This is a genomic window from Winogradskyella ursingii (assembly GCF_013403975.1).
GTDB classification, from domain to species: domain Bacteria; phylum Bacteroidota; class Bacteroidia; order Flavobacteriales; family Flavobacteriaceae; genus Winogradskyella; species Winogradskyella ursingii.
On the sequence record NZ_JABFDH010000003.1, the window covers coordinates 519,043 to 576,713 of the forward strand.

The window sequence follows — 57,671 nt, forward strand, 5'->3', positions numbered from 1 at the left end:
CGTTTGGAAGCTATCAAAGTGATCCAAAGGAAGCACTGCGTTCTGCTATAAGAATAATGAAGGAGTCTGGTGGACATGCCGTTAAAATGGAAGGAGGAAAAGAAGTAAAAGACTCGATAAAACGAATATTAAATGCTGGAATTCCAGTAATGGGACATTTAGGTTTAACACCGCAATCGATTTATAAATTTGGAACTTATACTGTGAGAGCAAAAGAAGAGCAAGAAGCACTCCAACTGAAAGAAGATGCTATAATGCTTGAAAAAATGGGTTGCTTCGGTATTGTACTCGAAAAAATTCCTGCAGCTTTGGCAAAACAAGTTGCAGAGAGTGTTTCTATTCCTGTAATTGGCATTGGAGCTGGAGATGGTGTGGACGGTCAGGTTCTAGTGTTACATGATATGTTAGGGATGACACATGAATTTAATCCAAGATTTCTAAGACGGTATATGAATCTTTACGAAGACATGACCAAAGCCATTTCGAAATATGTCGAGGATGTGAAGTCTGAAGATTTTCCTAATGAAGAGGAGCAGTATTAGGTTTCAGTATTCAGTCGCAGTATTCAGTCACAGTATGTAGAAGTCTCTTCGGAAAAATTCGTGAAAATTAGTATAATTCGTGTCAAATAAAATCCTTTCAAATAAAAACAATCTTCAAGTTATTTACGAGGACAATCACATCATCGTAGTTAACAAAAGAGCTGGTGATATAGTACAAGGTGACAAAACGGGTGATAAACCATTGAGTGAGGTTGTAAAAAGCTATTTGGCAGTAAAATACAACAAACCTGGCAATGTCTATTTGGGAGTGGTTCACCGATTGGATAGACCAACTACAGGTATCGTTTTATTCTCCAAAACCAGTAAGGCCCTTCCACGACTGAATAAACTTTTTGCGGAAAAAAAAGCAAAAAAAACCTATTGGGCATTAGTTAAGAATGCACCTCCAAAATCGGAAGACCAATTAGTTCATTATCTAAAAAAGAACCCGAAAAACAACAAATCTACCGCATTCGTAAAAGAAGTAGATGGTAGCAAAAAAGCAATTCTCCATTATAAGATCATCAAAGAACTCGATAATTTTTTTCTGCTTGAGGTGAATTTAGAAACCGGAAGACATCATCAAATCAGGGTGCAACTTTCAACAATTGGCTGTCCAATAAAAGGGGATTTAAAATATAGTTTTGACAGAAGTAACAGAGATGCCAGCATCAGTTTACATGCACGCACGCTAAGTTTTATTCATCCTGTAAAAAAAGAAAAAATGCAGTTTACAGCACCGTTGCCCAATGAGAGTTTGTGGCAGGCATGTGAAGACTAAACAACTTTGTAAGGATACACCAAAGTTAAGACTGTGCCTTTTTCTGGCTGAGATTCTAAATTAAATGTCGCATTCACCAATTCTGCACGTTTCTTCATATTTATTAAGCCTGAACCGTGATTTGCCCGAGCTACTTCAAACCCGTTACCGTCATCCTTAACCTGAATAATCAACGATGATTCGTTATAATTAAGAACTACACTTAAATGTTCTGCTTCGGCATATTTTAAGGTATTTGAAAAGAATTCCTGTAAAATTCTGAATAAAATGGTTTCGTCTTTTTTGTTTTCAAAAACCACTTTATCTCCTTCAGAAAACAACTCCGCTATTACCAAACCTGATTTGTTGAGGCGCTTTACTTCATTTTCAACTGTAACTTCAAATCCTTGGTTAAAAATCACATCACTATTTAAGGATTTGGATAATGCCCTTACTTCGGTCAAGGAGTCATTTAAAGCTTGTGAAGCACTATCTACTTTAGGTTTTGCGCTTTCCCCAACAATTTTATTTACAGCCTTCATTTGCATAGAAGCCACAGCCAATAACTGGCCCACATTGTCGTGCAGTTCCCTACCCACGTGTTTTAAGGTTTCCTCTTGAATTTCTTGTTGAGTTTTTACTAGCTCTTCATCAAATTGTTGTTGTTGTTTTATTTTGTCCAATAACAATTGGTTTTTTCGTTTTTGAAACATAACAAAAAATAATACAAAAACTATTGTTACTGTTAAAACAAAAAATATAACATAAGAGATTAGAGCAATCTCTTCATTGCTTATTGTTTTTTGAATTGCAGCGTGTAAAGAAAGCCAAATGTATAGCATGAGTATAAAAGTATATTAGCGATTAGAAGATACAAACTTCTAAACTCAACAAAATTCTGATTAACTTCATAAAAATAACCATCAAAAATAAACAATGGAGCTACTCCCAGATACCATAACAAAAGCCCTGAGCTTATATAAAATATAGGTGATTTATAAAAAAGCATAATTCTGTCACTATTTAAAACCTGTCTGTAATAAAGCATGACAAAAAGAAACACAATAATTGTAGCTAACAAAAAATTATAAGGTATGGATTTAATAAAAAAATCATCGGAAAATATAAAATACAATATCGAAAATATAACATAAGCTGTTGAAGAAAATCTGACAACCTTCTTAGATAAGTTATCGTCAATTACGCGCCAATAAAAAATACCAAACAATACAATTGAAGCTAACTCATACAAGTTATACAACCACCTATTATAACAGAATACGCTATTTTTGATCCATATAAAAATTTCATTGTCATAGTTATATTGTAAGAGGAACCCATACATCCCTAAAGTTTCTACACACACAACAACCCACAGATACCAAACAAAAGGTCTTATTTTCTCACTTTTGGTCTTCAAGTAATAATAGGAGCCTGCTAAAGCCGCTATTAACTCTAATATATGAAAGGCAAATTCCTTTAAACCCATTTCTACTTTTCGCCAGCAGCTAAATTACTGCGGATAATTAGCACTAGGCGGAACTCCGCTCCCTCCATGATTTAACCCAGTTCCACCAGGTATATCTTTACCATCTCCCTGAGGAAAATAGAGCATGTTTCCTTCTGAAGTATTCTCATAACCTGTAGGGATAAAAAACATAGTGGTCAAACCTGTTTCTGTATTCGTATTAGGATAAGAACCTAAATAAAGCCGTAAACCGTCAAGCATATACCCATTTTCTTTGGCCTGATTTTTGGCATAGGCAATATAATTTTCAATATTTTTAATTGCCCACCAAGACGAACGGTTATCACCACCATCAGTAGAGTTTTTAAAAAGTGAATCGTTGATAATATTATGCTTCATATTATAAGCTCGATCCAAAACCTTCGCTTCTTTAGGTGAAATTAAACCTTTTGGTGTTGCTTCTGGCCCTTCCGCACCCATATCTGTAGATGTACAACAAAAGAAATACATTGCCAACGCACCCAGAATAACACCCAGAACGAGTAATCCTAAATTTTTCATGTTAGTTAATTTTGATTAGTTAGATTGGTCTAAAGTATTGAATTTATTGTAGATATAAAACATTGAACTAAAGTTTTTCCTACGTCACCAACCGTTTCGTCTAAATTTTATGTGGTTTCCCGTTGTTTTTTGACTTATAATATTCATGGCTTTCTCAGTTAACTGCAATACACGAGGATAACCACCAGTCGTTTGGCAATCTCGCATTAATATAATTAATCCGCCAGAAGGTGTTAACTGAACCGTACCCGGTAATACAGGCGATGTAAGTATAGGCTTCAAGTTGTTTTGAAATAGTTCCTCTAATTGATAAGCCATACGGCTGTTGTTCTTTGATACGGTTAATTCTGAATTGAAAAGCTGTTTCTGTAATTTTTTGGACAAATGCTGAAATTCAGGCCCCTCAGTGACCTCCAATTCCGTTGAATTTAAAATTGAAGTATCATACTTCACGTTTGCTTTAGTATCGTTAAATTCCGATTGAACTGAGCGGAACATAAGACTATCGTTTTTCTGAAGCTTAAACGATTTGGTGATAGCTTGATACATACTCTGACTTCCAAGTACAACATCAGATTTAAAGCCTCCCTCAATAGCCAAATAAGTTCTAAATCCATTCTGCATCTTTCCAAAACTTAACACCTCGTCTTTTTTCAATGAAATAATTTTTCGAGAGTCCACTGAAATGCCGTTAACCGATGGCTGTAAATCCGCTCCAGCAATGGCAACATGTGCTGGTTGCTTAAATTTTAACTTTACACCTGTCATTGTCATTTCTAATACAGCCGCACTAGAGTTGTTTCCCAAAAGCATATTGGCCAATTTGCCAGAATACCGATCCATAACACCAGAAACAGGAACTCCATATTGCCTAAATCCGTCTCTGCCCATATCTTGGATAGTAGTATAAAAACCAGGATCTAAAACCGTAATCATACTATAACGTTTTTAATTGGTAACTAGAGTTCTCTACCATATTTAAAATTTCATTATGTTCTTTATTATCTATTGCAGAGAATTTAATACAGTCTCCAGATTTAATTTGGCATGGAGGATTTAAATTCACATCAAATATGGAAATAGGAGAATTACCTATTACATGCCAACCTCCAGGACTGTTTTGCGGATAGATTCCTGTTTGTTCACCTCCTATGGCAACAGAACCTTTTTTTATGTTAAGATCGGGTGATATTTTTCGATCCAAATGTAGTTGGGAATTGAGTCCACCCAAGTATAAAAATCCAGGTAAAAACCCGATGAAGTAAACAGTGTAAATTGGTTGAGAATGCAGATGAATTATTTGAGATTTTGAAAGCTTTTTGATTTTGGAAAAATCATCCAAATCCTGAGCAAATTCATCATGATAACATACAGGAATTTCCCAAGTGTTGAATTTTAACTTCTTTTGATTATTTTGGGCTTTATACAGTGATTTAAGTATGAATATTTCATCATTGATGTTGTCAATAGTTAAACTATAAATAACTAATAATGAATTATATGCATTAACTACTTCAATTTTTTGTTTAAGAAAATGTTTTTCGATATCAAATTTGAAGTTTAAGATATTTTCAAGTATAATATCATCAATAATTGCTGGCCATTCTATTAGAATAGAATGAGAATTATATTGCGAATATCTAAGCTCAAATACCATAAAAATTCTATCGAATTACTATTTGATGTTCGGGTAATTTTTGATAAAGATATTTTAGAATTTCACATGCATTTTTGGTGTCTCCATGGACGCAAAAAGTTGATGCTTTTATCTCTACTTCCACTTCAGAAATTGTTTTTACTTTCTGTGTTTTTATCATCCGTATAATATGATCTAAAACCTCCGTTTTATTTTTAATAATTGCATCACTCTGTTTTCTTGAAACCAACGATAAATCTTCATTATAATTTCTATCGGCAAACGCTTCGAACATGATTTCGATTTTATCTTTTTTGGCTAAATCTGCGATTATGGATTTTGGTGGTGCATATAATTTTATCGGTAAGGAAATTCCTTTAATCACCTCTATGATCACTTTTGCTGTTTTTTTATCTTTAGCAGCCAGATTATACAATGCTCCGTGAGGTTTTATATGATGCAGCTGAACATTTTCAGTATAAAGAACATGCTGCAAATCCCTAATTTGGTGTTTTAAACTTGAAAACAAATCGGCTGCAGTCATCGATATAGTTTCGCGACCAAAACTCTTCTTATCAGGAAATGAAGGATGTGCACCTACTTTAACCTTATGTGTTTTTGCAAGTTGCACTACAGTTGTCATAGTTTCTAAATCACCAGCATGTCCACCACAAGCAATATTGCATGAAGATAAATAAGGCATAAGCTCAGCTTCATTGCCCAAACCCTCGCCTACGTCTGCGTTAATGTCTATGATATACTCCATTTAAATGACTTTAAATACACTCAAGATACCTTTAACACCTAAAAAGATAGTAATTAAAAGAATAACCATACCCATCACATTTTGAACTTTTGAGTTGCGATAATCTCCCAATATGGATGATTTGTTTACAATCCACAACAAAAATCCTGCAATGATAGGCAATAGCAGTCCATTGGCAACCTGTGCAAATTGAATAATTTCAATAGATTTAAATCCAATAGACGAGAACAAAACTCCCAAGCCCAAGATTACCATCCACACCGCTCTGAATCTTTTTGACTTTAAATTTGATTTCCAACCTAAACAGCCTGCTGCCACATAAGCTGCTGCTAAAGGTGCCGTAATTGCACTTGTGATTCCGGCAGCACATAAACCTATAGCCAAAAAGTACTTAGCGTAACTTCCAAATAAAGGCTCCAGGCCCTTTGCCAGATCGGAAGCGTTGGCTATTCCTTCTAAATCAATAGCAGCTGCTGAAATTATAATACACATGGATACGATACCACCCAAAACTATAGCAATAACAGTGTCATTTTTAGCAAATCTTAAATCGGATTTATCTTTCCATTTGGTCTGCGCCAAAGAGGCGTGCAAAAACAAATTATATGGCACTACAGTTGTTCCTACTAAACCAATAATCATTAAGATGCTTTGGTCTGGGAATTTAGGAATCACCATACCTTTAACGATAGCAACAACATCTGGTTTTGTAATAATCGCCGTAGTTAAAAAGGCCAAACTCATAATTATAACGAGTGACACGAGTACTTTTTCTAAAATTTTATAATTACCTATATACAATAATATAAAGGCAAGCAAACCCAGAAATGACGGTAATAATTTAATGGAGTGTCCAAATATTGTCGCATTTTCAACTTGAAAAAGTGTTTCTAAGCCCAAAACTCCTCCGCTAATATTGCCTGCTTCATAGGCTGCATTGCCAACAACTATGGCACTCAGAATCAAAAATATGGCAAAGCCTTTTGCAATTGGATATTTGATTTCTTCACGTATAATTTCAGACAGACCCTTTTGCGAAATAATACCCAATCGCGCTGCCATTTCCTGAAGCACAATTGAAGCAACAATAGACAATACCATGGCCCACAAGAGTGCGTAACCAAAATTGACACCAGCAATAGTACAAACTGTTACGGTTCCAGGGCCTATAAATGCTGCTGCAACTAATGGACCTGGCCCAATATTTTTTAGCCAGTTTTTCATTTATTTTCTGTGGAATTGAGAGCGTAAATTGCAAAGCTACCCAACCAATGTCCACCTTCGTAACTATCGCCTACAATACTTGGTAGAGAATAGTTAATATGTTGATTCGCAATGTTTTTAAGATGCTCAAATTCGGGAATGTCTTTAGCAATATAATTTAAACTCCAAGCTCTTGAAAAATTAACGCCGTCTAAATGCACTAATTTTCCATCCGTTCTGTCAGACACTTCACCAACCGATAGGTCAAAAGATTCGTTCTTTAATTCTGGTAAAAAATCATTTATCCAAGTTTTAAAATCTTCAATCGGTAAAACACGCTTCATTAAAGCTGCCTCCTCAAGACAAGGTGACAAAAAGTCAAATCCGCTAGGCTCCCATTCCACTGGACAATCTTGGTCATTTGTATAAAATTCCTTTGCTCGTTTTTCAATCAAATTTTTTAATTCTGAATGATTGACATCAACTGCATAATCATAAGCAAAACTCAATCCAAATGCCGTATTTGGATGTTCGCCTACTCTGATTGGATAATTTAATTTTGGTAGAAATTCGATATATTTATTGATGATTAAATCCGTTAATGGCTGAAGATTCTCTTCAAGATTTTTAGCAACAGGACTATCCCATGTATGTAATTCCTCTGCCAGTTTTAGTAACCAAGCCCAGCCATAGGTTCTTTCAAAGGAATTGTTGTGTTCTCCTTCAAAATATTGAATTTCGGTTAGAATATTTTCTTTGGATATATTTTGAAGTAATTGTTGTTCTATGTTATCTCTATTTTCCAAATCGGGAAACTGCTTTAAAAGCGACACCAAACTCCAATGTCCATGAACGGCAGAATGCCAATCGAAACAACCATAAAACGCTGGATGCAGTTCGCTTGGTTGTTTTAAGTCTTCTGTACTACCAATTGTTTGATTTAATTTGTTTGGATATTCTGTGTTGATACAGTTGAGCGGCAGTTGGACCAATCGATTGGCTTGAGTTAAGTTTAGCGTTGGTGTTTCTGCCCTTTCTACCTTGGTTGAATTATCTAATTTTGGTTCGTCATTTTCTGTATCCTTACAACAGAACACTGTGAGAGCTAAAATAAGTATGTATATTTTCTTCATTAATGAACAATTTTAATTCTAACTTTTTTACCTATATCAGATTGATAGGTCGGTTGACCGGCATTTATCCCAACCAGCCCTCACGATCCAAACTACGATACTGTATTGCCTCACTGATATGAGCTCCAGAAACATTATCGGCTCCTTCTAAATCTGCAATTGTTCGTGATACCTTCAAAATTCTGTCATAAGCTCGTGCCGAGAGATTCAAGCGCTCCATAGCTGATTTGAGCAATTCTAAAGACGATGATTCCAGCTTACAATATTTTCTTATTTGTTTGGTATTCATTTGTGCGTTATAATGCACGTTATCCAAATCGTCAAATCGTTTCGTTTGTGATTCTCTTGCTTTGGTAACGCGTTTTCTAATATCTACAGAGGATTCCCCTTTTCTGTCGTCTGATAGTTTTTCAAACGGTACTGGTGTCACTTCAATATGAATATCGATACGGTCCAAAAGTGGCCCTGAAACTTTACTGAGATAACGTTGCATTTCTGCAGGACTCGACGTGACTGGTGCATTGGGATCGTTAAAATATCCGCCTGGACTTGGATTCATGCTCGCCACCAACATAAATGAGGACGGATAGGTTACTGTAAATTTTGCTCTGGAGATTGTTACTTCTCTGTCCTCTAATGGTTGGCGCATCACTTCCAAAACTTCTCGTTTAAATTCTGGTAACTCGTCCAAAAACAAAACGCCATTATGGGATAATGAAATTTCACCTGGCTGCGGATAGCTTCCGCCACCAACCAAGGCGACGTTACTAATAGTGTGATGTGGACTTCTGAACGGTCGCTGTGCCATCAATCCTGCATGTTCTTTTACCCGACCTACTACCGAATGGATTTTTGTTGTTTCAAGAGCCTCATGTAAGGTCATTGGTGGCAAAATGCTAGGCAAGCGTTTTGCTAACATAGTTTTTCCGGAACCTGGTGGACCAATAAGAATAATATTGTGTCCGCCTGCTGCAGCAATTTCCATACAGCGTTTTATACTTTCTTGCCCTTTAACATCGGCAAAATCAAATTCAGGAAAATCGAGGTTTTTATAAAACTCTTCTCGAGTATTTATAATCGTTTGCTCTAAGGTTTCGCCTTTGTCGAAATGATTGATAACTTGTTTAATGTTTTCAACTCCGTAAACTTTTAAATCACTTACTATCGCAGCTTCTTTTGCATTCTGTATGGGCAGAATAAAACCCTTAAAACCCTCTTCCCGCGCTTTTACAGCTATAGGCAATGCACCTTTAATGGGCTGTAAACTTCCATCTAACGAAAGTTCTCCCATGATGAGATAATCTTCTAAATTTTCAGCTTTAATTTGATTGGATGCCGTGAGTATACCAACAGCTAAAGTCAAGTCGTATGCCGAGCCTTCTTTGCGTAAGTCGGCTGGCGCCATGTTTATGGTTATTTTTTTACCTGGAATTCGAAATCCGTTATTTTGAAGTGCAGCGGCAATACGGTAATTACTTTCTTTAATGGCATTATCCGGTAATCCTACCAAATGATAACCAACACCTTTATCTACGTTGACCTCAACCGTAATAGTTGAAGCTTCCACACCAAAAACGGCACTGGCAAAAACTTTTTTGAGCATGTAATTTCGTTTGTTTAAAACTACGAATTATAATTCATTTACAAATTCTAAAGCTCGCTTCTCATTGTAATAGATATTACGCTTATCAATAAATCCAACATGCCCACCATATTTTGGCATTTCTAAGAAAAGATTATTGTTGTTTTTGGCTTCTCTTACTGGATAACATCCCGAAGAAATAAATGAATCATTAAGCGCATTAATTATTAAACTCGGCACTTTAATATTTGGCAAAAACTGCAGGCAACTCGCTTTTTCATAATAATCTAAAGCATTCTCAAAACCATGAGCTTTTGCGGTATACACATCATCAAAATCTTTTAAAGTTTTAATTGCGTTAAAATGTGTAAGTGTAATATTTTTAGGGAATTGAATCAGTTTTGGTTTCAACTTATTTTTTAAATGACCCAAAAATCGAATCGCATAATGTCTGTTTTTAATACTCAACAGTTCGTCACAAGAACCTTTTAGATCGCATGGTGAAGAAATGGCAATTACTGCTTTAATTTCTTTTGGAACATTGTCGCGTTCGCCAACATATTTCAATGCAAGATTACCACCCAAGCTAATACCCTTAATATAAATTTCAGCATATTGATTTTTAGATAGAATATGTTGCACTACAGCATCCAGATCTTCTGTAGCACCAGAATGGTAACTGCGATATAACAAATTAGGTTCACCACTGCATCCTCTAAAATTAACAGCACAGGCATCAATACCATTTTCGTTGAAGAGTTTTGCTGTTCCTGTGATATAAGGTCGCTGTGCATGCCCTTCTAATCCGTGAAGCAAAATTATGACTTTATTGGACTTTTCTTCAGCATAACTCCAGTCCAAATCTAAAAAATCACCGTCGATTAAAGTGATCCGCTCTCTAGTTTGCTCTACTCCATTTACCTTTCTGGCTAAGCCAGAAAACACAGTGGACACAAAGCTTTTCTTTGCCCAAAATGGTGGTTTGTAAGTGGATTGGATTATTGGCATTTTTTATAGAACTATAACTGATTTGTCATTTCGACAGAACGAGGAACGAGATGTGCTGAGCTTGTCGAAGTAAGTGACGAGAAATCTCTAATTAGAAAAATCTTATAGGGATGAGATTCCTCTTCGTACCTCATTCGGAATGAAAAAGCCCTTGATACAATTTTTTTCATTCCTGAAAATCAATCGAAGTGACGTCAGGCATTATTTTAAAACCGTAAATTCGATTGAAGAATCGTTATAAACCTTGTGGGTTTGTGCTTTAAAATCCGATTCTTTTGCTTCAAATATATTATCCACATAGGTCTGTGGATTCGCATCTATATACGGGAAAAAAGTACTCTGAACCTGCACTTGGATTTTATGACCTTTTTTGAAGGTATGAAATACATCTTGCAACTTAAGATTCACTCCTGTTTTTTGGTTGGGAACAAATGGTTCTGGCTTTTCCATGCTATTTCTAAAACGACCTCGCATCACTTCGCTACGTACCATCATGTGGTAATTGCTTAACTTTAAATGATCCTGAACATCCTCTGTGTTTTCGGTGTCTGCAGGAAAAACATCAATAACCTTTACAATCCAATCGGCCGCTGTACCTGTAGTAGAGACATTTAGTTTTGCTAAAATATCTCCAGCCAATGTGATATCGTTTTCCAAAACTTCAGTTTCAAAAGTCAGTACATCGGGACGTCTTGATGCAAAACGCTGGTCGTCCGTCATAAATTTTCTTGGTGTAAATACCACTTTAATATCTTCGGTATACGGTACAGGTTTTCTTGGATCACTTACAAAATCCGAAGTTGCCATCATACGATTAGGTCGTTTAGTTAAACGCTCATACGGTTGCATATAATAACTTTCGGCTGTTGTGTTTTGAGGTGGCCAAGTGTCAAATGATTGCCATTTTTTAGTACCTGTATTGAACATTCTAGCTTCTGCCAAACCGGTCTCGCCGTTTCCTTCACCCTTTAGAAAATGATTAAAGAACTTGGTTTCAACATTTTTTTGAAAATCGTCTGAAATGCTATCTCCAAAATGAACATTTCCTATTACCTGCCTATCACTCGCCCTTGCCCAATCACCATGGCTCCAAGGACCAAATACGATGGTATTATAGTTTTCACTATTATTTTCAATGCTTTTATAGGTATTAAAAGGGCCGTATAAATCTTCGGCATCAAAGAACCCACCAACTACCATAGTTGCTGGTTTTATGTTTTTAAGATGCTGAATAATGCCTCTGCTTTTCCAAAATTCATCATAAGTTACATGGGTTTTCAGCTGCTCCATAAAAACATTTTCTTCGCTGTAAAAACTATCGAGTTTACGTAATGGCATATTATCGACAAAGAACTGATATTGATCTTCCGTACCAATGTCCGGAAACTCATACCAAGCTTCTTTTGTTGGCTCATCCTTCATATAACCAAAAACAGATGTTGCTCTCCAATAGCTCAATAAATATGCTCCATTGTGAATAAAATCATCAAAGAAGAAATCTCCTATACAGGCTTGTGGCGAAACCGCTTTTAGAGCAGGATGCGAATCCAATAAGGAATATGTCGCATAAAATCCTGGATATGAAATTCCGTAGGTGCCAACGTTACCATTATTATGATTAACATTGTTCACCAACCACTCGATGGTGTCATAAGTATCACTTGCCTCATCGGTTTGGGTATCCGTTTTATTTGGAATGTAAGCACGCATATTGTCGTATACACCTTCGCTGTTCCAGCGCCCACGCACATCTTGATAGACCATGATGTTTCCTTCCTCCATTAAATATTTGTTAGGCCCCAATTTTGATTTGAATTCTCCTTCGCCATATGGCTTACAACTGTAAGGCGTTCGCATCATTAATATTGGATAAGTTTTGGTCGTATCCTTTGGAGTGTAAATAGTCGTGTGCAAGTTTATACCATCACGCATGGCAATCATCACTTCTTCTTTGGTATAATTATCTTTGGCATACGTATTATCCTCTTCAGTTTTTTCTGGTGTTTGAAGGGCTTGATGTTCTTCTTCTTTGCAATTTGAAAAACAAACAAGTACGAAAAATAATAGGAAAATCTTTTTGGAAATCATTGTTGGTTGAATTTTGTATGGTTTAAAGATAATCAGAAAAGTTAGACTCTTATATTTTTGAATTAATTTGATCATAAAATAATTGACATAAAGTTTGAAATAGAAAAGATCAACCTATTTCCAAATTTAAAAATTGAAATGAATCTCCATCAAACAAACCTTTATCGCTTAATTTTAAAGATGGAATTACCAATAGTGCCATAAAAGATAAACTCATATATGGTGCCGTGAGTTGGCTACCTAATTGTTTTGCCATTTTATCTAATTCAGCATATTGCTTACCAATGGTTTCTGCGTTTTGATCACTCATGATACCTGCAATTGGAAGTGGTACTATTTTTTCCTCTTTATTAGAAATAGCACAAATGCCACCTTTATTTTCTATAATTAGATTTACAGCCTTACATATGGCTTCGTCTGAAACTCCAACGGCTATAATATTATGGGAATCATGACCAACTGAACTTGCAATGGCACCTTCTTTCAATCCGAAATTTTTTATAAATGCTATTGCTGGTTTATCGTTCTGGTAGCGATTGACAACAGTCATTTTCAGGACATCATTATCGATATTTGAAACGAGATTGCCGTCTTCAATTATAGAATCTTCGATAATTTCATTGGTAACCAATTCACCATCTGAACATTCTATAACTCGAATTTGTTTCGCATTGGATTCAAACCTAAAATCTGAAACCACTTTTTTATCTGTGTTGAAATTGTTTAAGTTTTCAAATTCAACATCCTTTATTTTTGAAGTGCCTTTATCGTAAACCAATTCGCCATTTATATAGGTTTGAAGGGTTTTGAAATCTTTTAAATCTTCAACAATAATCATATCTGCATCATCACCAACCTTTACTAATCCAACATCGAGTTTATAATGTTTTACAGGATTGACACAAGCAGCTTGAAGCACTTTATAAACATCGATGCCTTTTTCTACGGCTCTTGCGCAAAGTTGATTAATATGTCCTAACAACAAATCATCAGGATGTTTGTCGTCACTACAGAACATCATATTTTTATAATGCTCGTCTAAAAGGTCAATTAAAGCTTCGAAATTTTTAGCAGCACTTCCCTCTCTTATAATGACCTTCATACCTTTTTGAAGTTTTTCCAATCCTTCTTCATAAGTAAAGCATTCGTGGTCGGTTGAAATTCCTTCAGAAATGTATTTAGTTAAGTCATCACCTCGTAGTCCTGGAGCGTGGCCGTCAATGGGCTTGTTATAATGTTTTGCCCATTCCAGTTTTTTAAGTACTTCGGCATCATCATAAATGACTCCTGGATAGTTCATCATTTCGGCTAAATACTTAATATCTGGGTTTGCCATCAAGGTTTTAATAGCACTTGAATCAATTACAGCACCAGCTGATTCAAAACTTGTAACTGGTACGCAACTTGGTGCTCCAAAATTAAATTTAAATGGTGTTTGTTTGCCGTTCTCAATCATAAACTCCACACCTTTTACTCCAAGTACGTTGGCGATTTCGTGTGGATCGGAAACTGTGCTCACTGTACCGTGTTTTACTGCTATTTTGGCAAATTCGCTAGGCACTAGCATTGAACTTTCTATATGGATGTGAGCATCTACAAAACCTGGCAGGATGTAATGGCTCTCTTTGCAGTCTTTTTTTTCTATGGATTTAATCTTACCGTTTTCAATAGTGATTTCTCCTTTAAAGATTTCACGGTTTGGGATATCTATGATGTTTCCTTTTAGTTTCATATGTTATGATGAGATTTCTCGACTACGCTCGAAATAACAGTTATTTTAATTTGACATGAAATTCAAGAATTTCACCAATTCTTTACATTTTTTGGTTGATCTCAAATCTAATGTCTCATCCCTATTTTCTATTCTCTCTTATCTAATTGCTAATATCTTTTACCTCAATTAATTTTCAGAATTTTCTTGGTACCTTCATCTACTTTAAACCTTTCATCAGCTCTTTTACCTACTATCCAAACGATTTGATTGTTAGACGTTAACACTAATGTATTTTCCTTTTCTATTAAAGAAGCTTTTTCGTCTTTGAGATATTTACTTAATTTCTTTTTACCTGCCATTCCTATTGGTTGAAAATAGTCTCCCTCCTTCCATAATCTAATTTCTAGGGGAAAATTGAGCTTTTCAAAATCTAAAAAAACTGCCTTCTTTTCATCTATATTAATTTCTTCTACAAATTGAAAAGTGAAAGTTTTTTTTAATGTTTCTATAAATCCACTTTCTATATCTTTTTGAGAAATAAAAATACTATCGAAAATTTCAGGTATTTTATTTGCTAGAATTAAATGCGTTCTGTCTTTCACCAGCCGATGGGTACTTGACAGCACTTGTTTTCCTGATTGAGCATCCAGTAAATTATATACATCGCCCCATTCCGTAAATCCGTAATCTTTAAAAATCTCGAATAAATAGGCTTTTGGATTTTTTAGTGCTTTGAATGCTGAAATATCATAGGTGGTATAATTGTGATTAGCAAAGCTCACCGCTTCGAACCTAAAATTATCAATACGATCTTCAATGATTACCTCAGCATCATTTAAATGATTCAACGTATTTTTAAAACTATCCAATAATTGAGGATTAATTTCCTTTAGAATTGGAACTACTTCATGCCGTAGTTTGTTTCGTAAATATTTTCGGGATGAGTTGCTACTATCTTCTCTCCATTTTATATTTTCCTTATTAGCGTAAGCTTCGATATGTTCCCTAGAAAAAGGTAATAGTGGTCGTACGATGTTATCATTCAACATTGGGATTCCCGTTAAGCCGTTCAATCCAGTGCCACGAGTAAAATTGATTAAAAATGTTTCGAGATTATCGTCTGCATGGTGCGCTGTTAGTATATAATCAAAACCTAATTGCTCTGCCAATTCAGCAAACCAATCGTAGCGCAATTCGCGTGCTGCCATTTGTATGGAACGCTTGTTCTCTTTGGCATAATCTTTAGTATCAAAATTTTGAATGAACACTTCAATATTCAATTCGTCAGCTAAATCCAAAACAAATTCTTCATCGGCATTACTTTCCTTTTCTCGTAAATTAAAATTACAATGTGCTAGTGAAAAATCGAGATTTAATGCTTTGCATAAATGAGCTAGAACCACACTATCAACACCACCAGAAATGGCGAGAACCAACTTGCTTTCTAAGAGAAAGGGCAGTTTTTGGTGTACATGGTTTTTAAAATCGTCTTGCATTTCGTAAAGATACAATATTGCATGTGTGTTGTGTACGCATACGTTAAAATGGTGAAAATTGTTGAAAATATGCGCTTTTATAAATAACTTTAAAGAACACAAAAACAATAGGTTATGAGCACATTACAAGAACTCTCGTCCAAATCTGCAAAAATCACCTTCGACAAAAAAGTACTTTCCGTATTGCACTACCTTCACCCTTACGTAAAACACCGTATTTATATTGCCGAAACTTCTGGCATACTACCAAAAAACATGTATTCCTCCAACGGAATTATCGATGATTGTATCATACAGCTTTATGATAAAGGTTTTAATATTGAGGCAGAACGCATGACCGTTAAGCTAGAGTTATTCAAATTGATAGATGACTGTATGAATGAACTTTTTAAAAAGGAGGTCTTTCATAAAAATACAATTAGTACAAGTGAAATCAGAAAAAGAGAAATTGCAAAACTAGGCAAGGATTATACTATTGACGCGGATATGGATTTGATTCTAAACACCGAACTTAACGACATATCATATCAACGAGAAAAGGATAACGAACTTTATCTTTATGAGGACAAAGAAACCTCTATTTTAAGGGCTTTTGATGTTGACAAACAATCGGTAAACGCATCTTCAAAAGTGTTTGGTCGTTTTTATAGCTGGCTGCCTATTAATATTTCTAACATTGTGGATTTGTATATTTTTGGAAATCTCAGTTTTGAAGACATCGCTAAAATTAAAAACATAACTACATCAAGGGTAGCGTTGATTTTTGATAGGGTCAAAAAGAGTTTTAGAAAACATATTGAATAACTAGTTTTCCAAAACTTCACGCATTGCTTTGGCTTTGATCAAACATTCCTCATACTCTTTTAAAGGGTCACTTTTTGCAGTGATTGCGCTACCCACAGAATAGGAAATGTAATTTTCGGATGCATTGTAAAGAATACTTCTTATGATTACATTAAAATCGAAGTCACCATTAGGTGTAAAATAACCCACTGAACCAGAATACAGCCCACGCTTAGTTTCTTCCAAATTCTCTATAATTTGCATTGCTGAAATTTTGGGTGCTCCTGTCATGCTACCCATTGGAAATGTCGTTTCTAAAATTTCAGTTGGTTTGATTTCTTCTGATACTTTTGAAGTAACCGTCGAAATCATTTGATGCACCTGCAAAAAGGAATACACCTTGCACAATTCTTCAACTTTTACAGTGCCTTTTTGAGCAGTTTGGGACAAATCGTTTCGTACCAAATCTACAATCATAATATTTTCGCTACGTTCTTTTTGATCTTTTGACAAATCTTCTGCCAGTTGCAAATCTTCAGTCTTATTTTTTGAACGTCTGGCTGTTCCTTTTATAGGTTGTGAAATAACTTTGTTTTCTATTTTTTTGATGTATCGCTCTGGTGAAGCAGATAGCAGAAATTTATCTTCAACTTTAAGAAATGTAGCAAATGGTGGTTGAGATATTTCGTTTAGTTTTTTAAAGGTTTCAAATGGGTTGATTTGACTTTCCTCTGCATAAAATTCTTGGCAGAAATTAGCTTCGTAGATATCGCCTCTGCCAATGTGAGCGAGCATTTGGTTGACTTTATTAAAGTATTCGTCCTTATGAATTCTTAGCTTGATTTTGATTTCGCTGTTTATACGAGATTTCTCAATTTGCTTTGGATTGACAACTGAATTAATTGTATCTAAATCAACATCTATTTCATCATCAACCATTTTGAGATACTGGATTTCAACTTGGTAATCTTTAATTAAAAAGATTTTTTTAGGTTGAAAAAAATACAATTCAGGAAAATGTAACCGATCTAAGTTTTCAGATTTTAAATCCTCAATGCCGTTTTTTAAATCGTAAGTGAGATAACCAAAAATCCAATCTTTTGTAGATTGTTGATATTCATTTAATCGATTGAAAGCTTCAGAGTAATCGGTGTTTAAACTCGTGAAGGCATCAACTGCTAAAACAGCATCGTAACTGTTGTACTTATCTTTGTGATTATTTGAATCCAACCAAACGACATCATCAAATTGTTGTGCCCATAGAAGTAGATTTTTCTTGAAGCTAGTTGTATCTTTAGGTGAGTAAATTTTGGTTGTTCTCAATGGGTATCTTTATGCAGTGTAAAAATAACTAGAATACTTTTTATAACAGAACATTTGTAAATTTCTAAAAACAGAAAACAATGTACACCATACAAAATGACCTACTCAAAATCGAAATAAAATCCGCTGGTGCAGAACTTAGCGCCATTACAGCAGTACAAAACGATAATCAGTTTTTATGGCATGCTGACCCAAAAATCTGGGGAAGCCATGCGCCTAACTTGTTTCCGATTATCGGTAGCATGAAGGACGATAGCTACTTTTATAATGGAAAAAAATACAACATGACCAAACATGGTTTTGTGAGACACAATAAGGATTTAAAGTTAATTGACCATTTTAACAACCAGATTAAATTTCAATTAAAGTCCAACGAACAATTATTTGAAATGTATCCGTTTTTATTTGAATTTGAGATTTCATATCATTTGAATAAAAATAGTTTAGAGGTAAAGCATTCAGTAAAAAATATTGATGATAAAACATTATATTTTTCACTTGGTGGTCATCCTGCATTTACCTGTCCGCTTTATAATGATGAAGCCTATGAAGACTATTTTTTGGAATTTGAAAAGAATGAAATCAGCAAATCACATAAGTTGAATCTTAAAACTGGATTGGTAACTGATAAAACAAAATCGGTTTTTGAAGATGGAAACAAAATCAAACTTCGGAATGATTTATTTGATGATGACGCTTTAATTTTTAAAGATTTAAAAAGCCGAAAAGTGACCTTAAAACATCATGACAACGGAACAGTTTTAACCCTAAAATTTGAGGATTTTCCTTATTTGGGCATTTGGGCAAAACCGAATGCACCATACGTGTGCATTGAACCTTGGCTTGGTATAGCAGATTCGGAAGATACCAATCAACGCATCAAAGAAAAAGAAGGAATTATTGCTCTAGAATCTGGCGTGGTTTTCAATGCTAGCTATACGATTGAAATAGACCAAAAGCATTTAGCTTAACTAGATTATAAACAGTAGCTTTGTAGCCAAATTATATGTTGTGACTTTTCAAGATTTAAATTTAAACACACCATTATACAACGCCATAGAAGATTTGGGTTTTGAAAACCCTACTCCTATTCAAGCTGAAGCATTCAACGTTATAGCTTCCGGTAAAGATGTTGTTGGTATTGCGCAAACGGGAACAGGTAAAACTTTTGCTTATATGCTGCCTATTCTCAGAAATCTGCAATATTCACGACAAGACAATCCAAGAGTATTGGTGTTAGTACCAACGCGAGAGCTGGTGGTACAAGTAGTCAGTGAAATTGAAAAATTATCTAAATACATTAATAACCGTGTGCTTGGTGTTTATGGCGGTACCAATATTAATACCCAAAAGCAGGCAGTAGCACAAGGTCAGGATATTATTGTTGCCACTCCAGGACGTTTGTACGATTTGGCGGTGAGTCGTGTTTTGCAACTAAAATCCATACAGAAATTAGTGATTGACGAAGTTGACGTTATGCTCGATTTGGGTTTTAGACATCAGCTCATTAATATTTTTGACATACTACCTCTACGTCGCCAGAATATTATGTTTTCGGCAACAATGACGAAAGATGTGGATGATTTAATTACAGATTTTTTTATCAATCCTAATAAAATAGCCATTGCTGTTTCTGGTACTCCTTTAGAGAACATTAAGCAACAACGTTACGATGTTCCCAATTTTTATACAAAACTGAATCTTTTAGAATATTTGCTTCAGGATAAAGATGAATATTCAAAAGTGTTAATTTTTGTGGCTTACAAACGTATGGCAGACCGTTTGTTTGAAGCTTTAGAGGCCCTTTTCCCTAATCAATCTTGTGTGATTCACTCCAATAAGACGCAGAATTATAGGCTACGTAGTATCGAACAATTTAGGGAAGGTGAAAATAGATTGTTAGTAGCAACCGATGTCATGGCCCGTGGTTTGGATATTGACAATGTATCTCATGTTATAAATTTTGATACTCCGGAATATCCAGAAAACTATATGCACAGAATTGGTAGAACCGGTCGTGCAGAACGTGAAGGACAAGCTTTACTGTTTTCAACTGATAAAGAACAGGAATCACGTCAAAGTATCGAGAATTTAATGCAAATGACAATTGAAACTTTAGAAATTCCCGAACCGGTGGAAATTTCAAAAGAATTAATAGATGAGGAACGCGACCAAATTAAAGAGCACTATAATCCCATAAAGCGACGTGACGAAGACGCGCCAGGACCTGCATTCCATGAGAAAAAAGAAAAAAACCAAAAGGAAAACCTAGGTGGATCTTACAGACGTGAAATTGCTAAGAAGTATAAAAAGCCTAAAACACGAGGTGATAAGAATTACAATCGACGGAATAAGAAGAAGTAATTTCTAGTTTCAGATCAAATTTTAATTCTTTAATTCAATTTGTTTTTCAACTAAATCGTTAATTGGGACGACTAATCTTCCTTCTTCATTTTTTAAAATGGCTGAGATATTTTCGACCGATTCAATCGTATACATTTTGTTATTGAACATTATTTTTTGACCCAAATGAAAGGTCTTTCTCGCATAAAATGTTCTTAATACTTTACTTACCACTTCTCTTGCACCGAGACCAAATGCAATGGCAAACGCCAAAAGGAATGCTGCCATAATCATCACAAGATTTTGGGTAATGATTTCGGTATCCACACCTGCTTGATTAAGAGCTGTTACAGAAATGAATGTTAGCAGCAAGAAAAAAACAATCCTACCAATTATTCTACCACCAGCAACTCCCATAGACTGAAACACTGAAATCAAACCTACCTTTATAAAATTGGCAAATAACAGACCGAGCATAAAAATGAGCAATGCGGTAAACAGTTGTGGTAAATAAGCCAGAAGCTCACCAATCTGCTCAGAAATAATGGTCAGTCCCATAATGTCTGATGCCATTATAATGAGCATGATATAAATAACCCATTTTACAAAACTGGTTATGACTTTAATGGTATTGAAGTTGAAGCTTTTGCCCTCGATGATTTCAATTTGGTTGATTTTATCATCTAACTTATTGACTTTTGCCAACGTCAGGGCTTTTCTAATTATTTTGGTTACTATTTTGGCAATAAAGAAACCGATGATTAGTATAAATAATGTACCAATGATGTTGGGAAATATAGCTGAAATCTCCAACCACATAGTCTTTAGTGATTCCATTGCTACATTCTTAAAACCCGTTACTTCTTCCATAATGCCAAAAATTAGGTGTTGTTGTTTTTATCTCTTGTTTCAATTACCGTATCTATAACATAACCTAGATTATATGAAAACAATTCGGCAATATCCATAACCAATTTGGCCATAGCGATATCTTTCATCACTTTGGCCTTAAGTTCTTTTGGAACTTCCCTTTCTACTGCATTGAGCTGTTTAAATGGATTATCCATTGGTTACATATTTTTCATACTTTTCTATCAACTTTGCTTTTGCACGTTTTATGCGCATTTTAATAGCACTTTCTCCAGTTTCCAAAACTTCTGATAATTCTTTTACAGACATTCCATCTTGGTATTTCATTAAAAGAATCATTTTATCTTTTGGGGAAATCAACTCCATGACTATTTTTAATTGTTCTGCTCTCATGTTATCAAATTCAGCAGTAGAATCCACGTTGTCACCTATATTTTCTAAATATTCGGAATCTATAGATTGTTTCTTTATTTTCTTTGCCGTGTCTCTGGTAACATAATTTACACAATGGTTATATGTAAAGGCATATAGCCAAGTCGAAAATTTTGATTTACCTTTAAAACTACCCAGTTTCACAAATACTTTTAAAAAAATATCCTGCGTCAAGTCCTTAGTTTCAGCCTCATTATTGACAAAGCCATAGCATTTGTTGTAAACCATTTTTTCGTATCTGTCATATAACTTTTCGAATAACAGCGTGTTTTTAGTTTCCACAATGGCAACTACCAGATCTTCATCAGACCAGCTATCGTTTTTATTTGATGTTACCGTTTTTTCCAATTGTGCAAAGCATCATGGTAGTTGGACACTTCAACATTATAGAAGTCACTACTTTCCTGTGGGAAGCTAAATTTAGAAAAATATTTAGTGAAAGAGATTAATAATGATAAAGAAATACTACTCAGCTTTTAAATGATTCTGAATATCGTCTAAATGATGTTGAAGCGCCCTTGCAGAAATTTGAATTTCTCGAATCAATAAAGCCAATGAAAAAATAAGCAGTAAAAGTGCCAATCCAAATACCCAAACAGCAACAGCTTCTTGTTTAATGTAAATAAGGAACATAGTGAGCACACACAACAGCAAACTTGAAATACCAAAGATTTGCATATACCGTGTGAGATTGAGTCTGAGTTTTAAATTATTGATTTGCCGTTTTAATGATTTTTTTGGTGTTTCTTTATACTTTTCGCTCAAATTTCTTATTACAGCAGCATAGGCCAAAAAACGATTGGTATAAGCCAACATTATTAAAGAGATTGCAGAAAACAATAAAGCTGGAGTGGTGAGCGTGAGTTCTTCCATTAAGTTACTTTTTTGCTAAATTACTGAATAAAACCTCTATACATAAAAAGCGAACTTTTAAAAAGTTCGCTTAACTCGACTGTCTAATTTTTCTTAAACAATTTTTTATAGTGATTCGACTTTTATTCGTTTGGTCTTTCAGGAATATAAATAACATCAACTTCGATATCATTCCCGTATTTTACTAATATTGAACATAATACAGAGACACTTTCCCCATTGTGATTAGCGGGTTTCATCACTGGCATTTTTCGAAGCACTCTCAAGATTTCTGCTTGAATAGTTACTTCAGAATCCCTGACTTTCATACCAGTAAGATTTCCATTTTGATCAATAATAAAAAAGGCTTCCACTTGCTTTGATTCTGAAAGGTTTAAATCTTTAGAGACACTCAAGTTAAATTCTCGCTTTATAAATGCCGATACTTTATTCTTAAAACATTCTCTTGTCTCTTCGTTAGAAAGATCCTCACAACCTTCATAGATAGGCGCTATTTCTACATCTTTTAAGATCATCCTATTTTCAGGACTAAAATTTGCTAAGCCGTCATCATGCGATATAATATTGCACAAACTTAACATGGCCTTTTCCTCTTCATCGGTTATATTTCCTTGAGCCATAATCTGTTCTTGAACAGCATTGATTTTCATTATCAAGGCACTTTCAGATGTATAGGATGATGATTTTTCATCACAAGAAAGCACTAGGGATAATATAAATAATAGGATTATACGTGCAGTAGTGGTATTCATAGTATTTCGGAATTTTATAATTTTTACTTATATATTTTAAGCTTCTTTTTCAATATTTAATGTCCACTTATAAATTAAAATACCCAAGCGTGCCAACGTAAATGAGAATAACCCAAAGGTAATTGTAAGTAAAGAGACCTTTAATCCACCAGAAAATAACGACGGACTTACATCACCTAGAGCTTCTACCATATCAAACAATTGAATAATGCCCATTACGGATGCTAAGCAACCAATTACTAAAGCAATAAGGCTTGACTCTACTGCAAGACCTATCATTTTCTTAGCTGCAACATTATCCTTATTACGCTTAACAAAGGCCATTACAATAAAGAACAGAGAAAGTAAAAAGGCAATTAAGATAATGTACATTGCTGGTCCACCTTCACTCATTCGGTCTGAAAACTGGTTTGTAATAATAGTTGAAATCATAATCATATGTTTTTAATAATTAATATCTCAAAAGTATGTCTTACTTACTTGCAATTTAAATTAATGCGACGAATAACAATTTCACATCGGGATTTAACCACAACGTTAAAAAGGGCACTAATCCTGTTATTCGTCTACTAAACCAAAAACGACATATAAAAATGAACTATTATTGTACTATTGAAATATTACTTTGACTATAAAACGCTCAAAATATAAAAGGCTAAAGCAGGTACTACTCCATGTTGTGTTTTGGTATGCCGTTCTCTTCTTTTTCGTATCTGTTTTTAATGTAGATAACAATATAGATAGTAATGTATTCTATTTCTCATTGTTTCTAATGCCTGCTACTATTGCTACAACTTATATCTCTATCTATAAATTGATTCCCAATTATCTAATAGCTAAGCGCTATTTTTTATTTGGGCTTTATAGTATTTATACCTTTATAATTTCAATCTTCGGTATCTGTCTTTCTATGTTTTTTGCACTGGCATATCTCAGTGATTTTAAATTTGAAAAAATGAATACCGTTGGTAGAAGTGCCGTCTTTATAATGGCATGCATTTACATTGTAGTCTTAATTGTGAGCGCTTTTAAGCTCTTAAAACTGAATTTAAATCAATCAAAACAAAATGCTGAACTTGAAGCAAAAATTCTTGAAACACAACTAAAACTAAAAGAACAGGAATTGAATTATCTCAAAATGCAGATTCATCCTCATTTTTTGTTCAACACACTTAATACCATGTACGGTTTTGCTCTAAAAAAAGCTGAGCAAACACCTGAAATGATTCTGAAACTATCCAACTTGTTAGACTATTTATTGTATCAAGTAGATAAGCCATTTGTTAGTTTAACAGAAGAAATTAATCACATTGAAGATTACATAAGCCTAGAGCAAATGCGTTTTCATGACACTTTAAATGTGAGTTTCCACAAGCACATACATTCCGAAAACATAGAAATTGCACCCATGCTTTTTTTGCCGTTTATAGAGAATAGCTTTAAACATGGGGCCATTAAAAATGGTGTTTTAACTATTGACATTTTGATTGAAACCAAAAATGAGTACATTAATTTCAATATTAAAAATAGCAGTTCTAAAAGGGCTAATTACTACGAGGGTATTGGTTTAGAGAATATTAAAAAACGATTAGAATTGTTGTATCCAAACCGATATGAGCTCTCTATTGCTAAAAATGAAGATTTATTTGAAGTTTTCTTGAAGCTAAATCTTAAACATGCTGAAACCCATGGCTAAATCAATATCCTGCATTATTGTTGACGACGAAACCATAGCGCGTGAGGTGATTGCTTCGCATATTTCTAAATTAGAAAATATAACAGTTGCTGTAGAATGTAAAAATGCCATTGAAGCTTTTAACTTTATAAGCAACAACAAAGTGGATTTGGTATTTCTGGACATTAATATGCCCGAAATTTCAGGAATTGCATTTGCCAAATCCATAAATAAAGATATTAAGGTCATTTTTACAACGGCATATCGCGATTATGCTGTTGAAGGATTTAATTTACAAGCAGTGGACTATCTTTTAAAACCCATTGCTTTTGGACGCTTCTTAAAATCTGTAAATCGGTATTTTGAACTTACGACCAAACAAACAGAAGAAAAGAATGATACGAGTGAAGATGTTGATTTCATTTTTGTCCGTTCTGACCGAAAAATGATTAAAATAGATTTTGATGACATTATATATATTGAAAGTTACAGCGATTATATTAAGATTCACCTCAGCAGTAACATCATAGTTACACGAGAAACCATAAGCGCAATTGAAGCTAAATTACCAAAGTCTCAATTTCTGAGAATCCATAGATCTTACATCGTCCGTTTATCGAAAATTCAATCGTTTAACAGCGAGACGATTACACTTGGTCGAATTGCTCTAACAATTAGTCGAAGTTATAAAAAAGAAGTATTAAAGCTGTTAGAAAATTACTAGCTTTAGGGTAAGAAACCTCAAATTAATCCATCACCAACGTAAAAATTTGGTGCTTAAAAACCCTAAATCATGATACAAGACCTACATGACACTATCCAAAATTTAAAGCCGTTTGAATACTCCGTTCACCATGATTCTAATTTACTAGATCAGCAATGGGTTTTAGTCAATGGTATTGAAGAAAATAAATCAGTCTATACCTTTAGAAAAGATAACGTCCTGGAAATTTACAGGGAAAACAACATCATAGAAACATCTTGGAATATTCATTTCCAAAACATTTTCACTATACAAACTGAAGACGGTAGAGCTACGGTAAAAGCTTATTTTAAAGATGAAGACATTTTGGTGCTCAACAACCAAACCAAGGATGAATTTGCTTTATTTATAAATACTACCAATTATGGTGATGCTGTAGAATCTGTTGATGATGTTCAGCAGTATTTAAAATTCAAGTACAAGCAAAAAGCTTCTAAACTTATTTATGGTCACGAGTTTTATTATATTTCAGAATCAGAGGAATTTGGACCAAATACAGTTGAAGAGCTCGCCGAAAAAGTTGAGAATAATGAAATTAGTCCCTACTGCTTTGTTAGAGATGTACATGAAGACGATTACAGTAAACGATTGCGAATTGACGATTTAATACAAGAATTATAAAAGTAAAAAAAAAGCGAACTTCTCAGTTCGCTTTTTTTTACAAGGATGATTTCACCAATGACGTATTTAAAGTACTTACCAGTTTTGTTTTGGTTAATTAGTGAGCGACGAATATGACGGAAGAATTTAATCATTTAGAAAGTTCTTTGTCTATTATAGAAATTATGTCTTGAGCCTTTTTTATAAGTTCTATAGTTTCATTTTTAGTTAATTGGCAAAAAACAGCTCTTCTGTTTAACATGTTTAAAAAAACTTTGTTTTCTAGTATAGCCTTATAATCGCTTGTGAGTCTATCTCCCTCGCTTAAGCTTTTAATTCTTTCTGCACCAAAACGAAGTCCGACATCATTAGCTAATTTCGTCTTAAATACGTCATCCCAACAAATGAAGTTATCTAAAATTGCTGAATATTGCAGATACAAATCAAAATGAGCAACTTCATCTTCTATCATATCAGCTACATCTCCTGGCCATTGAATTAATTTCTTTTTAAGATTTTCTTTAGCAATTAGATTAATTTTACCAGAGGTTAAAAGCAGATTTAATGAACCAGCTTGGTTATTATAAGTTGGCGCACTCATCGTTCTGAAGAATAAACTGTCTAAATATTTTGAACTGTAGTTTGGAACCTCTTCTGGCTGTTTGTTATATATAATTGTAGCGGCCGAAATTATATTATTTCGGATATCGTTTAAAAATTCGAACTCTGTGATAGCTTTCTCAAAATCCTCTTTGAGATTAGTCAATATCAATTTCTCTTCAATACGCTCTAAACGTTTTTGATTCCAATTATTGATCTGCAAGGCAATGAGAATACCAATAACGACCAATAATATCTCGCCAATGGCGTATTTAAAATATTTGCCTATTTTGTTTTGTTCCATGAGGTTATAGCGGATTTTTCGGAAGAATTTGATCATTGAATATTTGAGCCTATAAGCTCTAACGTGTTGTTTAAGTAAGTCTCGAGATTTTTGTAAGCAGTTAATACGTAAACTATATTTAAAGCATTATTATACACTTGGTTTTCAAATTCAAGTGTTCTTATTGTTGAATTGTAATCTATTTTGAAATTAGAACTGGAAATTATTGGCAAATCTGTTTTTTGCATTAAGCGTTCTGGTATTGCCATATTTCTTAAAACGGCCTTATTTGTTAAAGAAGGAATAAGAAATTCGAACATATAGTTATAGTATATTTCAATGTCGTCTTCGGTGTCATCTTTCATAAACGACCAATTAGACAGTTGTTTTCTGAGCTCAGAATCTTTAATGATACTAAGGGAACCAGAACTCTTTATTTCATCTATTGATGCTGCATTAAGGTCTAGTGAATAAAAGTCATTGATGATTGCATCTAAAAGTGTTTCTACTTCTTCGGGATTTATAATGTCATCCCCTCTTATGATTTCTAATAGCCTTATTGAAGATTTGTAACTACCTGTAGAACTATTATAAATTCTATTAAATTCTGTGATATTGGCTTTAAAATCTGAACGTAAATTCTTTAATATAACTTGCTCTTTATTTGTTTCTAGTCTTTGGTTATTCCAATTATTGACTTGTAAAGCCAATAAAATACCTATCATAACTAGAATGATTTCGCCAATGGCATATTTAAAATATTTGCCTGTTTTTCCTGTTTCCATGAGGTTATAGCGTATTTTTCTAAAGAATTTAATCATTAGTATCTAGATTTTGATCAATATGTTGAATTAGTCCATTTGCATTATTTAAGGAGTATTCCATTTCGTCTTTGGTTAGCCTAAAAAGAATCCGCTTAAAATTGCTTATCCCCTGAAATGATGCTGCCAAATGCGCCAGATCTATATTTTCCCAGACTAAGGAATCAATAAGTTTACCTTGGTCGTGCAAAGTTGTAGAGCCAAAAGTGTAAGTATCTACATATTGTGCCAATTTTTCCCGATAATCTTTAGTGATACTCTCAACCATACCTTCTCGGTAAAATTTACCATTATAATAGTCTTTTATGTGGGTTTTTAGGGAATCATTCATAACATCCATGAGTCCAGTATCATTTAAACTTTTATAGGCATTGGTATTGTAGAAAATCGGATTGTTCCAATTTGGGTTGAATTCATTTCGAGTGATTTCAAGCAATGTATCAATCGTTGCTTTGGGCCTTGCAATGCGTTCTCTCAACGATTCATTGAGCTGATATTGATAATTTACATCTGGTAGGTGATTGGTAATTAAAAGCGAATCTTGAACCAAATCGGTTTTTAATGCTTTGAGTGCATTATCTAAATTGATCTTTATGGTTCTTTCTTCGTTCCAATTATTAATCTGTAGCGCAATGAGAATACCGATAACCACATGGACGATTTCGCCCATAGCATAGAGAAAGTATTTCGAAAATTTGTTCTCTGAAAGAAGCCGCTGCCTAAAACGACGAAAAAAATTGATCATTCACTTTCTTTTATGAAAGTAAATTAGGTCGATGATGTAGTTGAGGTTGGTAACTATTTGTGTTTAAAGATAGTATAATGTTACAAATGGAATTGAATAATTATGATTAATTGCTCTTGTAAAGCTCATATTTAGCTAACTCTAATTCTACAACAGCCTCCCAATGTTCTTGTGTCTCCTTTTTGTCTCCACGTTGGGTTTCTTGATCGTATCTTAATTGTCTAAGTTCCATTTCGTTAAAAATTCGATCAAAGATTTGTTTTGTCTTAAGTATGTCACTACTGGTAGCGTTGGCATCATACAATTCCTTTCTCAACTTACGAGAATAGATTTCTGTAATATCAAAATGTATTTGCTCGTGCCTTAATACATACTCATTTCTGCCCTCAGGTATCACCCAGCTATAGTTTGTATTAAAGACACTCTGTACAAAAACCTTACCTTCTTTAAACATACTTACTCCAGATTCATAACCAAAGCCAGAATTGGTTAATGCTAAGGCGTTAGGATAGGTTGCCAAATCTGGTTGTCCTTTAAAATCGTCCCAAGTTAATTTTCTATCTAGACTCCATTCAATTTTTGATTCGTAGTTTTTTGGGTTTGCTACTTTATAAATTCTAGCTTTTAACCTATGGCAAGTGCTCCAATTATCAGGCGTTTTATGTGCTATAATCTTAACTAGATTAGCACCAGCTTCTCTTGCCGCAGATTTTACATTCAATAGGTTTTCATAATAAGTACAATTCACGGCTAAGCCACCATCTTTTGCTTCTATGGTACCAATTTCTTCCCCTATAATAGTTTGGTCATCCGCTATATCCAGAACAATGATTAATGCATTGTCTGATAATGGTGGGTAAGATTTTTCTATGGTACTTCTTAGTTTGGGCGAACATGACCACACTACTGACAATAACAAGAAGTAAAGGCTGATTTTTTTCATATAGGCTAAAATAAAAAAAGCGAACATTTACGTCCGCTTTTTTTAATTAAATATCTTTTACTTATGAATTTTAAATATGTAAAGCCCGATCTTCAGTGGCAGCTAAAGCAGCTTCTTTAATAGCTTCCGTAAACGTTGGATGCGCGTGTGAAATACGTGCAATATCCTCTGCACTTGCCCTATATTCCATTGCTACCACAGCTTCGGCAATCATGTCGGCTGCACGTGCACCAATCATGTGGACTCCTAAAATTTCATCTGTTTCTTTATCAGCTAAAATTTTCACAAAACCATCTAAATCCATACTCGCACGGCTTCTGCCCAATGCTCTCATAGGGAATGATCCTGTTTTGTATGCCACACCTGCTTCTTTTAATTGTTCTTCAGTTTTGCCAACAGCAGCAACTTCTGGCCACGTGTAAACTACGCCCGGAATTAGGTTATAGTCTATATGTGGTTTTTGGCCAGCGATGGTTTCTGCCACAAAAACACCTTCTTCCTCGGCTTTATGTGCCAACATTGCTCCTTTTACAACATCACCTATTGCGTAGATGTTTGCCGTACTGGTTTGCAAGTGTTCGTTCACCTCTACCCTGCCTCTATCATCGATTTTCACACCAGCTGCTTCGGCATTTAATCCGTCAGTATAAGGACGACGACCAACTGAAACCAAACAGTAATCGCCTTTAAACTCTACTTCCTCTCCCTTTTTATTGTCTGCTTTGATGATGACCTCATCACCTTTTCTTTCAACGGATTTTACTTTGTGAGAGACATTCATATTGAATTTTGCCTTTTTAAAGACTTTGTTCAATTCCTTGGAAAGTCCAGCATCCATTGTTGGAATGATACGATCCATAAATTCTACAACCGTTACCTCAGAGCCTAATCGTCTATAAACCTGTCCTAATTCCAACCCAATAACACCACCACCAATAACAATCATGTGTTTTGGTATTTCCTTTAGTTTTAAGGCTTCAGTTGATGTAATTATGCGTTCTTTATCCAGTTCAATAAAAGGTAAATTTGATGGCTTAGAACCTGTTGCTATAATGATATTTTTAGCTTCTATTTCAGTTTTCTCTTTTCCATCAATCTTTATATGTGTTGCATCTTTGAAGCTTCCCAAGCCTTCATAAACATCGATTTCGTTTTTCTTCATCAAATAATCAATACCACCTGTAGTCTGATCTACAACGGCCTGTTTACGCGAAATCATTTTTTCCAAATTCACTTTTACCTCGCCTGGAATTTCAATGCCGTGCTCTTCAAAATGTTTTACGGCATCCTCGTAATGGTGCGAAGAATCTAAAAGCGCTTTACTCGGAATACAACCTACATTTAAGCAAGTTCCACCAAGGGTTGAATATTTTTCAATAATTGCAGTTTTCATTCCTAATTGTGCACAACGGATTGCTGCCACATAGCCACCAGGACCCGAACCTATAACTGCTACATCGTATGATTTCATAAAGTGTATTTTTCAAATTTAAAAACGAATACAAAAGTACGAATTTATGTCTATTTCGTTGAATGGGTTACCGTTATATTTTCGTATATTTTAAGTGAATTTAAAACTATAGTATCATGAGTAATCACACGTATAAAAAAATTGAAATTGTTGGGTCATCAGAAACCTCAAGTGACAATGCAGTAGAAAACGCATTGGCAAAAGCAGCAAAATCTGTTAAAAACATGAGATGGTTTGAAGTAACCGAATCACGAGGCCTTATTGGAGATAATGGAAAAGTATCCTATTGGCAAGTGACTGTGAAAATTGGCTTTACGATGGAGGATTAAATAGTAATCTTTAGACAGGAAAGCCCAACATCTCACCCATACCAATGGTATAGAGCCAACCACCATAAATGGCATGCTCAATAGAAACCAGTAACGTGGAACGCGTTTTTCTAAAGGTAAGTGCAAATAACAAACCTCCTAAAAACGTGATAACCATAACCAGCGTATTTCTAAAAAACAAATGTGCCAAGGAAAATAATATGGCATTTACAAATATGAAAAGTCCTTTGTTTTTGAATAGATCTTCGTAACGTTTAAAAAAGAACGTTCTAAAAATAAGTTCTTGTGGATACACTGAAAAAACACAATACACAAACAGAAACAACAACCAAATCCTGTAATCGTGTTTAATTACGTTGAACAAATTTGCAGAATCCAATATGAGCACATAAAGCGAAGTTATCACTGCAATACCAATAAACTTCATGAATGTTAAACGCCAAAATTTTTTCCAATTGATATTTTTATTAATATGAATTTTAATTTTTTCTATCGCAGACATTACTCCAAGTACATAAAGAAAACCAACAACACCAATTGCTATTTTAATTCTAATACTTAATGGTGTCACCAAACTTATCGGTGCTAAAACAAAAATCACAAACAATTCAATAAGCCTATAATTGGTGTTTTTCATAATTTATATAGTTATTGCCGTAGTGTGTTTGACTTCGTTAATCATGAACATACTATGTGTACTACCAATATGATCTATTTTTGTGAGTTTATTGACCATAAAATCTCTGAACTCTTCCATATCCTCTACAATTACCTTTAGTAAATAGTCATAATCCCCACTTAAATGGTAACACTCCAGTACCTCTTCTATTTTTTTAACTTCTCTTTCGAATTTAACCACATAGTCCTGAGAATGCTGTACCAATTTAACATGGCAAAATGCTACAAAAGTTTTTTCAATCGTTTTTTTATCTACTAAAGCTACGTAACTTTTTATAACTCCGTTGTTTTCCAACTTTTTTATACGTTCAAAAACTGCTGTTACGGATAAACCTAATGCATGCGCCAATGCTTTATTTGTTTGCTTGCTATCAGATTGCAATAGTTTTAAAAGTTTTTTGTCTATTTGATCAAAATTCATGGATTTTGTTTTTTCGTTCAAATATCAAATATAGCACACCTAATAGATTTTAATTCTACATACAACAATAATAATAGTTTTATTTTCTAATTATAATAGGACCTATTGATTAATAGTCTATTAATGCTAATATTTGTTGAAACGATAAATTAATAATTATGGCTTTCAAACCTGCAAATCACATTCAAGATTTACAATATTTTGGAGAATTTGGCGGAGTTAATCCTTCTATTTCAGATTCATCTACATACACCTTTCTTTCTGCAAAAACCATGTTTGATACGTTTGAGGGCAACGCAGATGGTTGCTACTTATATTCGCGCCATTCATCACCTTCAAATTTATACTTAGGCGAAGCTTTGGCCGCTATGGAAGGTACAGAAACCGCCACTGTTACTGCTTCAGGTATGGGTGCCATAACACCGGTCTTATTGCAACTATGCGACTCTGGAGAACACATTGTGAGCAGCAGAACCATTTATGGAGGTACTTACGCTTTTTTGAAAAACTTTACACCTAGACTCGGAATAGATACCACTTTTGTTGATATTACTAAAATTGATGCGGTTGAAGCTGCAATAACTCCAAAGACAAAAGTACTTTATTGCGAATCGGTTAGTAATCCTTTGTTGGAAGTTGCAGATATTAAAGCCTTATCTGAGTTAGCAAAAAAATACAATCTACAATTAGTAGTAGACAATACGTTCTCTCCATTATCAATTTCACCCGTAAAGTTGGGAGCTGATGTCGTTGTACATAGTTTAACCAAATTTATTAATGGTTCATCAGATACTGTTGGTGGTGTGGTTTGCGGTACTCAGGAACTAATAGACCAACTACGAAACGTTAACGATGGCGCTGCCATGTTATTGGGTTCAACTATGGATAGTTTGCGATCGGCTTCTGTTTTGAAAAATTTGAGAACCTTGCACATCAGAATGCAACAGCATAGTCAAAATGCGATGTATTTGGCCGAAAGATTTCAAAATGACGGACTTAAAACCGTTTATCCTGGACTGGATTCTCATCCTTCACACAAATTATATAAATCAATGATGAATGAAAAATACGGTTTTGGAGGCATGATGACCATTGACGTTGGCACTTTGGATAAAGCAAATGCGCTTATGGAATTAATGCAAGAACGAAATCTTGGTTATCTCGCGGTAAGTTTAGGCTTTTACAAAACATTATTTAGCGCTCCAGGCAGCTCTACCTCATCTGAAATACCTGAAGACGAACAAGAGGCAATGGGATTGAGCGATGGATTAATTCGATTTTCAATTGGATTAGATGCCGATATAGAGCGAACTTACAGTATGATGCGCGATTGTATGGTGGAATTAGAGATTTTATAATTAGACAAAACTACAACCCCTTCAACCTTTTAAGCATTGGAGCGAACATCTCGGAAATAGACATATCCTCTTCAAATTCAGGACCGGAATTTTTCATATCCCAAATACCATTTTCGTTAAAAATACGAAACCTGAAAATTGAAGAGTCGGATGCTTCGGGATTGAGCAATGGATATCTTAAATCTTTATATATAAATTCATTTGCAACGTCCGTCGTCTCAATATGATAGTAACCATTACTAAACCATGATAACTTAGATAAGTTTTTGTCTTCCATTGGGATCAAACTGTGTTGCTTTTCAATTTTAATCCATTTATCAACCTTGGAATTTTCATCTAATATGGAATAAAATCCAACATAATAGAATGACTCGGTTTCAGCAACTCCATACCATAGAATATTGTTGAAAATAGTGGGCTGAGTCTGAAATCGTTTGTATACTATATTATCACTTTTTAATGAAGATTTATAAATAGAATTGACGTGAGTTTTATTGAAAAGGGTAAAAATCATATAAGCTGAACTCAAACCAATACCCAATTTGAGCCACAAACGTCTTTTTAAATTTTGTCGCTTAAGAAACAATATGACTATTAAACAAATCAGAAATGGCAATGTGTACAAAGGGTCAACCACTGCAATATTATTAAATGCCACTCTATAGTCGCTAAACGGGAAAAAGAGCTGAGTACCGTAAGGTGTAAAACAATCTAAAATAGGATGGGTAAAAAGTGACCAAAAGAATAGTTGCTGCCAATCCTTAAGATTAGTTGAGCTGACTCTTTTACCGCTATCATAAAGCTTAAAACTAAACCAACCAATGGCAAACGCCCCAATAATTGAAAACACAATAGAGTGCATAAACCCACGATGGAATGCCATGGCTTGGATTTCATTATCGTAAATCCACGGACCAATTAACACATCCAAATCCGGAATTGTTCCTCCTATGGCACCAAACAACAGCGCTTTATTACCAATCTTTTTACCGAGAACCGCTTCTCCGCAAGCGGCACCTAAAACAATTTGAGTTAATGAGTCCATATATTATGGAAAAATACAAATAATCTGAATTGTTGGTCAGGAAATAGAAATATTCTAATAATGATAATCTTTATTTTGAATTTGTGATGAAATCCTTATAACTTCCATCTGAACGTTTTTTTTCAACTCTCGTATTTCTGTGATTCTTTCTGGACAAAGCAAGTTACTTGAGTTAAATTCAAGAATATTTAAATAGTTAAGGGTTTCTAAATTTTTACGCAACCTGTTCTCAGGTTTTTCAGACTTTACGGCATGTTTTTCATAGAGGCAAAAATCTGAAAATTTTTCTTTCTCATTGTGCTCACAAGAAATGGGGAATAAGTACAGAAAAGATTTCACATGAGTATTATAAAACAATTCAATTTCATAATCTATAAGAAAAGCAAAGTACCAACAACAAGTAAGAAGGGCAATTATTATAAACACAATAGTCATAACGCTTGAATTTTAAAAGATTAAATACTCCATGTTAATGTAAGACACCTTAAAACAAGGTTACCCTCCCAATTGAAATTATTAAAAATTGTGTAACGTTATTTCAATTTTCTTAATTTGCGATAAAAATGAGATTGTTGTAACATTACAAACTAAACTAAATATAGATGCAAGACGAACCCAACCTATCTGATGTAGAAATAGACGACCAAAAAATTAGAGATAATAAGGAACTTAATATTTATGAAGCTCTTGTACCTGTAATAATTTTAATGGCTATGCTGGCTTACAACATTTTTTTTGTTGAAGGTCAAGAATGGTTTGGAACATATACCAATCAGATTATTTTATTACTAGGCGGTCTAGTTGCGGTTGTGGTTGGTCTATTTAACAAAGTGAAAATTCCAACAATGCTTTCAGAAATTTGGGAGAACTTAAAAAGTGTATTTATACCAATAATGATATTGTTTTTGGTTGGAGCCTTAGCTGGCACCTGGTTAGTGAGCGGAGTAATTCCTGCAATGGTATATTATGGATTACAAGTGTTAAGTCCTGAGATATTTTTGCCTGCATCCGTTATTATTGCTGCATTAATTTCAATCGCAACTGGAAGTTCATGGACAACATCTGCAACCGTTGGTATTGCATTGGTTGGCATAGGTACAGCCTTAGGCATATCTCCAGGAATGATAGCTGGTGCGGTCATATCCGGTGCTTACTTTGGTGATAAAATGTCACCCTTGAGTGATACCACAAATTTAGCTCCTGCTATGGCTGGTACGGATTTATTTACGCATATTAGATATATGGCACTCACCACTGTACCAACTATAGTCATCACTTTAATAGTATTTGCAATCATTAGTGCAAACATAGACCCAACAGGCAATGCAGACATAAGTAATCTGTTAGCATCCATAGACAACACATTCCATATTACACCATGGTTATTTTTAGTACCAATTGCGGTAATTGTTTTAATTCTTTTAAAAACAAAACCATTGGCAGCATTAGCCTCAGGCGTATTGTTGGCAGCAATTTTTGCATTTATCTTTCAATCTAATGTATTAAATAGCCTATCCGATTCTAATATTGGAGCAGTTGTTACTTCTATACTTACAGATACATCTATAGCAACTGACAATGAAAAACTGAATGACCTCTTCTCCTCAGGCGGGATGCAAGGCATGTTATGGACCATTTTCTTGATTATTTGCGCTATGGTTTTTGGAGGTGTTATGGATGGAATTGGCGCCTTGGCAAGAATCACTAAAGCCTTACTTTCTGTAGCTACAACAATTTTTGGATTGTTTGCAAGTACGGTAATAAGCTGTTTAGGCTTAAACACCATTGCTTCAGATCAATATCTGGCAATCGTAATACCTGGCAAAATGTTTAAAAAAGCCTATCAAGACAAGGATCTTGCACCTGAAAATCTCAGTAGAACCTTAGAAGATTCCGGAACAGTTACATCCGTTTTGATACCTTGGAATACCTGTGGAGCGTATCAAAGTGGTGTCTTAAATGTAGACGTAAGTCAATATTTTGCTTACGCCATATTCAATTGGCTAAGTCCGTTTACCACACTTCTATTCGCAGCGTTTAGGATTAAGATAAAAATGTTGACAAAAAAGTAAAAATCAATTCCTCAACTGATTGTATTAACGGTTAACAATTTGATAATTTAAAAGCCTTATATTTTTCATTTTCACAACAATTTTAAAGTTTTCTTAAAGCTATTTGCTTACGCTATTTACTAATTAGTTATCATAATCATTTCCTATGCTGCATAACGTTACTTATGCATAGTTTTGTATCAAATTAATAACAATTAAAACAAAATTATAATGGCATTAGTAGGAAAAAAATTTCCGGATTTAAACGTAAACGCAATGAATGAAATGGGCGACACGTTTAAAATTAACGTATTAGAAGAAGCGAAAAACAACAATAAAAAAGTAGTATTGTTTTGGTATCCTAAAGATTTCACTTTTGTATGCCCAACAGAATTACACGCGTTTCAAGCAGCTTTAGAAGAATTTGAAAAAAGAAACACCATAGTTATCGGTGCATCTTGTGACACAGCCGAAGTGCACTTTGCATGGTTGAGCACAGCAAAAGATAATGGAGGTATTGAAGGTGTAACTTATCCACTTATAGCAGACTCTAATAGAAACCTAGCTTCAACATTAGGAATTCTTGACATTTCAGATGAAAAATATGATGAAGAAACGGGCATTTTTACTGTAGAAGGTGATAATGTAACTTACAGAGCTACTTATATCATTGATGAGGAGGGCACAATTCAGCATGAGAGTGTAAACAATATGCCGTTAGGTAGAAATGTGAATGAGTATCTAAGAATCATCGATGCTTTAACGCACGTTCAGGAAAAAGGAGAAGTTTGTCCAGCAAACTGGGAAGATGGTAAAGAAGCTATGCAAGCCAATGCTGCCGGAACTCGTGAGTATTTAAAGGCGCATTTAAACTAGAAACTACAATTATAAAAATCTAAATTCCAAAGTAACTCAAAATGGGTTATTCTTTGGAATTTAGGTTTTTAAACCTTGAAATTTAAAGAGTTATGATAAAAGAATTAGAAACAGATAATTTAAATTCCATTGTTTCTGAAAACGAAACCGTAATTGTTCAATATTCGGCTGGATGGTGTGGCAATTGCAGAATCATGAAACCAAAATTTAAGAAATTGGCAACAGAAAACGAAAATGCAACTTTTGTTATCGCTGATGCTGAAAAATTTCCTGAAAGTAGAAAACTAGCAAATGTAGATAATCTGCCAACTTTTGCCACTTTTAAAAATGGTGAGTTTAAAGGACAGGTGCAGACCAATAAATATGATGTGCTTAAAACATTAGTTGAAGAAGTGATATAACCATGAAATTACCAGTAATAAAACATTTAACACAGTTTATTGAAGACAACGACGAAGACTATATCATCGAAACAATAGAAACGCTTGAAAATCTTACAGAAGTCCCTTCTTTAAGAGATGAGGAACTGGATGTTATCGGAGAATTAATTTCAAATATGTACGGTGCTATTGAGGTCAATAAAATGGTTAAGCTAGGCAAGCCCAAAAAAGAAGCACTCAATGATTTTATGAAGCGTGTAATGGGTTCTATTGATAATTAAACTCAATTAAAGTCCTTAAAAAAAATAACCACCTCGATTCGAGGTGGTTATTTTTTTTTTAAAATCTGCACAAATTTATTTTCGCAAATCAAAACGGTCTAAATTCATCACTTTACTCCATGCCTTAACAAAGTCTTTTACAAACTTTTCTTCGGCATCATTAGAACCATATACTTCAGATACTGCTCTTAATTCCGTATTAGAACCAAAAATTAAATCTGCTCTGGTTCCTGAAAACTTCATTGCATTTGTTTTTCTATCACGCCCAATAAACTCTCTATCTTCAGAATTAGCAGCTTTCCAAGTCATATCCAAATCTAAAAGATTGGTAAAGAAATCGTTAGTAAGGCTTTCCTTTTGGTCTGTAAACACCCCATGGCTAGAACCATCGTAATTGGCACCCAATACTCTTAATCCACCTACTAACACTGTCATTTCCGGCACAGATAGTGTCATTAAATTAGCACGATCTATTAACAAATCCTCAGCTGCAATATCTAATCCTGATATTTGATAATTTCTAAAACCATCTGCTAATGGCTCTAAATAACCAAAGGCTTCAATGTCCGTCTGTTCTTGCGAAGCATCTCCCCTTCCTTGAGAAAATGGTACTTTAACATCGTAACCAGCATTTTTCGCTGCTTTTTCAACGCCAACTACTCCTCCAAGCACAATTAAATCTGCCATAGAAATAGTTCCTTCAAATTTATCTTGTATCGATTCCAAAGTATTTAAAACCCTATTTAATTCCTGTGGATTATTCACTTCCCAACTTCTTTGTGGCTCTAGACGTAAGCGACCTCCATTGGCACCACCACGCTTATCAGAATCTCTATAGGTTGAAGCTGAAGCCCAAGCTGTTCTTACCAAGTCAGAAATTGATAAATCGGAATTCGAAATCATTCCTTTTAAATTATCTATATCAGAATCACTTAATTTATAACTGACTTTTGGAATTGGATCTTGCCATAGCAATTCTTCTTCCGGTACTTCTGGGCCCAAATATCTATCTATTGGCCCCATATCTCTATGTGTAAGTTTGTACCAAGCTCTTGCAAAAGCATCTTCAAAAGCTTTGTGATCTTGGTGAAATCTTTTTGAAATTTCTAAATATGCAGGATCGGTTTTTAAAGCAATATCGGCTGTCGTCATCATTAATGATTGTTTTCCGTTGGCATCGCCTGCCTTTGGTGCCATTCTAGCATTAGAAGCCTCAGTTGGCCTCCATTGATGAGCTCCCGCCGGACTTTTTGTTAATTCCCATTCGTAATTCAATAATACGTCAAAATAATCTGCATCCCATTTGGTTGGATCTGGCGTCCAAGCACCTTCTATACCGCTGGTAATTATATCATCTAGAACACCAGAATTATAAGAATTTTTCCAACCCATACTCATTTGTTCTATCGGTGCACCATGTGGTTCCGGACCAACATACTCGTTTGGATCTGCAGCTCCGTGAGCTTTACCAAAAGTGTGTCCGCCAGCAACTAATGCCACAGTCTCCTCATCATTCATTGCCATACGACCAAAAGTATCTCTTATGGTTTCTGCAGAACCCATCGGGTCTGGGTTCCCGTTTGGCCCTTCGGGATTAACGTAAATCCAACCCATCATAACGGCTGCTAGTGGATCTTCTAACTTACCATCTTCGTAACGTTCTTCATTGGCTCCCCATTCTGTTTCACTTCCCCAATATATATCTTGTTCTGGCTCCCATACGTCTTCTCTACCTCCGGCAAAACCAAATGTTGGGAATCCCATTGACTCCAATGCGCAATTTCCAGCCAAAACCATAAGGTCTGCCCAAGAAATTTTACGTCCATACTTTTTCTTTATTGGCCATAGTAATAAACGAGCCTTATCCAAATTGCCATTATCAGGCCAACTGTTCAATGGAGCAAAACGCTGGTTACCAGAACCTGCTCCTCCACGACCATCACCAACTCTGTAAGTACCTGCACTGTGCCATGCCATACGGATCATGAATCCTCCATAATGCCCATAATCAGCTGGCCACCAATCTTGTGAGTCGGTCATTAAATCTAAAACGTCTTGCTTTAGTTCTGAAAAATTAATACTGTTAAATGCCTCAGCATAATTAAAATCTTCTCCCATCGGATTGGACTCTGGTGCATGCTGTCTCAAAATGTTCAATCTTAATTCATTTGGCCACCAATCGCGGTTTTTTACACCTCCTCCACCTACTGAAGTTTGCCTGCCACTTAAAAAAGGGCATTTATTAGCATTGTTATCATTAATCTCAAAAGTTTCTGTGTTTTTATTATCCATGACGCATTTTAAATTAAATTCTGTTTATAAATTTAATGAATTAATCCTCCAACTAAAAAATCCTTACATTTTATAAATTTATTTTTACATAGATTTCCTCTATATAAATGATTGATTTCTATTTTCAAAATAGATTAGAGGTCATTATGTTTAACATAAGATGTGGAAAAGCAATGTTCATTCCACAATGGTTAAACAGTTGTGTTAAAGAATTGTAGAATACAATTTTACTTGTTAACTTTAAATAAAAAATTCTATGTTCAGAAAAACCAACATCGAGGAAAGACTTCAAAGTTTCAGGAATAAACGAATTTCTGAAAATGATATTTTGAATGCTGTGAAAAACATTTTAAATAAAGATAATTTAAAGGATGAACGTATAGCACAGACCTTAAATTCAGATCCGATAAAGAATTTCAATAATTTTGATTTTAATCTGCTCGAAAGTCAACACATTTATCATCTAGATCATATTAAAAACATTTGTATCGATTACAGACTGCGATTTCTGGACAGTAAATATTTTAAAGGGCCATTACCATACGAGGCTGTTTCTAAAATAAAACAACTAGAGAAAACTCATGATATTGAAATTAACGGGTTTAAAATTATTGCACCTTCTAAATTATTTAAATTGGAAAATGCAGATGATCCGTTGCTCTTTGCGCCAATCGGAAATGACTATTATTATTTAATTCATAAATGGGGAAAAGACCTCAATCCATTTAGAAAATGGTTGATGAAGCCTTTTAAAAATTTCGAAAACTTAATTTTTGCCACGTTATTGGTAAGTCTCATTGCAACAGGTCTTGTGCCTGAAGGCATTTTTTCTGATAAAATGACCTCTTCACAAACGGGAATGATTTTCTTCTTTATGTTTAAATCTATTGCTGCCATGGTTATATATTATGGTTTTGCAGCCGGTAAAAACTTTAACAATGCCATTTGGGACAGTAAATATTTTAACGCTTAAACTGAATTTTGATGCAAGATTCGTTACTTTTTTGTAACTTATAATTTAGAAACAATAAAATAGGAAATTATGAGCGGTTCTGAATATAGGAAAGTTTTTTATGGCAGTTTTATTATAGCAACACGTGTTAAAAATGAGCTTGAGCAGATTGGCATCACGCCAATTATAAAAGACGAAGGCGAGTCACAAAGACTAGCGGGTTATGGATCAATGACACAAGGCTATCAAGATGTTTTAGTACATCAAGATGAATATGATAAGGCTATGGAAATCGTTAATCGAATTCAGGGTGAGATGGAAAAACCTGAATGACTATTAACGACATTAACGCATGAAAAAGCTGGATTAAGATAGTCCAGCTTTATTTATTATATACAACGTAAAGTATTATTAAGCCATCACACCGTACATTTTATCACGCTGCTCCTTAATTTTTTTGTCGTTCATATATTCGTCAAACGTCATATAGCGATCAATGACTCCGTTTGGTGTCAACTCAATGATTCTGTTACCAACGGTCTGCGCAAATTCGTGATCATGTGTTGTTAACATAATTGTACCCTTAAAGTTTTTAAGTGAGTTGTTGAACGCCGTAATACTTTCTAAATCCAAATGGTTAGTTGGTTCATCTAACATGAGCACATTTGCTCTCATCATCATCATACGGCTAAGCATACAACGTACTTTTTCGCCACCGGATAAAACGTCGGAAGTTTTTAGAGCTTCTTCTCCACTAAAAATCATTTTCCCCAAGAACCCTCTGATATATACTTCCTCGCGTTCTTCTTCTGTTTTTGCCCATTGGCGCAACCAGTCTACTAAAGTCAATTTATTATTAAAATATTCGCTGTTATCCAACGGTAAATATGATTGATTTGTGGTTACTCCCCAAGCATATTTGCCAGCATCAGCTTTTTGTTTACCATTGATGATTTCATAGAATGCTGTGGTAGCTCTAGAATCTTTTGAATATACCACAACTTTATCTCCTTTATTTAAGTTGATATCTATATCCTTAAATAATATATCTCCATCTAAACTTGCTGTCAAACCAGACACATTGAGAATTTGATCTCCAGCCTCCCGTTCGCGCTCAAAAATAATGGCTGGATAACGACGGCTAGAACGTTTGATATCGGCTATATTTAGCTTTTCAATCATTTTCTTCCTGCTGGTCGCTTGTTTAGATTTAGCAACGTTAGCGGAGAAACGACGAATAAACTCTTCTAATTCTTTTTTCTTCTCTTCGGCTTTTTTATTCTGTTGTGCGTGTTGTTTTGCTGCCAACTGTGAAGACTCGTACCAAAAGGTATAGTTACCAGAAAAATGGTTGATTTTTCCAAAGTCAATATCAGAAATGTGTGTACAGACTGCATCTAAGAAATGCCTATCGTGAGATACCACAATGACACAATTATCATAATTAGCCAAAAAGTTTTCTAACCATGAAATTGTTTCGTAATCTAAATCGTTGGTAGGCTCATCCATAATGAGTAAATCCGGATTTCCAAATAATGCCTGTGCCAAAAGCACACGTACCTTTTGTTTTCCATCCAGATCCTTCATTAATGTGTAATGATGCTCTTCTTTAATACCTAAATTTGATAACATTGCTGCTGCATCACTATCGGCATTCCAGCCGTTCATTTCTTCAAACTGCACTTGAAGCTCTCCGATTTTTTCAGCATTTTCATCTGTGTAATCAGCATAGAGTGCATCAATTTGGGTTTTCAGTTTGTATAACGGTTTATTTCCTTTCAAGACAGTTTCTAAAACTGTATCCTCATCGTGCTTGTTGTGGTTTTGTTCTAAAACAGACATACGCTTGCCGGGTTCTAAATGAACACTCCCAGAAGTTGGGTCCATTTTACCTGCAATAATTTTGAGAAAAGTTGACTTCCCAGCACCATTGGCACCAATAATACCGTAGCAATTCCCGTTATTAAAAGTAGTATTGACATCGTCGAAAAGCACGCGCTTTCCAAATTGTACGGATAGATTAGAAACTGATAACATAACTTAGAATTTTAGGGTGTTTACCTTCAAAAATCATATTGATTTTTTCAGACTGCAAAAGTAGATAATTTAACCGAGTAGATGAAATAAAAACCAATGATAGTAAGTTTTAACGCCGCATTAACAAGACATATAGTAATCAACGTATATTTTTGTTTCGTTGATTATGAAGACACTCCCTAAACTTACTAGAAACGTATTATCTATTTTAACGTTTATCATAACGCTTGCTGGATGTGAATCCAATGATGGTTCTGATTACGCCTATATAGGCGGAGAAATTATTAACCCCAAGAACAGAACCGTAATTCTGCACAACACTAAAGGTAAAATAGCAGATACGCTTACTCTGGACGCTAATAATCGATTTCTACATAAAATTACAAATTTGGAATCTGGCCTTTATTCTATAAGGCATGGTGGTGAATATCAAATGGTCCTGTTAGAACCTACTGATAGTATTATGTTTAGGCTCAATACATATGATTTTGATGAGTCGCTAGTTTTTACCGGTAATGGTGCGAAAAAGAACAACTACCTTCTAAAAACTTATTTAGATAACGAGAGTGAAGCGAAAAAATTAATTAACTATGCTCAGATGGAACCTGAAGCATTTAACGCATTTGTCGAAGAACGAAGAGCCAACCAGTTAGATGCGTTTAACGAGTTTTTATCTCATAATGATGAAACACCTTTCTTTAAATCTATTGTAAGAGCAAATATTAATTACAATACCTATGCTGATAAAGAAATTTATCCTTTCGCATATTTTGGCAATAATAAACTAATACATATTAAAGATCTACCAGAAGATTTTTACAAGCATCGAGAAGAAATTGATTATAATGCCTCACATTTAAGTAATTTTTTTACATATAATCGATTTCTGTTTTCTCATTTTGACAACCTCGCTTTAAAAGCCTACTACGAAAAGAACGATTTTCATAGCAAATTCAATAGACACTCCACTGAATACAATAAAGCAAAACTCGATTTAATTGATAGTTTGGTCTCTGACGAAATGATTAAAAACAATCTTCTAAAATACAAAGCACGAGATTATATAAGTCATAACCATAGCGAAGAAGAAGCACAGGAAATTTTAGATTATTATCTCGCAAAAACTACAAATGATACTGATAAAGTTTATATGAAAGAATTAGTCTCTGCGCTAAAACTTTTACGTAAAGGGAACCCACTACCAAATTTGACTCTAGTAAATTATAATGGCACGGAACACTTTCTTTCAAATGCTATAATAAACCCAACAATTATCTATTTCTGGTCTTCAAATTACAAAGTTCAATACCGTAATAGCCATTATAGAGTGCTAGAGTTAAAGAAAAAATTCCCTAATGTTGATTTCATATCTGTTAACATTAATGATGATGATAGATTCTGGAAAAACGTAATTAAACAATATAGCTTCCCAACCATAAACGAATTTAAATTTAAAAACCCAAAGGAGGCTCTTAAAATTCTTGCAGTCAATTACATTAACAAATCTATTGTTGTGGATGAAAACAGCAATATCCTTCATCCTAATGCCGATATTTATAGCTCAGATTTTGAAACCATCTTGGCCGAATTATTGGATAAAAAAGAAGCACCTATTAATAAGGTGCTCTAAAAATTTATTGAAGTTTTAAATAACTCTAATTTCCTTTTTTATAATCTGCTAAGAATTTCTCTAAACCAATATCGGTTAAAGGATGTTTTAACAGTCCTGTAATAGAACTTAAAGGCCCAGTCATAACATCTGCTCCAAGTTTTGCACAATCAATGACATGCATAGTATGTCTTACTGAGGCTGCTAAAATCTGAGTTTCATACGCGTAGTTATCGTAGATATGTCGGATTTCTGCGATCAAGTTCAAGCCATCTGTAGAAATATCGTCCAAACGACCGATAAACGGAGATACATAAGTAGCCCCAGCCTTTGCAGCCAAAAGTGCCTGACCAGGAGAAAACACTAAAGTTACGTTGGTTTTAATACCTCTATCCGAAAAATACTTACAAGCTTTAACACCGTCTTTTATCATTGGTAATTTGATGACAATTTGGTCGTGTAGTTCTGCTAAAGCTTCACCCTCTCTTACCATTCCGTCAAAATCTGTAGAAATAACCTCCGCAGAAACATCACCATCTACAATTTTGCAAATGTTAACGTAGTGTTTCATAATGTTGTCCGTCCCAGTAATGCCTTCTTTGGCCATTAGCGACGGATTGGTCGTTACGCCGTCAAGAATTCCCATATCTTGGGCTTCCTTTATTTGGTCCAGGTTGGCAGTATCAATAAAAAATTTCATAAAAAAACTTGTTTTGAATTTCCCTTTAAAAAGAGAATCTTGTTTAAAATTGTTGTGTTTTTGTTGTTGCGAATTTACGACTTACGTGATGCAGTTTATGATGAAATTATCAAAATATATTAACAAGTCATTAATTAAAGGTTGAATTACAACTTGTAATGATTCATCAACAGTTTTTCATATGCTTTATCTGGAAGAATTCTTTTTAAAACAATTGAAAATTTCTGCATAAAGGCCCCAACCTTATAATGTATTTTTGGATTATTTGTTTCTATAATTTTTAAAATTGCGTCAGCCATTTCTTGTGGATCACCTCCGCTATCCACATGGTCATCCATTGTTTTAAGAGTGTTACAGTATTTTTCTTTATAAGGGGAATTACCCAAAACGGGAGCATGGTAGCGACCTGCAGCTATATTAGTTGCAAAATCACCCGGAGCCACATTGGTCATTTCTATGTTAAAATCCTTTAGCTCCATTCTAAAGGCTTCAGTTAACAATTCCAAAGCACCTTTACTTGCACTATATATTCCTCTATATGGCAAACCCATATAGCCAGCAATAGACGTTATGTTAACAATCAATCCAGAATTTTGCTCTCTCATGGTCGGTAATACCGCTTTGATAACGTTAATCGGACCAAAAAAATTAGTTTCAAAATTACGTTTGATTTCAGCATCGGGAATTTCCTCAATAGGTCCGGTGATACCAGCACCAGCGTTGTTAATAAGCACATCTATTTTAGATTCGTGGCTTAAAATTTTTTCGATACAACTTGAAATTGTCTCAACCTTAGTAACGTCCAAAGCGATAATTGGAAATTTACTATCAGGATAATTGTTTGGGTTTCGACTTGTACCGTAAACCTTATAATTTTTGGTCTGCAAATATTCGCCTATCGATTTTCCTATTCCCGAAGAACCACCAGTTATTAAAACTACTTTAGACATAAAGATTTTTAATTATAAATTGCAAAATACAAAATTCCAAGAGTAATTTCTTTCGAAATAATGCAAACCCTACCACTTGTAAGATATATCAAAACTAAAAAATCTTGATTCACCTATCGGCTGTCAAGATCTGAGTTTTGGGCACAAAAAAAGGCAAGCTACCTACATCACACCGCTACGACCGCGTACCCTTGCTACGTTCCCGTCCTGGGGGATTCAGCAGGAGCTGGTTGTGTAGGACTTGCCGCTGCAAAGATACAATCTTTTAATACTTTCACAATGATTTTTAAACTGAATTTTATTTAATAACTTGCTTAAAAATTATTAAAATATCATGCACATTTATAAACATATCATTGTCATTTGTTTAGCCGTTTTGTTCATTAATTGCAACAGTGTTAATGAGACGGGTTTTTCAATTAAGACTAATAATAAATCAATTCTTTTGGGAGACACATTGAATTTATCAATCAATAATCCTAAAAAGCTAGATATAGAAAACGTGACTTACAGCTTAGATGGAAAAATAATTGATGCCAATACCATCTTAAATGATGTCACACTGGGCTCAAAAACCATTACTGCAGCCATAGATTATAATGGCGAATCGACCGAAATTTCAAAGACCATCAAAATTTTTAATAACGAAATTCCATCGATCTATACTTTCGAAATTGTGAACACCTACCCTCACGATATTACTTCATATACACAAGGATTGGAATTTTATAATGGTGAATTGTATGAAAGTACAGGACAACGAAAGGAATCTAAACTCAGAAAAGTAAATTTTGAAACAGGAGAAGTGCTCAAAAATATTGATTTGGCAGATAATTATTTTGGTGAAGGTCTTACCGTTTTAAATGACAAAATCTATCAACTCACATGGGAAGCCAATACTGGTTTTATATACGATGTCAATTCATTTGAAAAAATTGACAGTTTTAAATATGGAAAAAGTAAAGAAGGTTGGGGATTATGTAATGATGGCAACAAGCTTTATAAATCTGACGGTACCGAAAAAATATGGACTTTAAATCCGGAAAATCTAACCGAGGAAAGCCATATTGAAATCTATACCGAAAAAGGAAAAATCCCAAGTCTTAATGAACTGGAATGGATTAACGGTAAAATTTACGCCAACATTTACCAAAGAAATGGTGTGGCTATTATCAACCCTAAAAATGGTGCCGTGGAAGGTGTGATTGATTTTGAACCATTAAAGAAAAAGGTGAAACAGCATGACGAATTAGATGTACTTAATGGTATCGCCTATCATCCTGAACGCAAAACAATCTTCGTAACCGGAAAAAATTGGGATAAACTTTTTGAAGTGACTATAAAAAAGAAATAAGATACTTTGCAAGAATTCACTAAAACTATTACTGTTACCAAAAACGATTTGGACGAACTCAACCACGTCAACAATGTGCGGTATGTACAATGGGTTCAAGATATTGCAGAAGCGCATTGGTTGAGCAAAGTTTCCGATGACATTTTAGAACACTATTTTTGGGTGTTGGTGAGTCATCATATAGAATACAAAAGCCAGGCCGTTCTTGGTGACACATTGCAACTCAAAACCTATGTTTCAAAATCTGAAGGAGTAACTTCTATAAGGCATGTTGAAATTATCAATATAAAAGATAACAAACTCATGGTTACCTCTGAAACCAAATGGTGTTTTATGAATACAAAAACCAAAAGACCTGCAAGAATCTCAACTGAAATAGCCGAATTATTTGATTAAAACTCTATTTCCGTTAACAATTATTTAGGTTAAAATTTCTTTAAGGTATTCGGTCAGTAGGGCTTAAAGGTTTTTCTTTATCGCTCAATCAATCAAAGATGCGTTACTTCTTCCTTCTGTTTCTTGGCATTCTATTACCAATAACTGCCAATTCGCAAATTATTAAAGCCAAGGTTTACGATTCCGAAACTACCGTAAAAGGTATTAGAGTGACCAACAAAACTCAAAATAGAGTGACTGGTACAAACATTAATGGTGATTTTAGCATTGTTGCTAAAATAAGCGATACCTTAACCTTCACATCACTTTTCCACCACCCGAAAGAAGTGGTTGTAACTGAAAAACATTTTGGTGAAACCATTGTTTTTGAGCTCGATAAAATTATTAACGAACTTGAAGAAGTACAGGTTAAAGCCGAACCAAAACAGCCCCTATTTACTCAAGAAACTTATAATGCTAACCTTCAAAACTTAATTAAGGAGGACATTAAAAATAATCCGCATTTATACCAACCTGCTGGTGCTACTTACGGAGTAGATTTTATTTACCTTATTGGGCAAGTCATAAAATTGTTTAAAAGAAAAGATACATACAAAGAGCCTATTTATGCTCCAATAACCTATATGCAGTTGGATTCTTTGTTCGCAAAAAATTCATTTTTTAACGAACGTTTGTTAACCAAGAGTTTAAAAATTCCATTAGAAAAGAAATATTTATTTCTTGAGTTCTTGGAAGCCAAGCAACTCAGTTCAGAATTATTAAAAGAAGATAAAAAGATGGATTTGCTAGAAGCCATGGTACAGAGCAGCGATTTATTTTTAATTCTGTTGGAGGAGTATGGTAATGAAACAGACATTAAAGATTGATTCACTTATTCTATCATTCAAAAAATAGCAGTTCATAATAAATCCTAACCTCAAAAGTTATATTTTTAGCCCTAATAACTCATATCACTTATGAAGCGATTGCTGACTTTCCTTTTATGTTTCGGAATTTTATTGTTCTGGAGTTCTTGCCGTAATGATTTTGAATTCTCGCCAAGTACAGGAAATCTGGAATTTGCAAGGGACACTGTTTATCTCGATACGGTTTTTACTGACATAGGATCAAGCACTTACAACTTAAAAGTCTATAATCGCAGTGATGATGACATTGTGATTCCTTCAATTCAGCTAGAACGTGGAGTCAATTCTTTTTATAGAATGAATGTAGATGGCACCACAGGATTACAAGGTACTCAAGAAGGCAAATTTTTTGAAAATGTAGAACTTTTGGCAAATGACAGTCTGTTCATTTTTATAGAAACTACAATAGATATTGAATCATTGTCAGCTTCGGATACACAATTTTTATATACAGACAGAATACTGTTCGATTCTGGCAATGAGCAACAAGATGTCGATTTGGTGACTCTTGTAAAAGATGCCGTTTTTATTTATCCCAACTTTCAAGGCACAAGCACTAATTTTGAAACCTTAATCTTTGATGCTGATGGAGATGGAAATCCAGATGAAACAAATTTACCAGGACGTTTTCTAGAACCTGAAGAACTCACTTTCACAAACGAAAAACCTTATGTAATCTACGGATATGCAGCCGTAAATGAAGGAGAAACATTGACCATGGAAGCTGGTGCGCGTGTTCACTTTCATGCAGATTCTGGTATTCTGGTGACCAATAATGCATCGCTAAATATTAATGGCGAACTCAGTACAGACCAAGTCACTTTAGAAAACGAAGTTATTTTAGAGAGTGACCGTTTAGAGCCATTGTTTGAAGATGTACCCGGACAATGGGGAACAATTTATTTGTTCAACGGGAGTATAAATAATACCGTCAATTATGCCACAATAAAAAACGCAACAATTGGAATCCTATCAGAAGGCAATCAAGACGAGCCAACAGATAAACTGACCATTACTAATTCACAGATTTACAATTCCAGCAGTTTCGGAATTTTGGGTAGAGCAACGTCCATAACAGCTGAAAATGTTGTAATAAACAATTCCGGGCAATCTTCTTTTGCCGGAACTTTGGGAGGAAAATATAATTTCACCCATTGTACTATAGCCAATTATTGGAACAACAGTTTTAGGCAGTTCCCTGCCCTACTGATCAACGATTTTGTTTTGGACGAAAACGGAAACCCGATTACCAATGATTTAGTTGAAGCCAACTTTAACAATTGTATCGTTTACGGTAACGATAACCCAGAGTTTATTTTAGATCAACAAGGAAATAATTTCAACTACAAATTCACAAATTGTTTATTGCGTTTTGAGAATGACAATTTAGAAGACCTACCTAATTACGATTTTAGCAACACTACGTTTTACGAGGGCAATATTTTTAATCTCGATCCAGATTTTGAAAATCCATTCGAAAATTTAATGCGAATAGGTGAAGATTCTGGTGCGAATAGTATTGGCAACTTAATGTTTGCCAACCAAGTTCCAATTGATATTTTAGGTATTCCTAGAACCGTATCACCAGATGCTGGTGCTTATGAAAGTGTAGTTTTTCAAGAAGATTAGAGATTTTTTAATTAGGTATCACTTTTAAAATTTGTCTTGAAATTGATATTAAGATTTCACTCTGCATACGATAAAACGAAAAACAAAAAAGCCTTTCAAAATTTAATTGAAAGGCTTTTAAATTTCTAAAACTTTAAACTTTAAGCCACAAATAAAGGCCTACCGCTCATTAATTCATTCACCTTTTTAGCAATACCTTCAAGTACAGTCTCATTCTCATAATTCATGATGACTTCATCAATTAGATCCACTACATAGCTCATGTCATTTTCTTTTAAACCTCTTGTGGTAATCGCTGGTGTCCCTACTCTAATACCTGAAGTTACAAATGGAGATTCTGTATCAAAAGGCACCATGTTTTTATTAACTGTAATATCTGCTTTAACCAATGCTTGCTCTGCGTCCTTGCCAGTAATATTCTTATTCCTTAAGTCAATTAACATCATATGGTTATCTGTGCCGCCTGATATTAAATTATAATCCTTTGCTACGAATGCTTTAGCCATAGCATCTGCATTATGCTTTACTTGAAGCATATAGTGCATAAATTCGTCCGTTAAAGCTTCGCCAAAGGCTATTGCTTTTGCGGCAATGATATGTTCTAGTGGTCCGCCTTGATTTCCGGGAAATACTCCAGAATCCAATAAGCTAGACATTTTTCTGAGGTTACCATTTTTCAATTTTATACCAAATGGGTTATCAATATTTTCTCCCATCATAATCATACCTCCGCGCGGACCGCGTAATGTTTTATGTGTTGTTGTTGTAACAACGTGGCAATGTGGCATCGGATCGTTTAAAATTCCTTTAGCGATTAGTCCTGCAGGGTGAGAAATATCTGCTAGTAAAACAGCACCAACACTATCGGCAACTTCCCTAAATTTTTTAAAATCTATATCCCTCGAATAAGCAGAAGCACCCGCAATAATCATCTTAGGCTTTTCCTTTTCTGCCTGATCTGCCAACATATCGTAATCAATATAACCCGTATCTTTTTTAACGCCATAAAATGTTGGTTTATAAAGTTTACCTGAGAAATTCACCGGTGAACCATGTGTTAAATGGCCTCCATGTGAAAGATCAAAACCTAAAATAGTATCGCCAGGAGTTAAACATGCATGATATACTGCTGTATTGGCTTGGCTTCCAGAATGTGGCTGAACATTGGCATACGCAGCTCCAAAAAGGGTTTTTGCTCTGTCAATTGCTATTTGCTCGACCTCATCTACCACTTCGCAACCGCCATAATAACGCTTACCAGGATAACCTTCTGCATACTTATTGGTAAGTACAGAACCTGCAGCTTCCATAACTTGGTTGCTCACAAAGTTTTCTGAGGCAATGAGTTCAACACCATCTATTTGGCGTTCTTTTTCGGCTTGTATCAGTTCAAAAATCTGTTCGTCGCGTTGCATATATAAATTCTTTGTTAAATCAATACAAAAATAGTGAATACATTAGTTTAAAAATAAAAATATATGTAGGTTTGAGTATAACTAATGAACATTTAATCAACAATAATATATGCCATTATCAGCCAATAATCCAGACAGAACATCGTGGTTGCACGTAAATAAAGATTCTGATTTCCCGATTCAAAATATTCCTTTTGGAGTATTCTTAACTAGAGATGATATTATTACTATAGGAACTCGGATTGGAGATACCGCAATCGACCTTGGGGCTTTACATCAATTAGGATATTTTGAGGACATTCCCCTGACCGACGATATCTTTCTTCAAGATACTTTGAATGATTTTATAGCAGATGGTAGAAAAACGTGGCGACTTGTTAGAAACCGTATTGCCAAAATTTTTGATGCTGAAAATCATACTTTAAAAAATAACATCCCACATAAAGAACGTATTCTTTTTCGCTTAGATGAAATTGAAATGCAATTACCGATTCAAGTTGGCGATTATACAGATTTCTATGCAAGTAAAGAACACGCCACAAACGTTGGTACCATGTTTAGAGACCCAGAAAATGCACTTATGCCCAATTGGGTACATATGCCTGTGGGTTATCACGGACGTAGTTCTTCAATCATTCCTTCAGGAATCCCTGTACATAGACCTCAAGGTCAAACTATGCCAGAGGGAGCCAAAAGTCCAGTTTTTGGACCCTCTAAACTTGTAGATTTTGAACTCGAAATGGCTTTTATTACAACGGACGCGAATGATTTAGGAGAACCCATTCCTATTAACGAGGCTGAAGAATATATCTTTGGATTAGTTCTATTTAATGATTGGTCTGCGCGCGATATTCAAAAATGGGAATATGTACCATTAGGACCATTTTTAGGAAAAAGCTTTGCATCATCAATGTCACCTTGGATTGTAACATTAGATGCATTAGAACCTTTTAGAGTAGAAAGTCCAAAACAAGATCCAAAGCCTTTAGAATATCTTCAAACTAAAGGCAAAAAGAGTTTCGATATTAACTTAGAAGTAGGAATACAGCCCAAAGGCGCAAAAGAAACCGTGGTTGCAAAATCCAATTTTAAATATATGTATTGGAATATGGCTCAACAATTAGCACATCACACTGTGAACGGTTGCCCTGTGAATTCTGGTGATATGATGGGTAGCGGAACGATTTCCGGGCCAACTGAAGATTCTTATGGCTCAATGTTGGAGCTTAGTTGGAAAGGAACTAAGCCTCTAAAAATGAAGGATGGAACAGAACGAAAATTTATCAATGATAACGACACTGTTATCATGCGCGGCTATTGTGAAAAGGATGGTACACGTATTGGCTTTGGATCAATAAAAACCAAATTGTTACCGGTTTTTAATCCGAAAAAGAAAAAATAGCAAAGTCTGTAGTTGAAGATGGTAGCTCGTAGTTGAAAAAAATTTTCAACTACGAGCTTTTTTAATTTATAATTTGAAAACAACTACTTGGTAACAAAAGTCTCTTGCAAATTAAATAACTTACAGATTTACAACCTCATAACTTCATCAATTCATTTTGGCATCATAATTGAAATCCTATTCATAAGTCTAATTTAAAACACAAGATTATGAAACGATTATTACTATTATCAGTCTTAGTTTCTGTACTAATATCTTGTAGTGCAAAGAAACAAATTGAAACAGCCATTAGTCACGGAAATTACGATGAGGCTATTGAAGAGGCTTTACAAAAGCTCGAAAACAACAAAGACAAAAAGCGTAAGCAAGATTATATTGTTATGCTTGAAGATGCTTATTACAAAGTTTTGGAGGAGGATTTGAGCACTATTGCGCATTTTAAAAAAGACGGTAATCCAGAACAGTACAAAACAATTTATGAAATCTATATAGATTTAGAAGAAAGACAAAATGCTATTAAGCGCATATTGCCATTAAAAATTAATGGAAAAAGTCTTAATCTTAAATTTAATGACTATGCGTCCGAGATTGTAGATTACAGATATAAGACATCTGATTATTTGATAGGTCAAGGTATAACTCTTCTGGATTCTGAAGATAAATATAATGCTAGAAAAGCCTACGAGATATTTAGATACATAGATCGCATTAACCCAAATTTTGAGGAAACCAGAAATCTAATTGATGAGGCACACCATAAAGGAACAGACTATGTACATGTTTCTTTACAAAACAACACAAATCAATTGATTCCTGAACAATTAGAAGAGGAATTATTGGACTTTAATACTTATGGCTTAAACCAATTATGGACACAATATCACATTACAGCAGATAATTCCATTGATTATGATTTTGCCATGCAGTTGCAATTAAAAAGTATTAACATTTCTCCAGAGCGTATTAACGAAAGACAATTACTGAGACAGCGAAATATCGTTGATGGTTGGGAATACCTGTTAGATAATAACGGAAATGTAGCAAAAGACAGTTTGGGTAACGATATTAAAATAGATAAAATCGTAAATGTAAAAGCTAGATTTGTAGAAGTGATACAGACGAAATCCGCACAGGTGATTGCCGATGTCATTTACACTGATTTAAAACAAAATAGAATCGTGGATAAATTTGTTATCGATAGCGGTTTCACATTCGAAAATATATTTGGAAGATCTAGAGGAGACCAGCGCGCTTTGAACAGAGACGATCTTTTTCTTCTAAGACAAAGACAAGTGCCGTTTCCAAGAGACGCCCAAATGGTTTATGACACTGGTGAGGAATTAAAATTTAAATTGAAACAAATTATTAAATCCTATAAGTTGAATAGTTAAAATAAAAAACCTCTCTAATTGGAGAGGTTTTTTATTTTAATTTATTTAATTCTTCATACTAGACTAATTTTCATTAATTCTATTTTCACTTTTAGTTGGATTAGCTTTATAAAAAAATTTCGCTATAGGTGTCTTCTTTAATTTTATTTTACCTAATTCCACAATTCTTGAACTTGCTGAAATCAAATATTTGTGAGGAAAATAATAAGCTATTATTATTGAGCCTAAAGTTGCGAATATGCTCAAAATATACATAAAAATCCATCCGCTTCTAGAAACATCCAAAAGTCTGCATATTTGATAAATTATAAAAAATAATGGCCAGTGGACAATGAAGAAAATAAAAGTTCTTTGTCCAATCCATATGAGCGGTTTCCATGTTATATACTTAAATATTATCAATATTGAACTTATGGCCAAAACACAGTTAATAAAATAAATCCAATAGGAACCATATCTTAATTCATTAAAGTGAACATGAACATAACTCGTCATAAAAATAGAAGATAATAGTGTTACTAAAATGACAGGTATTTTGTAATTGCTTATTTTAGTAATCACTTTTTTCTTTCTGTATAAATAACCCAATAATGAGAATGAAATCCCTAAAGGCAAAGCTTGATGTGCACCTAAATTAAGATTTGGAAAATAAAAACTTTGTGCCCAACCAACACATACAAAAGCTATTATAGATAGTCCTATCAGCTTATAACTTAATTTAACAATAAAACTTATAATTACTTTCACAAAAAATAAAGACAAAAGAAACCAAAGAGGAGGATTTCCTAAGGTCATACCAGATTTTATTAAGTAAAGAAATGGTTTTGCAATTATTACAAAAATAGATTCACCACTTCGAATTAGGCCTGGAAGTGTAAAAATGTATCCTATTAATGTGCCTATCACCAAAAGAAAAATCAACGGGCTCAAAGAAACTTTGAACATTTTTCTAAAGGAATAGCTGTCATTATGAACATAACCCGATTTAAAATAAAACCAAGGCATTAAAAAGTAAAAGAAATTCAGTGCATTTTTATAGATTTCTGTATCAGAGAGTTTTGCCCACTGCGCAGCATGATATAAAATAATGAGAATAATTAATATTCCTGATATAATATCCAGCGATACATCTCTTTTTTTTATCATAATAAAAAGGCCTACTCTATTTATGCTAAATAAATATCATAAATTTTTAATGATAGATAGAAAAAATCCTATAAACTACATAATAAACCTATTTAAGTCCAAATCATTAATAGCACCATGACTGGCATGTGCTACTGCTACTCCATTTTTAATAACTAAAAGCTGAGGTGACTCGTGCATTACCTGAAACCGATAACCCACTTCGTTCGAAACTTCACGATGATTGAGCAAATCAAGGTAGTATAAGTCTGCATTAATATCTATATCGTAAGTTGCCACAAATTGGTTCATGACCATACGACTTATACCACATCGTGTAGAATGTTTGAAAATTAATTGCGTTGTAGCTTTAGATTTTTCGACAATATCTTCTATTTGAGTTTTACTTGCCAATGTAATCCAAGGCAATATCTTCTCTTCTTTTGGCTCCGATGAACCGAATAATTTTTTAAACATATAAAGATTTTATAATGAGTAATTTTAATTAATCATTTTTGTTTTCGCGCTAGGTCAAAACAAAAACACAATCTTACTAACCGACAAAAAGTCACGTTATCACTAGGCTAAACAGACATATTGTCTTAAAATATTTTAATAACCAAATTGGTAAGATTATTGACTAAAGATAATCAAAACAATATAAAAAAATTTCATTTAAAGCGTTAATTGAGAATCTCTAAAGAATTCTTAGACGTTAAGAAATACAAAATATAAAACATATGAATTTTAATAATTATACCATTAAATCACAAGAAGCTATACAGCAGGCACAGCAACTTGCTCAGAGCTTTGGACATCAACAAATTGAAAACGAGCATATATTCAAAGCGCTTTTCAATG

General features: G+C 34.3%; 58 protein-coding genes and 1 other RNA gene (2 of these 59 only partly in view). 24 read left to right on the forward strand and 35 right to left on the reverse strand.

Features of this window, described 5'->3' with window-relative positions:
- Together panB and HM983_RS09730 are read left to right on the forward strand one after the other, a co-directional pair.
- On the forward strand, positions 1-542 hold the 3' portion of the coding sequence (gene panB, locus HM983_RS09725) for a 3-methyl-2-oxobutanoate hydroxymethyltransferase (protein ID WP_179345215.1). It extends 277 nt beyond the left edge of the window; the window shows 542 of its 819 coding nt (coding positions 278-819); its start codon lies off the left edge, out of view; the stop codon is at positions 540-542.
- Positions 543-621: 79 nt separating this feature from the next.
- Positions 622-1,323: an RluA family pseudouridine synthase gene (locus tag HM983_RS09730; RefSeq protein WP_179345216.1), complete on the forward strand. Its 702-nt coding sequence runs from the start codon at positions 622-624 to the stop codon at positions 1,321-1,323.
- Here the strand turns inward: HM983_RS09730 and HM983_RS09735 are convergent.
- The 12 genes from HM983_RS09735 to tilS all read right to left on the reverse strand — a co-directional run bounded on the left by HM983_RS09735 (position 1,320) and on the right by tilS (position 15,957).
- Positions 1,320-1,985, reverse strand: a complete 666-nt coding sequence (locus HM983_RS09735) for a sensor histidine kinase (RefSeq protein ID WP_246277497.1) — start codon at positions 1,983-1,985, stop codon at positions 1,320-1,322. The genes HM983_RS09730 and HM983_RS09735 overlap by 4 nt on opposite strands.
- 830 nt (positions 1,986-2,815) lie before the next feature.
- A complete protein-coding gene (locus HM983_RS09740; RefSeq protein WP_179345218.1) occupies positions 2,816-3,331 on the reverse strand; it encodes a hypothetical protein in 516 nt (171 codons plus the stop codon).
- 84 nt (positions 3,332-3,415) lie between these two features.
- On the reverse strand, positions 3,416-4,267 hold the full coding sequence (locus HM983_RS09745; protein ID WP_179345219.1) for a 5-oxoprolinase subunit C family protein: 852 nt from the start codon (positions 4,265-4,267) through the stop codon (positions 3,416-3,418).
- Position 4,268: 1 nt separating this feature from the next.
- The gene (gene pxpB / locus HM983_RS09750) at positions 4,269-4,988 is read right to left on the reverse strand and encodes a 5-oxoprolinase subunit PxpB (RefSeq protein ID WP_179345220.1); all 720 of its coding nucleotides are present in this window, start codon (positions 4,986-4,988) and stop codon (positions 4,269-4,271) included.
- 7 nt (positions 4,989-4,995) lie between these two features.
- Positions 4,996-5,733, reverse strand: coding sequence for a 5-oxoprolinase subunit PxpA (pxpA, locus tag HM983_RS09755; protein WP_179345221.1), 738 nt, complete (start codon positions 5,731-5,733; stop codon positions 4,996-4,998).
- On the reverse strand, positions 5,734-6,957 hold the full coding sequence (locus HM983_RS09760) for an Nramp family divalent metal transporter (protein WP_179345222.1): 1,224 nt from the start codon (positions 6,955-6,957) through the stop codon (positions 5,734-5,736).
- Positions 6,954-8,069 (reverse strand): DUF2891 domain-containing protein, encoded by a 1,116-nt coding sequence (locus tag HM983_RS09765; RefSeq protein WP_179345223.1) that lies wholly within the window; start codon positions 8,067-8,069, stop codon positions 6,954-6,956. Before HM983_RS09765 ends, HM983_RS09760 begins: the two co-directional genes overlap by 4 nt.
- A 64-nt stretch (positions 8,070-8,133) precedes the next feature.
- Entirely contained in the window at positions 8,134-9,672 is a 1,539-nt protein-coding gene (locus HM983_RS09770; protein ID WP_179345224.1) for a YifB family Mg chelatase-like AAA ATPase, read from the reverse strand.
- Between the two features lie 27 nt (positions 9,673-9,699).
- A complete protein-coding gene (locus HM983_RS09775; protein WP_179345225.1) occupies positions 9,700-10,659 on the reverse strand; it encodes a YheT family hydrolase in 960 nt (319 codons plus the stop codon).
- Positions 10,660-10,860: 201 nt separating this feature from the next.
- Positions 10,861-12,747 (reverse strand): CocE/NonD family hydrolase, encoded by a 1,887-nt coding sequence (locus HM983_RS09780; protein WP_179345226.1) that lies wholly within the window; start codon positions 12,745-12,747, stop codon positions 10,861-10,863.
- A gap of 109 nt (positions 12,748-12,856) precedes the next feature.
- A complete protein-coding gene (gene ade, locus HM983_RS09785) occupies positions 12,857-14,479 on the reverse strand; it encodes an adenine deaminase (RefSeq protein ID WP_179345227.1) in 1,623 nt (540 codons plus the stop codon).
- A 164-nt stretch (positions 14,480-14,643) separates the two neighbouring features.
- Positions 14,644-15,957, reverse strand: coding sequence for a tRNA lysidine(34) synthetase TilS (gene tilS, locus HM983_RS09790; protein ID WP_179345228.1), 1,314 nt, complete (start codon positions 15,955-15,957; stop codon positions 14,644-14,646).
- A gap of 114 nt (positions 15,958-16,071) precedes the next feature.
- Between tilS and HM983_RS09795 the strand changes: the two genes are divergently transcribed.
- Entirely contained in the window at positions 16,072-16,761 is a 690-nt protein-coding gene (locus HM983_RS09795; RefSeq protein WP_179345229.1) for a hypothetical protein, read from the forward strand.
- On the opposite strand, the gene HM983_RS09800 is transcribed toward HM983_RS09795, so the two are convergent.
- Complete coding sequence (locus HM983_RS09800; RefSeq protein ID WP_179345230.1) at positions 16,762-18,063, reverse strand: anthranilate synthase component I family protein; 1,302 nt, start codon at positions 18,061-18,063, stop codon at positions 16,762-16,764.
- Between the two features lie 80 nt (positions 18,064-18,143).
- Here HM983_RS09800 and HM983_RS09805 point away from each other — a divergent pair, with 80 nt between their 5' ends.
- Positions 18,144-19,034 carry an aldose 1-epimerase family protein gene (locus HM983_RS09805; protein ID WP_179345231.1) on the forward strand — a complete coding sequence of 297 codons (891 nt, stop codon included), beginning with the start codon at positions 18,144-18,146 and terminating at the stop codon, positions 19,032-19,034.
- A gap of 40 nt (positions 19,035-19,074) precedes the next feature.
- On the forward strand, positions 19,075-20,427 hold the full coding sequence (locus HM983_RS09810; RefSeq protein ID WP_179345232.1) for a DEAD/DEAH box helicase: 1,353 nt from the start codon (positions 19,075-19,077) through the stop codon (positions 20,425-20,427).
- A gap of 21 nt (positions 20,428-20,448) precedes the next feature.
- Here the strand turns inward: HM983_RS09810 and HM983_RS09815 are convergent, their stop codons facing one another.
- The 6 genes from HM983_RS09815 to HM983_RS09840 form a co-directional block, all read right to left on the reverse strand.
- A complete protein-coding gene (locus HM983_RS09815) occupies positions 20,449-21,276 on the reverse strand; it encodes a mechanosensitive ion channel family protein (RefSeq protein ID WP_179345233.1) in 828 nt (275 codons plus the stop codon).
- 11 nt (positions 21,277-21,287) lie between these two features.
- The gene (locus tag HM983_RS09820; RefSeq protein ID WP_179345234.1) at positions 21,288-21,473 is read right to left on the reverse strand and encodes a hypothetical protein; all 186 of its coding nucleotides are present in this window, start codon (positions 21,471-21,473) and stop codon (positions 21,288-21,290) included.
- Entirely contained in the window at positions 21,466-22,056 is a 591-nt protein-coding gene (locus tag HM983_RS09825; RefSeq protein ID WP_179345235.1) for an RNA polymerase sigma factor, read from the reverse strand. The genes HM983_RS09820 and HM983_RS09825 overlap by 8 nt, the downstream gene beginning before the upstream one ends.
- Before the next feature lie 117 nt (positions 22,057-22,173).
- Complete coding sequence (locus HM983_RS09830; RefSeq protein ID WP_179345236.1) at positions 22,174-22,581, reverse strand: DUF2721 domain-containing protein; 408 nt, start codon at positions 22,579-22,581, stop codon at positions 22,174-22,176.
- 122 nt (positions 22,582-22,703) lie between these two features.
- Positions 22,704-23,333 carry a hypothetical protein gene (locus tag HM983_RS09835; protein ID WP_179345237.1) on the reverse strand — a complete coding sequence of 210 codons (630 nt, stop codon included), beginning with the start codon at positions 23,331-23,333 and terminating at the stop codon, positions 22,704-22,706.
- A gap of 36 nt (positions 23,334-23,369) precedes the next feature.
- Entirely contained in the window at positions 23,370-23,765 is a 396-nt protein-coding gene (locus HM983_RS09840; protein WP_246277498.1) for a hypothetical protein, read from the reverse strand.
- Between the two features lie 193 nt (positions 23,766-23,958).
- On the opposite strand from HM983_RS09840, the gene HM983_RS09845 reads away from it, so the two are divergent.
- The 3 genes from HM983_RS09845 (at position 23,959) to HM983_RS09855 (ending at position 26,392) form a co-directional block, all read left to right on the forward strand.
- Positions 23,959-25,029 (forward strand): sensor histidine kinase, encoded by a 1,071-nt coding sequence (locus HM983_RS09845; RefSeq protein WP_179345239.1) that lies wholly within the window; start codon positions 23,959-23,961, stop codon positions 25,027-25,029.
- Positions 25,022-25,732: a LytR/AlgR family response regulator transcription factor gene (locus HM983_RS09850; protein WP_179345240.1), complete on the forward strand. Its 711-nt coding sequence runs from the start codon at positions 25,022-25,024 to the stop codon at positions 25,730-25,732. The genes HM983_RS09845 and HM983_RS09850 overlap by 8 nt, the downstream gene beginning before the upstream one ends.
- 69 nt (positions 25,733-25,801) lie before the next feature.
- Positions 25,802-26,392, forward strand: coding sequence for a hypothetical protein (locus tag HM983_RS09855; protein ID WP_179345241.1), 591 nt, complete (start codon positions 25,802-25,804; stop codon positions 26,390-26,392).
- Between the two features lie 130 nt (positions 26,393-26,522).
- Here HM983_RS09855 and HM983_RS09860 read toward each other — a convergent pair whose 3' ends face one another.
- The 5 genes from HM983_RS09860 to lpdA form a co-directional block, all read right to left on the reverse strand.
- Positions 26,523-27,275 (reverse strand): DUF6090 family protein, encoded by a 753-nt coding sequence (locus HM983_RS09860; RefSeq protein WP_179345242.1) that lies wholly within the window; start codon positions 27,273-27,275, stop codon positions 26,523-26,525.
- Between the two features lie 32 nt (positions 27,276-27,307).
- Positions 27,308-28,075: a DUF6090 family protein gene (locus HM983_RS09865; RefSeq protein ID WP_179345243.1), complete on the reverse strand. Its 768-nt coding sequence runs from the start codon at positions 28,073-28,075 to the stop codon at positions 27,308-27,310.
- The gene (locus HM983_RS09870) at positions 28,068-28,745 is read right to left on the reverse strand and encodes a DUF6090 family protein (protein WP_179345244.1); all 678 of its coding nucleotides are present in this window, start codon (positions 28,743-28,745) and stop codon (positions 28,068-28,070) included. Before HM983_RS09870 ends, HM983_RS09865 begins: the two co-directional genes overlap by 8 nt.
- Before the next feature lie 181 nt (positions 28,746-28,926).
- Complete coding sequence (locus tag HM983_RS09875) at positions 28,927-29,763, reverse strand: DUF922 domain-containing protein (protein ID WP_179345245.1); 837 nt, start codon at positions 29,761-29,763, stop codon at positions 28,927-28,929.
- 70 nt (positions 29,764-29,833) lie between these two features.
- A complete protein-coding gene (lpdA, locus tag HM983_RS09880; RefSeq protein WP_179345246.1) occupies positions 29,834-31,234 on the reverse strand; it encodes a dihydrolipoyl dehydrogenase in 1,401 nt (466 codons plus the stop codon).
- A 116-nt stretch (positions 31,235-31,350) separates the two neighbouring features.
- On the opposite strand from lpdA, the gene HM983_RS09885 reads away from it, so the two are divergent.
- On the forward strand, positions 31,351-31,563 hold the full coding sequence (locus HM983_RS09885; protein WP_179345247.1) for a dodecin: 213 nt from the start codon (positions 31,351-31,353) through the stop codon (positions 31,561-31,563).
- Between the two features lie 10 nt (positions 31,564-31,573).
- Here HM983_RS09885 and HM983_RS09890 read toward each other — a convergent pair whose 3' ends face one another.
- Together HM983_RS09890 and HM983_RS09895 are read right to left on the reverse strand one after the other, a co-directional pair.
- On the reverse strand, positions 31,574-32,200 hold the full coding sequence (locus tag HM983_RS09890; RefSeq protein ID WP_179345248.1) for a CPBP family intramembrane glutamic endopeptidase: 627 nt from the start codon (positions 32,198-32,200) through the stop codon (positions 31,574-31,576).
- Positions 32,201-32,203: 3 nt separating this feature from the next.
- A complete protein-coding gene (locus tag HM983_RS09895) occupies positions 32,204-32,662 on the reverse strand; it encodes an Lrp/AsnC family transcriptional regulator (RefSeq protein WP_179345249.1) in 459 nt (152 codons plus the stop codon).
- 158 nt (positions 32,663-32,820) lie between these two features.
- Here HM983_RS09895 and HM983_RS09900 point away from each other — a divergent pair, with 158 nt between their 5' ends.
- Positions 32,821-34,020, forward strand: coding sequence for an aminotransferase class I/II-fold pyridoxal phosphate-dependent enzyme (locus HM983_RS09900; protein ID WP_179345250.1), 1,200 nt, complete (start codon positions 32,821-32,823; stop codon positions 34,018-34,020).
- A 10-nt stretch (positions 34,021-34,030) separates the two neighbouring features.
- Here the strand turns inward: HM983_RS09900 and HM983_RS09905 are convergent, their stop codons facing one another.
- Complete coding sequence (locus tag HM983_RS09905; RefSeq protein WP_179345251.1) at positions 34,031-35,065, reverse strand: metal-dependent hydrolase; 1,035 nt, start codon at positions 35,063-35,065, stop codon at positions 34,031-34,033.
- A 602-nt stretch (positions 35,066-35,667) separates the two neighbouring features.
- Here HM983_RS09905 and nhaC point away from each other — a divergent pair.
- The 4 genes from nhaC (at position 35,668) to HM983_RS09925 (ending at position 38,653) form a co-directional block, all read left to right on the forward strand.
- Positions 35,668-37,137, forward strand: coding sequence for a Na+/H+ antiporter NhaC (gene nhaC / locus HM983_RS09910; protein WP_179345252.1), 1,470 nt, complete (start codon positions 35,668-35,670; stop codon positions 37,135-37,137).
- 210 nt (positions 37,138-37,347) lie between these two features.
- Positions 37,348-37,992 carry a peroxiredoxin gene (locus HM983_RS09915; protein WP_179345253.1) on the forward strand — a complete coding sequence of 215 codons (645 nt, stop codon included), beginning with the start codon at positions 37,348-37,350 and terminating at the stop codon, positions 37,990-37,992.
- 92 nt (positions 37,993-38,084) lie between these two features.
- Positions 38,085-38,393 (forward strand): thioredoxin family protein, encoded by a 309-nt coding sequence (locus HM983_RS09920; RefSeq protein WP_179345254.1) that lies wholly within the window; start codon positions 38,085-38,087, stop codon positions 38,391-38,393.
- Between the two features lie 2 nt (positions 38,394-38,395).
- Positions 38,396-38,653, forward strand: coding sequence for a DUF6952 family protein (locus HM983_RS09925; RefSeq protein ID WP_179345255.1), 258 nt, complete (start codon positions 38,396-38,398; stop codon positions 38,651-38,653).
- Between the two features lie 75 nt (positions 38,654-38,728).
- Here HM983_RS09925 and katG read toward each other — a convergent pair whose 3' ends face one another.
- Positions 38,729-40,945 carry a catalase/peroxidase HPI gene (gene katG / locus HM983_RS09930; RefSeq protein WP_179345256.1) on the reverse strand — a complete coding sequence of 739 codons (2,217 nt, stop codon included), beginning with the start codon at positions 40,943-40,945 and terminating at the stop codon, positions 38,729-38,731.
- A gap of 256 nt (positions 40,946-41,201) precedes the next feature.
- Between katG and HM983_RS09935 the strand changes: the two genes are divergently transcribed.
- Both HM983_RS09935 and HM983_RS09940 read left to right on the forward strand, forming a co-directional pair.
- A complete protein-coding gene (locus tag HM983_RS09935) occupies positions 41,202-41,918 on the forward strand; it encodes a hypothetical protein (RefSeq protein ID WP_179345257.1) in 717 nt (238 codons plus the stop codon).
- 69 nt (positions 41,919-41,987) lie between these two features.
- On the forward strand, positions 41,988-42,230 hold the full coding sequence (locus HM983_RS09940; RefSeq protein WP_179345258.1) for a putative signal transducing protein: 243 nt from the start codon (positions 41,988-41,990) through the stop codon (positions 42,228-42,230).
- Positions 42,231-42,308: 78 nt separating this feature from the next.
- On the opposite strand, the gene HM983_RS09945 is transcribed toward HM983_RS09940, so the two are convergent.
- Positions 42,309-43,934 (reverse strand): ABC-F family ATP-binding cassette domain-containing protein, encoded by a 1,626-nt coding sequence (locus tag HM983_RS09945; RefSeq protein WP_179345259.1) that lies wholly within the window; start codon positions 43,932-43,934, stop codon positions 42,309-42,311.
- Between the two features lie 166 nt (positions 43,935-44,100).
- Between HM983_RS09945 and HM983_RS09950 the strand changes: the two genes are divergently transcribed.
- The gene (locus tag HM983_RS09950) at positions 44,101-45,564 is read left to right on the forward strand and encodes a thioredoxin-like domain-containing protein (protein ID WP_179345260.1); all 1,464 of its coding nucleotides are present in this window, start codon (positions 44,101-44,103) and stop codon (positions 45,562-45,564) included.
- Positions 45,565-45,589: 25 nt separating this feature from the next.
- On the opposite strand, the gene fsa is transcribed toward HM983_RS09950, so the two are convergent.
- From fsa to ffs, 3 genes are all read right to left on the reverse strand, one after another.
- Positions 45,590-46,243 (reverse strand): fructose-6-phosphate aldolase, encoded by a 654-nt coding sequence (gene fsa / locus HM983_RS09955; RefSeq protein ID WP_179345261.1) that lies wholly within the window; start codon positions 46,241-46,243, stop codon positions 45,590-45,592.
- A 146-nt stretch (positions 46,244-46,389) separates the two neighbouring features.
- Positions 46,390-47,193, reverse strand: a complete 804-nt coding sequence (locus HM983_RS09960; RefSeq protein ID WP_179345262.1) for an SDR family oxidoreductase — start codon at positions 47,191-47,193, stop codon at positions 46,390-46,392.
- 148 nt (positions 47,194-47,341) lie between these two features.
- Positions 47,342-47,440, reverse strand: an RNA gene (ffs, locus tag HM983_RS09965) — signal recognition particle sRNA small type.
- An 87-nt stretch (positions 47,441-47,527) separates the two neighbouring features.
- On the opposite strand from ffs, the gene HM983_RS09970 reads away from it, so the two are divergent.
- The 4 genes from HM983_RS09970 (at position 47,528) to HM983_RS09985 (ending at position 51,477) form a co-directional block, all read left to right on the forward strand.
- Positions 47,528-48,547 (forward strand): glutaminyl-peptide cyclotransferase, encoded by a 1,020-nt coding sequence (locus HM983_RS09970; protein ID WP_179345263.1) that lies wholly within the window; start codon positions 47,528-47,530, stop codon positions 48,545-48,547.
- A 6-nt stretch (positions 48,548-48,553) separates the two neighbouring features.
- Complete coding sequence (locus tag HM983_RS09975) at positions 48,554-48,943, forward strand: acyl-CoA thioesterase (RefSeq protein WP_179345264.1); 390 nt, start codon at positions 48,554-48,556, stop codon at positions 48,941-48,943.
- Between the two features lie 98 nt (positions 48,944-49,041).
- Positions 49,042-49,809 carry a hypothetical protein gene (locus HM983_RS09980; RefSeq protein ID WP_179345265.1) on the forward strand — a complete coding sequence of 256 codons (768 nt, stop codon included), beginning with the start codon at positions 49,042-49,044 and terminating at the stop codon, positions 49,807-49,809.
- A gap of 90 nt (positions 49,810-49,899) precedes the next feature.
- Entirely contained in the window at positions 49,900-51,477 is a 1,578-nt protein-coding gene (locus HM983_RS09985) for a hypothetical protein (protein WP_179345266.1), read from the forward strand.
- Between the two features lie 140 nt (positions 51,478-51,617).
- On the opposite strand, the gene HM983_RS09990 is transcribed toward HM983_RS09985, so the two are convergent.
- On the reverse strand, positions 51,618-52,892 hold the full coding sequence (locus tag HM983_RS09990) for a serine hydroxymethyltransferase (RefSeq protein WP_179345267.1): 1,275 nt from the start codon (positions 52,890-52,892) through the stop codon (positions 51,618-51,620).
- 109 nt (positions 52,893-53,001) lie between these two features.
- Between HM983_RS09990 and fahA the strand changes: the two genes are divergently transcribed.
- The gene (gene fahA, locus HM983_RS09995) at positions 53,002-54,294 is read left to right on the forward strand and encodes a fumarylacetoacetase (RefSeq protein WP_179345268.1); all 1,293 of its coding nucleotides are present in this window, start codon (positions 53,002-53,004) and stop codon (positions 54,292-54,294) included.
- 209 nt (positions 54,295-54,503) lie between these two features.
- On the forward strand, positions 54,504-55,685 hold the full coding sequence (locus HM983_RS10000) for a hypothetical protein (RefSeq protein ID WP_218841848.1): 1,182 nt from the start codon (positions 54,504-54,506) through the stop codon (positions 55,683-55,685).
- 63 nt (positions 55,686-55,748) lie between these two features.
- Here HM983_RS10000 and HM983_RS10005 read toward each other — a convergent pair whose 3' ends face one another.
- The gene (locus HM983_RS10005) at positions 55,749-56,831 is read right to left on the reverse strand and encodes an acyltransferase family protein (protein ID WP_179345269.1); all 1,083 of its coding nucleotides are present in this window, start codon (positions 56,829-56,831) and stop codon (positions 55,749-55,751) included.
- Positions 56,832-56,906: 75 nt separating this feature from the next.
- Positions 56,907-57,287 carry a bacillithiol system redox-active protein YtxJ gene (gene ytxJ, locus HM983_RS10010; RefSeq protein WP_179345270.1) on the reverse strand — a complete coding sequence of 127 codons (381 nt, stop codon included), beginning with the start codon at positions 57,285-57,287 and terminating at the stop codon, positions 56,907-56,909.
- Between the two features lie 263 nt (positions 57,288-57,550).
- Here ytxJ and clpB point away from each other — a divergent pair, with 263 nt between their 5' ends.
- A protein-coding gene (gene clpB, locus HM983_RS10015) for an ATP-dependent chaperone ClpB (protein ID WP_179345271.1) crosses the window boundary here: on the forward strand, positions 57,551-57,671 show its 5' portion. It continues 2,486 nt past the right edge of the window; 121 of the gene's 2,607 nt are visible here — the first part of the coding sequence; it begins with the start codon at positions 57,551-57,553; its stop codon lies beyond the right edge, outside the window.

What these genes read in the sequence shown, in the direction of transcription:
- HM983_RS09740 (WP_179345218.1), bottom strand. Translation starts at nt 3,331, where the DNA reads ATGAAAAATTTAGGATTACTCGTTCTGGGTGTTATTCTGGGTGCGTTG.
- HM983_RS09745 (WP_179345219.1), bottom strand. Translation starts at nt 4,267, where the DNA reads ATGATTACGGTTTTAGATCCTGGTTTTTATACTACTATCCAAGATATG.
- pxpB (WP_179345220.1), bottom strand. Translation starts at nt 4,988, where the DNA reads ATGGTATTTGAGCTTAGATATTCGCAATATAATTCTCATTCTATTCTA.
- pxpA (WP_179345221.1), bottom strand. Translation starts at nt 5,733, where the DNA reads ATGGAGTATATCATAGACATTAACGCAGACGTAGGCGAGGGTTTGGGC.
- HM983_RS09760 (WP_179345222.1), bottom strand. Translation starts at nt 6,957, where the DNA reads ATGAAAAACTGGCTAAAAAATATTGGGCCAGGTCCATTAGTTGCAGCA.
- HM983_RS09765 (WP_179345223.1), bottom strand. Translation starts at nt 8,069, where the DNA reads ATGAAGAAAATATACATACTTATTTTAGCTCTCACAGTGTTCTGTTGT.
- HM983_RS09770 (WP_179345224.1), bottom strand. Translation starts at nt 9,672, where the DNA reads ATGCTCAAAAAAGTTTTTGCCAGTGCCGTTTTTGGTGTGGAAGCTTCA.
- HM983_RS09775 (WP_179345225.1), bottom strand. Translation starts at nt 10,659, where the DNA reads ATGCCAATAATCCAATCCACTTACAAACCACCATTTTGGGCAAAGAAA.
- HM983_RS09780 (WP_179345226.1), bottom strand. Translation starts at nt 12,747, where the DNA reads ATGATTTCCAAAAAGATTTTCCTATTATTTTTCGTACTTGTTTGTTTT.
- ade (WP_179345227.1), bottom strand. Translation starts at nt 14,479, where the DNA reads ATGAAACTAAAAGGAAACATCATAGATATCCCAAACCGTGAAATCTTT.
- tilS (WP_179345228.1), bottom strand. Translation starts at nt 15,957, where the DNA reads ATGCAAGACGATTTTAAAAACCATGTACACCAAAAACTGCCCTTTCTC.
- HM983_RS09795 (WP_179345229.1), top strand. Translation starts at nt 16,072, where the DNA reads ATGAGCACATTACAAGAACTCTCGTCCAAATCTGCAAAAATCACCTTC.
- HM983_RS09805 (WP_179345231.1), top strand. Translation starts at nt 18,144, where the DNA reads ATGTACACCATACAAAATGACCTACTCAAAATCGAAATAAAATCCGCT.
- HM983_RS09815 (WP_179345233.1), bottom strand. Translation starts at nt 21,276, where the DNA reads ATGGAAGAAGTAACGGGTTTTAAGAATGTAGCAATGGAATCACTAAAG.
- HM983_RS09820 (WP_179345234.1), bottom strand. Translation starts at nt 21,473, where the DNA reads ATGGATAATCCATTTAAACAGCTCAATGCAGTAGAAAGGGAAGTTCCA.
- HM983_RS09830 (WP_179345236.1), bottom strand. Translation starts at nt 22,581, where the DNA reads ATGGAAGAACTCACGCTCACCACTCCAGCTTTATTGTTTTCTGCAATC.
- HM983_RS09835 (WP_179345237.1), bottom strand. Translation starts at nt 23,333, where the DNA reads ATGAATACCACTACTGCACGTATAATCCTATTATTTATATTATCCCTA.
- HM983_RS09840 (WP_246277498.1), bottom strand. Translation starts at nt 23,765, where the DNA reads ATGATTTCAACTATTATTACAAACCAGTTTTCAGACCGAATGAGTGAA.
- HM983_RS09850 (WP_179345240.1), top strand. Translation starts at nt 25,022, where the DNA reads ATGGCTAAATCAATATCCTGCATTATTGTTGACGACGAAACCATAGCG.
- HM983_RS09855 (WP_179345241.1), top strand. Translation starts at nt 25,802, where the DNA reads ATGATACAAGACCTACATGACACTATCCAAAATTTAAAGCCGTTTGAA.
- HM983_RS09860 (WP_179345242.1), bottom strand. Translation starts at nt 27,275, where the DNA reads ATGGAACAAAACAAAATAGGCAAATATTTTAAATACGCCATTGGCGAG.
- HM983_RS09865 (WP_179345243.1), bottom strand. Translation starts at nt 28,075, where the DNA reads ATGATTAAATTCTTTAGAAAAATACGCTATAACCTCATGGAAACAGGA.
- HM983_RS09870 (WP_179345244.1), bottom strand. Translation starts at nt 28,745, where the DNA reads ATGGGCGAAATCGTCCATGTGGTTATCGGTATTCTCATTGCGCTACAG.
- HM983_RS09875 (WP_179345245.1), bottom strand. Translation starts at nt 29,763, where the DNA reads ATGAAAAAAATCAGCCTTTACTTCTTGTTATTGTCAGTAGTGTGGTCA.
- lpdA (WP_179345246.1), bottom strand. Translation starts at nt 31,234, where the DNA reads ATGAAATCATACGATGTAGCAGTTATAGGTTCGGGTCCTGGTGGCTAT.
- HM983_RS09885 (WP_179345247.1), top strand. Translation starts at nt 31,351, where the DNA reads ATGAGTAATCACACGTATAAAAAAATTGAAATTGTTGGGTCATCAGAA.
- HM983_RS09890 (WP_179345248.1), bottom strand. Translation starts at nt 32,200, where the DNA reads ATGAAAAACACCAATTATAGGCTTATTGAATTGTTTGTGATTTTTGTT.
- HM983_RS09895 (WP_179345249.1), bottom strand. Translation starts at nt 32,662, where the DNA reads ATGAATTTTGATCAAATAGACAAAAAACTTTTAAAACTATTGCAATCT.
- HM983_RS09900 (WP_179345250.1), top strand. Translation starts at nt 32,821, where the DNA reads ATGGCTTTCAAACCTGCAAATCACATTCAAGATTTACAATATTTTGGA.
- HM983_RS09905 (WP_179345251.1), bottom strand. Translation starts at nt 35,065, where the DNA reads ATGGACTCATTAACTCAAATTGTTTTAGGTGCCGCTTGCGGAGAAGCG.
- nhaC (WP_179345252.1), top strand. Translation starts at nt 35,668, where the DNA reads ATGCAAGACGAACCCAACCTATCTGATGTAGAAATAGACGACCAAAAA.
- HM983_RS09915 (WP_179345253.1), top strand. Translation starts at nt 37,348, where the DNA reads ATGGCATTAGTAGGAAAAAAATTTCCGGATTTAAACGTAAACGCAATG.
- HM983_RS09920 (WP_179345254.1), top strand. Translation starts at nt 38,085, where the DNA reads ATGATAAAAGAATTAGAAACAGATAATTTAAATTCCATTGTTTCTGAA.
- HM983_RS09925 (WP_179345255.1), top strand. Translation starts at nt 38,396, where the DNA reads ATGAAATTACCAGTAATAAAACATTTAACACAGTTTATTGAAGACAAC.
- katG (WP_179345256.1), bottom strand. Translation starts at nt 40,945, where the DNA reads ATGGATAATAAAAACACAGAAACTTTTGAGATTAATGATAACAATGCT.
- HM983_RS09935 (WP_179345257.1), top strand. Translation starts at nt 41,202, where the DNA reads ATGTTCAGAAAAACCAACATCGAGGAAAGACTTCAAAGTTTCAGGAAT.
- HM983_RS09940 (WP_179345258.1), top strand. Translation starts at nt 41,988, where the DNA reads ATGAGCGGTTCTGAATATAGGAAAGTTTTTTATGGCAGTTTTATTATA.
- HM983_RS09945 (WP_179345259.1), bottom strand. Translation starts at nt 43,934, where the DNA reads ATGTTATCAGTTTCTAATCTATCCGTACAATTTGGAAAGCGCGTGCTT.
- HM983_RS09950 (WP_179345260.1), top strand. Translation starts at nt 44,101, where the DNA reads ATGAAGACACTCCCTAAACTTACTAGAAACGTATTATCTATTTTAACG.
- fsa (WP_179345261.1), bottom strand. Translation starts at nt 46,243, where the DNA reads ATGAAATTTTTTATTGATACTGCCAACCTGGACCAAATAAAGGAAGCC.
- HM983_RS09960 (WP_179345262.1), bottom strand. Translation starts at nt 47,193, where the DNA reads ATGTCTAAAGTAGTTTTAATAACTGGTGGTTCTTCGGGAATAGGAAAA.
- HM983_RS09970 (WP_179345263.1), top strand. Translation starts at nt 47,528, where the DNA reads ATGCACATTTATAAACATATCATTGTCATTTGTTTAGCCGTTTTGTTC.
- HM983_RS09980 (WP_179345265.1), top strand. Translation starts at nt 49,042, where the DNA reads ATGCGTTACTTCTTCCTTCTGTTTCTTGGCATTCTATTACCAATAACT.
- HM983_RS09985 (WP_179345266.1), top strand. Translation starts at nt 49,900, where the DNA reads ATGAAGCGATTGCTGACTTTCCTTTTATGTTTCGGAATTTTATTGTTC.
- HM983_RS09990 (WP_179345267.1), bottom strand. Translation starts at nt 52,892, where the DNA reads ATGCAACGCGACGAACAGATTTTTGAACTGATACAAGCCGAAAAAGAA.
- fahA (WP_179345268.1), top strand. Translation starts at nt 53,002, where the DNA reads ATGCCATTATCAGCCAATAATCCAGACAGAACATCGTGGTTGCACGTA.
- HM983_RS10000 (WP_218841848.1), top strand. Translation starts at nt 54,504, where the DNA reads ATGAAACGATTATTACTATTATCAGTCTTAGTTTCTGTACTAATATCT.
- HM983_RS10005 (WP_179345269.1), bottom strand. Translation starts at nt 56,831, where the DNA reads ATGATAAAAAAAAGAGATGTATCGCTGGATATTATATCAGGAATATTA.
- ytxJ (WP_179345270.1), bottom strand. Translation starts at nt 57,287, where the DNA reads ATGTTTAAAAAATTATTCGGTTCATCGGAGCCAAAAGAAGAGAAGATA.